The sequence below is a fragment of the Chitinophaga sp. sic0106 genome, assembly GCF_019219075.1.
GTDB lineage: Bacteria > Bacteroidota > Bacteroidia > Chitinophagales > Chitinophagaceae > Chitinophaga.
This window is the reverse complement of the sequence record NZ_JAHUWJ010000012.1, coordinates 115,344-173,014: the sequence shown is the minus strand read 5'-3', so window position 1 is coordinate 173,014 and position 57,671 is coordinate 115,344. Positions and strand designations below refer to the sequence as shown.

The window sequence follows — 57,671 nt, the reverse complement described above, 5'->3', positions numbered from 1 at the left end:
TTCTATGAAATCAGATTTGCCAGGTGCTACGGTAACAGTATTACCGATACCTCTCATAGCGCGGGCACTGTTATAATAATCCAGTGCACGCTTTGGATCTTTATCATAGCTGGCTTCAGCTGCGATGTAGGTCAGTTCCGTTAACCGGATAGCCGGGGCTACCAGGGAATGGATATTGGTGAGCGGAGCCGCGTTGCGGTAGTATTTCTGCAGTACTGCACGGTCAGGCCCTCCGGTGGTGGAGGCAGTGTTCAGGAACCATTGTTTCAAACGCCAGTCCTCAGCACCCACTGTACCAATTTCATAAATATCATTTACCTGCGACATAGTACCGCTGAACTGGGGATTCTGCTTGGTAAAGCGGTCCTGCAGCTGTTCAATGATGGATTTGTTTTCTGTATAAAAACAGCTGACCAGCTCCTTGTAAAAAATGCGGTCACGCTTCTGTATGTCCGTTTGGAAAAAATCTTCCTGTTTGGTAGCAGGGAATTTTTTGGACAGGATAACTACTTCTGCATTGCTCAGCGCATTTGCATAATCGTTTTTGTAGAGGTATACACGGGCAAGCTCTCCGCAAACGGCATAGTAGTTCATGCGATGTCTTCTGTTCTGCATAAACAGGTCCGCATCTTTCAGCTCTGTAGTAGCAGGGTCTGATGCATAACCTACGGTATAGGAGGAGAACAGGATAGGATCGTTTGCCAGCAGCTGTTTGGCGGCATTCAGGTCTTTGAGCACACTGTCCAGCGAAGCGGTAACCGTAGAGAAAGGAGTAGACGTAGTCCCTACTTTGGTGACATAAGGAATACCTTTCAGCGTAGGTCCGTTTACGTAAGACGGTGCAAAAAGACGAAGCATGTCAAAATGCAGGTAGGCACGTAATGCCAGGGCTTCTCCTTTGATCAACCGGTAATTACCATTTGTGAAGATGGTAGTGTCCTTGTCTATCGCCTGCAGCAGGTAGTTACAGTTGGCAATGGCGCCATAGGCGTTCCCCCATATCTCGTTGATGGCTCCTTTGATGGTGCCATTGTCATATTGAAAATTGGCGATTTGCTGGTTGTTGATATCGTTGAACTGGTAGTTCTGTGCCAGCACATCCAGGAGGTTGTAGGTCAGCTGACCTCCATACAGGGAAGAACCTGCACACTTGGTATAGATGCCGTTCAGCGCTTCCTTAAAGCCCTGCTCTGATTTGAAGAGCTCATCTCTGTCTACCTGCGTTTCAGGCTTGATATCCAGAAATTTTTTGCAGGATACCAGCGTTACGCCGAGGCTGAATATGAATAGTAATTTTTTCATGGTCGTTGCATTTTAGAAGGTAGCGAGGATAGAACAGGTCAGACTCCTTGCAAACGGATAATCGATTCCACGTTCCTGTTTGATGGTGGTGAGGCGGAGGATATCGTTCATGGTTACGGCACCGCGGAGCGACTGCAATCCGATGCTTCTGGCAATGGTTTGTGCCAGGTCGTACGACAGGTACAGGGATTGCAGCTCGAGCAGGTTTTCTTTCTGCACAAATCTGCTGGTAGCGTACGTGGTGCGCAGGTCGGTGATGTCTTTGTACTGTGCCTGGTCGCCAGGTTTCTGCCAGCGCATGGCCATCGCTCTGCTGTCAACATTAAAGCGTGGATCAGCGTTTTCGATACGGTCTACCAGGGTTTGGTTGTACGTTTCGCCACCAAATTTGTAATGGAAGCTAAAGCTCACCATCCATTGTTTCCAGCTCACGTTACTGCCGAAGAAGCCTTCAGCTTTTGGTGTGTAATCGCCGATAGGCTGGGTATATTGTACGTCATAATCATAGGTCAGCTTGCCATCCAGTGTTTCGTAGATTTCGCGGCCGTTTTGCGGATCGATGCCATGTGATTTAACGCCGTAGATGGTGTTGTACGACTGGCCTTCCTTGAAACGCAGCAGCGGTGTTCCTACGGCTTTATTATCAGGGTCCAGCTGGTATTTGTTTACGCTTTCGTTGTAAGCCTTCAGTGCATTGGAAATACGTACAATCGTATTGGTATTGTGAGCCAGGTTACCGGTGAGGTTCACGTTCAGGTTGCCTTTGCGCACAGCGTTCACGGTCACGTACAGCTCATACCCTTTGTTAGCCATATCGCCCAGGTTTTCCTTGTAGGTGGAAAAGCCGGTGCTGGGGGCGATATTGATATCTGTCAGCAGGCCTTTGGTGAGCTTGTAGTAATACACCGGAATCACTACGATCCTGTCTTTCAGCAGGCCAATTTCGGCGCGTGCTTCGTAGTTGGTGGTTTTCTGCCATTGGAGATTGTCGTTGCCATAGGCATTCACAACAGCACCAATACCAGTAGAGTACCAGTTGGAGGTTTGGTAAGCATAAGTTGTTCTGGCCAGGAAAGGAGGGAAGTCCACCGAACCTGTTACGCCGGAAGTTGCTGCCAGTTTGAGTCTGGATAATTGCGGGAAGGTGGATTTGAAGAAGTCTTCGTTATGAACATTCCAACCGATACCACCGGACCAGAAAGGAGCAAAGCGTTTGTTGGCGCCAAATGCAGAGGAACCATCCAGTCGTACAGCACCGTCAAACAGGTATTTGTTTTTATAGGAGTAGCTGCCGCTGAAGAAGGAACCGATGAGGCGTCTTTCTTCCACGCTGCCTTTAGGCGCTGCATTAGGTGTATAGGTACGGGCAAAGGCGATACTGGAGAATTTATCATTAGAGAATCCGCGTGCCTGAAATCCTTTAAAATCAGCAGTGGCCGAGGTTACGTTGGCACCCAGTACGGCGTTAATGGAATGGCTGCCGTTGATGAGTTTATTATATACTACACGTACGTTACCGTCCAGGTTGAGAGAGCGGGTAGCGGAATAGTCGTAACTACCTTTGTTCATGGCTTCTTCCGGAGGGTCCATGTAGAAAGCATTGCTGAAAGGCGAAACGAACTTATCGGCGGTGGTACGGGTACTGTTCATACTCATCAGACCGATGACACGCAAAGCAGGAGTGATGCGCCAGTCAGCAGAAAATGCATCAATCAGTTCGGTATAGCCGGTTTTATCGAAGTTGCCCAGGGAGGCTTCAAACAGCGGGTTTAATACCGGTACATTTTTGAATTGGTCATCATCTTCATTCTGGTGAGTATCTACTCGCCAGTTGGCGATTTCGCGTATGAGTTTCCCATCAGCTCCATAGATCGGATAATAAGGATTCATTTTTACATAATCCGTAAAGCTGCCGTAATTGGAGTTACGGGCGTTTACCTGTGTAACGGTCAGGTCGTTTTTAAGAACCAGCTTACGGTTAGGGTTATACGTAAAGCTCATGCCGCCGCTGTACCGGTCGCGTCCTGAATTTTTCATCACGCCGGGATCGGTCTGATAGCGGAGATCCACACCGTAGCGGAAGCTGGAGTCACCACCCTCAATATATACGGAATGCTTTTGTGAGTAAGCGTTGCGCAGCGGCTGTGCGAGCCAGTAGGTGTTAACGCCGCTTACTACATTTTTATATTTGGAATAGTATTGTGCGTCGAGTTCTTCCTGTGTATTAGCGGTATTGTTGACAGTGGTATAAAGTCCGGCGAGTTTTTCGTAGGCCAGTTTATCGGTTGCATTGAGTACACTGTAACCGCTGAGGTCTGGCGCCGTAGCTTTCATTTCCGCATTGTAGCTCAAACGCAGGCGCCCTGGCAACGGTGCTTTGGTAGTGATCACGATTACACCGTTAGCGGCCCTGGAACCGTAAACGGCAGTGGCGGCAGCATCTTTCAGAATAGTAACCGAAGCGATGCGGTTAATATCCAGATCCACTACTTTTTGCAGTGGCACTTCGAAACCATCCATGATGAATACCGGCAGGTTATAGGAGCTGGAGAGGTTATTTCTGTCCAGTATTTCCCCGTTAGGCATGGCGGTGGTACCGCGGATATTGATCTTAGGCATCGCGTTTGGATCGGAACCCAGGAGGTTATTATCCCCGATGCGGAAGGAGGGGTCAAAGGAGGCAAGGCCTTTGAGCATGTTCTGGGGGTTGAGCCTTTTCAGGTCTTCTCCCTTAACTACGATGGCGTTACCGGTGTAGTTATCTTTTTTGATCACCTGGTAACCGGTTACCACCACGTCGTTCAGCGCGCTGGACTTCGGTGATAACTGGATCGGGCGGTTACGGATGGCGCTTACGGGCACTTCCCTGGTGTTGTAACCAACGCTGGAAAGGACGAGGATGTCGCCGTTATTTGCCTTGATGGTAAACTGACCTTTGTCGTTACTGAGCGTTCTTTCCGTGGAGTTTTTAACATACACGGATACGGCGATCACCACGTCTTTTGTCAGACTGTCTACAATCCTGCCGACGATGGTGCTGTCGGCCGCCATGGCGGCGGCGATAGCTGGTTCTGACGAACCCGGATTACTGGCGGTAGTTACTACAATTGTTTTGTTGACAATTGTAAAATTGAGTTTAAATTTTTTCAGGCAGGATTGCAGCGCATCTTCCAGGGTAGCATTTTTGATGTCTACATCTGTTTTTAGTTCAGCGGGGTTTACGTTTCCCTTATAGAAGAAGGTGAAACCCGTTTGTTTTTTGATGTCTGCAAAAATGCTTTCCAGCGAGGCATTCTGCCGGCTGATGGTCACATGCTGGCCGGCTGCATATACCGGCACGTATAGCAGGATGATCAGCGGTAGCAGGAGCCATGCTTTCATAAGTAAGCACAAAGGTTTCCTGGCCTTCGTTGCGGGCAACGAAGGAGGACAATGAAATTTGAATTTCATGTTGGTCGGATTTAGTCGATAAAATGTGCGGATAATCTCCGGTTGGCAGGTCTTACTGCTGGTGGCATTCGGTCGTTATCGCATGCTTGGTTGATACTGATAGTTGGATGTTGATTTTTACAAAGTGATACACATAAGCTAAAAAAAATTTAAATCGGTTACTGTTAAGGATGTGCGGCAAACATTAATGCTTATAGCCAACGGTAATAACATCTTCTTTTATATCGAATGTAAGGCCATTGATTTCCAATATTTTTAAAACATCTTCCAGTTTACTGCTGCGGGATATTTCCCCGAAAAATCTTTCATCGGGCAGGTTGCCATTGTACCTGATGCTAACATTATACCATCGTGCGATGTCGCGCATCACAGCGGGCAGGTTATCATTTTTAAAAGAGAACAGGTTATTGATCCAGGCAGTTTCTTTTTCTGTATCGGCGTTTACTTTACGTATGGCAGTTTCATTACTGCAGATGGTTTGCTGGCCGGGTTGTATAATAATAGCGTTGTTGCCCTGGCTTACTTTTACGGCACCCTGCAGGAGGGTGGTTTTATGTTCCCCGTCTTCCGGGTAGGCGTTTACGTTAAAACGGGTACCCAGTACCTGTACGGATTGATTGCCTGCCTGTACGATAAATGGTTTGGCGGGATCGGCGGCAATATCAAAAAAGGCTTCCCCCTGGAGTTTTACCGTTCTGTTGCCGGCGGCAAAAACAGCCGGGTAGGTAAGACTGCTGGCTGCGTTGAGCCATACGGCGGACCCGTCCGGGAGCATGATTTTATATTTCATGCCGGCGGGGGTGGAGAGCGTGTTCTCCTGGTTTTGGTTATTACCTGCGCTGGCAGGGGCAGTTTTATATAATAGTGTTCCGTCTTCTTCCTTGGAAATGATTACACCGGCCTGACTGGCAATCTGACCATCGGCGGTGCTATCCAGTGCTATGGTGGTGCCATCTGCCAGCCTTAGTGTAGGCGCGCCCGTAGCATAAGCCATGGTAGCCGGTTTGGCAGGGTTGCTTTTTTGTTGGAGTAGGAAAAGGCCTCCGGTGCCTATCAGGGCAGCCACTGCTGCCGCTATCGCCCAGCGGCGTACCGGCATGCGCTTCACCGGTGTTGCAGGTACAGCAATCGCACTGTCTATTTTTTGTTTAAGCACTGCTTTCAATCCTTCATACTCCGTTTCGTTCTCCGCAGTGATCAGGTCATCTTCTGAGTCGAACAGGTCAAAATACGATTCAAGAAAGGCAATCTCCTCGCTGGTGGCGGTGCCTGTCCTAAAACGTTTTAGCATAATGTTTAAAAGTTCCCTTTGCTGATGGTCCATCTTCGACTATTTCTATATATATGAGCAGATAAAATCAAAAGCGCCCATAAAAAGTTTAAATATTTTTAAATTATATATGTTCCGGGTGCTTTTTATTTGTCAGGGAGACATTAGTGCCTCCAGCACCCACGTCTCCCGTTAATTAATCAGCCAAGGTGTAAGCATGCTTTCAGAAAGCACCGGGGGCCAGCACTACTTCATCGTCAGCATAATCGCTATCTGCAACACAATCAGCGACTCCCGCAGCGTAGACAACGCCCGTCCCATCTGGTTCCTGACCGTCTTTACAGAAATATCCAGCTGGGCAGCAATCTCCTGACTGCTGCGCCCCTCCTGGAAACGTAGATTGAAAATTTGCTTTTGCTGGGCAGGTAAAGTATTGGTAAGCGCCTCAAAGGCAGCATAGAACTCCTTGTATAATACATGGCCATCGGCAAGACCGTAACCACCCAGATCGTCACTGTCCTCCGGCAAATCACCGTAGCGACTCTCCTTCTCCATTTGTCTGAAAACGCCATTACGCGTGGCTATACGCAAATACGCAGGAAGATTCTCAATAGGGGTGTCCTTTTCCCGGCTCCATAGCTGCACAAATACATCCTGCGCTATGTCCTGGGCCATGTCCATATTATGTACCCGCTTGTAGGCAATATTAAAAACATCCTTCCAGTACCGGTTATATAAAACGTCAAAAGCAAGGCCGTTCCTTCTGCTGAGCTCCGCTAAAAGGTCCTGGTCATTTGCATTCAGTAGTTCATCCCTCCCCATAATTGGGCATAAAACTAAAAATACTTTCGGTTAAAAAAAGGATGTTTTGTTTAAGTAGTGGTGTGGGTTTGTTAACCTCCCGGCCAGACAAAGGTTATCTTGTGTAAAATTTTATTAATTGACTGCATCCCCTGTAGTAATTTAAGGCCATATAACAGGAACATGAAAAATTACTACGTACTCACGGTAGCACTGCTGTTACCTACAGTATCACTGGCCTCGGTGCCGCCGTCGGATACCACCCGCAACGATCCATCGCAACTGGAGATCCGCAAAGATCAACCACTGGGCAAACAGGATACGGCTTTGCGCAAAGCGGTGATCAGCTGGAGCCGCACCACACTCGAAAACACGGATTATAAAACCATCCAGGCACACCCTTCTTCCAGATACTTCCCCGGGGAAGTAAAACCAGGTACACCCACCATAAAAAAGGTGATTTCAATCCGACACCAGCGACCGGCCGACAGCACCTGGCGCATTTTGCGCCGTATGAACGGCTACCCCGATACCTATACCCAATATAGTACCGGCTTGTATGCCCCGGCAGGACAAGTTATCGAAATCCAACTGCCTCAACACCTCGCTGATATGGGGGAACTGTTCGTACAAATCGGTTGCCATACCGACAACCTCGGGCAGTGGAACGCCGGCCGCTCCAGCTGGGTACGCATGCCGGATATTGTAAAATACGCCCCACTGGATAAAGCCGTTGTACGGGTCAACAGCCCGTTTGGAGGCCTCATCTATATTAAGTGCCGCCCTACGGTAAAGGACTGGTCCGCCGATATTCGTATCAGCGGCGCCGTTAGTTCCCCGCTCTATATCCGCGGTGTTACCACCGATGAGCAGTGGCAGGCCCAACTCAAATCCAGCGGCGCTCCCTGGGGTGAAATCGCTACCGATCGCATCATCCTTTCTGTACCTGATTCCATATTGCAAAAACTCAGCAATCCTAAAAAAGTCATGGACCTCTGGGACGCAATCATCGGTGCAGAAATGGACCTGGGCCAATATCCGCAGCCGGTATACCGCCCCATGCGCCTGGCAGTAGATGTGCAGATCAGCGGTGGCTTTATGCATAACGGTTATCCCATTATGGCACATTGCGACGAAGGCACCCTGAATACCATCGCCAACCCCGACCGGCTCCTCCTGCCTTCCAGTGGTGGTTCAAACTGGGGCTATTTCCATGAAATAGGGCATAACCTCCAAAACCCCGACTGGATCATTGCCGGCACCGGTGAGGTCAGCTGCAACTTCTTCGCACTCTATTGCTTCGACCGACTCATCGGTGACCGCCACGGCGCCCACGGCGAGATGACCGCTGAAAAACGCAAGGCGCGCATACAACAATACTTTGCAGCCGGACCCGATTATGCAAAATGGAAGCAGGACCCTTTCCTGGCCCTTACAATGTTTTGGCAAATACAGGAAGCTTTTGGATGGGAAGCATTTAAAGCCTTTATCCGCCGCTACCAGGAAAACCTGGTCACTGACCCCAATGCCAGTTTCGCAAAAAATGAAGATTCAAAACGGGATCGGTTTGTGCAAACTTTCTCCGAAGTTACAGGACGTAACCTGGTGCCATTTTTCAAGGCATGGGGTTTTCCGCTGGGAACTAAGCTGGAAAAGGAAATGAGAGTATATCCGGAATGGATGCCGTATAATATGAAGTTCGACGTCGCACACTAATTTGCCATCAGCGTAGGCCTCGTGCCTGCGCTGATGTATGCGAATGCTAATCCATTGTTTTCTCCCGCCAGTTATACCTATCTTCCTTCATCTTCCAAATAAATCCATCCAGCACATAATGCGTTACCTGTGGCACCGCCAGCAACGGCACCAGCAACATCAGCACCACACTGCTTTCCACCTCCGGCAACTGCTGAAATAAAGAGAAAACCCGGGTATGCTCCCGCCATACAAAACCATCCCATAAGCCCTCTTCCACAAAGGCAAACAAGGCAATCAGCCCCAAAAAAAGCAGGATACCCCTGTTACTGAATACAGTTTGCAGAAATTTGTTGCCGCTGGCCCCCACATGGTATTGCTTCCGGCCATGAGCCCACACCAGGGCCATGTACGGTATGCCGTGACTGATCACATTCAGCAACGTGAACGTAAGGTCTCCCTTAAAAAAAATAATACCGAAATACCAGGATAGGAGGGTGCCCAACACCAGCAACTGCTTAGGTATATTAATCAGCTGGTATTTAATACTATGTCCGATTTCTTTTCCCAGGTAGATGGCCATGATCGCGAGGTAAGCACCCCAAAGTATATCAAGGATCTTACTGTTCCCGGCCACATAGAAAAAGTCATCCGGAATGAACCAGTTGAACGGCATCGGCCCTTTTAAATGCCAGTATATCAAAGGATACACGGTCGCAGCATAAATAGTAATGGTATCAATGCGCCTGGAAAGTCGGCTCCTGGCCTCTTTGCGACTATAAATACGCAGGAAACCATATTGCTGCCGCACAAAATGATATACCGCCATATAAGCCAGGATACGCCAGAACACCAGCGGTCCGGCTGCATAGGCCACCACACCAGCTATCCACGCCAGCACGGGCACCCACACGAATAAACGACTTTGCCTGCGAAAAGTGCCGCCATCAAAGTAGGTCCGGTAAATAGTGGAGTAAACATGCGACACATCAATAAACAGCACCAGCAATACCCACCAGGCCACACTCACACCCTGCTGCGGCCGGAAAGCCTCCGGAAACAGCCAGATAGCCAGCAGTGCGGCAAAAGGAGGGAGGAGGATGAAAAAGCCATCCAGATTGCGACTATAAATCCAGGGCTGCTTCCTGCTGTTAGCTGCAGTAAGCGGCAAGGGCATTGGCTGCTTTATTTCCATGGTAAAAAGCTTCTTCAAATATTGAAATGCCGCTTAAGTCGGAATGGGCATAAAAAACATTGGCAAAGGGAGATTTTTGCGCTGCGGCTCTCACTTCTCCCGTAATAAATCCTGCATGCGGGCGGATCATCCCATGCCCCCATATCGTAATATCAATATCCCCGATCAGCTCCGTAATGCCGGGATGCACCGTTTCCAGATCATCAGCAATGAGCTTTACCCAATGCCGGGGCGATAAACCAATGGCGTACTTCCTGGAAGCCACCGGGTCCAGGTGATCCAGCGGCAGGTAATATGTGATTACCTGTTTGGCAGGCATCTGCTGCGTTAGCCGCTGCTGCTGCGCGTTTACATAACCCAGGGACTTTCCCTGGTAAATCACATTATCCCAGCTCAGCTGGTAGCCGGACGATTCCGGAACACGCTCCAGCGTAATATTGGCCACTAACCAGGGCGAATACACGAAATCGTGGTGGTAACTGCCTCCCGGAATCAGGCGCTGTGTTACAAACTGCGGCGTAGCCATAATACAGGCTTTGGCCACCAATCGTTTTATCTGATGGGTATTAATATCGTAGTAATCAATCAGTACCTGTGTAGGTTCGGGTGTGATCTTGTACACCACACAGCCGGTCTGTGTTTTATCGCGGCTAAACTGTTGCAGGTGCTGTGCCAGCCTGCCGTTACCCTGCGGCCACGTGAGCAGCTGTGAACTGTCGGCATTGCCTGCCTTTCCTTTCCGCGAAGCGAAGTAGTGAATGGCAGCCCAGGCGCTGATGGTGCTGATGCCGGCGCCGTAGTCGTCGCGGCAGCAGTAATCCAAATACCAGCGAAGCTCTTCGGAATGATAGCCCTGCTGCTGCAGCCAGGCTTCCATAGTCAGCTGGTCCAGCTCCCGGTAACTGGCATCTGTGGAGCTATTATCCGCCGGTATGTCAAAGGCATAGCGGTTATCGCTGCCTTTGGCCCGGCGCAATGTTTCCATCAGCTCCAGGAATTTCTTTATCTCGTCCTGCGTTTGCTGGCTGATGCCAAGCTGCGGAATCAGTCCTTCCTGCCAACGGTTACGGATATACAGTCTTTCTTCCGGATCATAGCAAAGGTCTGTTTCGTTGTATACCGGAAGACCGTCAGCATTGTAATGCGTTAATATTCCGGCTTCTGCCAGGAGGTCGAGCAGGGGTTGATTTTCAATATTAGGGATGGGTAAATAGTGCGCCCCCAGCGGGTATGCGCTGTATTGGTTACTGCCGTAACTGGCATTGCCGCCGGTATGAGGTTCCAACTCCAGCAACCGGAAGTTGGTAAACCCGCTGTGGTGGAGACTCCTGGCGGCACTAAGCCCGGCTACACCGCCACCAACGATCACCGCATCAGCATACTCCGTGATGGCTGGTGTACCAAATTGCTGGTCCCGCATCATATGGCCTGCTTTTGCGGAAGCGCCGCTGATGCGACTATTAATATGCGCGTAGTTATCTTTCTTTTCCATACAGGCCACATATTGCGCCACGGTAACTGTGCCGCCGGCGATGATGGCCATGTATCGCAAAAACTCTTTTCTGCTGATGGTATTACTCCTGGTATTTTCCCCACTCATCTTCAAAATATTGTACCAGTATCTGGTTGTTTAAATGATTGGCCAGCACTTTTCGTTGCTGCATGTCGGCAGTGAAGTCACACATCTGGCTGAAAGTGCCGGCAGCAAAGTAACGCAGCCCGGCGGGCAAGCTGTCATGGTGTTTGGCCAATGGTCCGGGAGATGCCATCACGTAACCCCATTCACCGAATGAAGGCACATAGGTATGATAGGGGATGGTTTGATAATTACATTCCTGCAGCGTGGTATTTACACACCAGAATGCCTTTGGTGCTACATAAGGAGAGGTAGACTGAATCACCACCACGCTGCTGTCGGTAAGTGCATGGCGCAGCTTACGATAAAACGCGGTGGTATAGAGCTTTCCCACGGCATAATTGCCGGGGTCGGGGAAGTCAACGATCACCACATCATACTGCCGGTCATTTTCCTTGAGCCATTGAAAGGCATCGGCGTTAATCACGCGCACCCGTGGCGATAACAACGAGCTGTCATTTAACGAAGCGAGCATGCTGTTTTGCCGGAAAAGCCGGGTCATGGCCGGGTCGAGGTCTACCAGTGTAACCTGTTCCACCTCCGGGTATTTGAGCAGCTCCCGTGCAGCCATACCGTCCCCACCACCCAAAATCAGCACCTGACTATGTTTGGGGCTATACAGCATAGCCGGATGAATGAGCGCTTCGTGGTATCGATACTCATCCGCAGAGCTGAATTGCAGGTTACCATTGAGGTACAGCCGTAGATCCAGTCTGCTGTGCGTGAGCACAATCCGTTGATAAGCGGAGGAATGGGAATAGATCACGGGATCTCTGAAGGCCTGACTTTCTGCAAAGGTCATAATCTTATCTGCCCAGATGAAGAGACCCAGCAAAACGATGATACAGGCCACTGCTTTGGATTTCAGATAAGGAGCCCATTTTATCTCTCTCTTAAATTTAACTAAAACAACCATAGCCACGGCCACATTGAGTATCCCGAAAAAGCAGGAAGTGCGGATCAACCCCAGGTAAGGTACTAACAGTAACGGGAACACGATTGAAGCCGCCAGAGCGCCAATGTAGTCGAACGTGAACACTCTTGATACAAGGTCTTTGAACTCATACCGGTCCTTGAGGATGTTCATCAGCAACGGAAGTTCCAGCCCTACCAGCGTACCGGTGAGCCCTACCAGCAAATACAGCACCAGCCGGAAGGATGCCGCATGTTCAAACAGCAGGAAAAGCGCCGCCGAACTAATACCGCCAATCAGGCCCACGAGGATCTCCAGCTGGATAAACCAGCTGAGCAAATCCTTTTTGAAGAAACGGGAAAAATATGCGCCAATACCCATTGAAAACAGGTAGGCACCAATGATGGTCGAAAACTGTGTTACAGAATCTCCCAACAGGTAACTAGCCAGCGTACCTGCTACCAGCTCATATATGAGCCCACAGGTAGCAATTACAAACACCGATAATAATAACAGAATTTCCAACGTACAACGATTAACTATGAATGGCCGAACTGATGATCATGCCAATGGCGATTATAAAAGCACCTACCACAATGGCCAGTGCAATATTTTTGTTATGCACGAGCTCCTTCCAGGTATTTTCCGGAGTAAGGCGGTCCACCAGCCAGAAGGCAATAACGAGGATAACCACCCCCAGTAATGAATACACGGCAGAGGCGAGGATGTACTTGAATTGTAATGTTTCCATAGTGATTTATTTGTGATAGAAATAGTGAACGCCGCTGTGCGACCTGGCTGTACGATCCTTGCCAGGCTTCCAGGTATCTGTGCTGGTGCAGTTACACACCCGGTAACCGTAAGTATTGCTCACGAGCAGTATGAGCATTAGCCCGGCCAGTATGCAAATGGTGATTTTATCATCTCTCCAGGTAAAAGGCAACCTGGAAAAAAGAGACTTTATTTTCTCCATAGAATTATTTTTTATGAGTGATATCACTGTTTTCCCATCGTTCGGATTCCCTGATCTGTTGCCATTTCATGAATACCAACGCAGCTCCGCCAAAGAGCAGGCATAGCAGCACTTCATTCCACACCGTAGGCACATCCCAGAATACGGCAACGTCTGCACGAACCGTCGGACCAGCTTTTTCCGTAGCAGTAGTGGCCACAAAATGGTACTGGCCAGGTGTTACGCTACACACAAAAGCGGTTTGCTTAAAGTCGCCTTCTGACCAGCTTTCACCATCTTCTACCCCACGATAGTAGGCGGTTTCCAAAGGAATCGTCCGCTCTTCGCCGGTCACTTCGTTTACCAGCGTGAGGTCCAGGGCGCACCAGTTGTTGGTGAGGTCCGTCTGCACTTCCACTTCTATATTGGTGACTTTATCATCCAGCTTAAAAGTAGGGCTCAGCAAAGGTTTATTAACAGTGGAGTCGTTAATATAAAAGCTATCCCGCATGATCTCCTTGTTCTGCCTGTTGCTGTTATTATACAGGAAGCTGAACAAAGCAAAAAGACAAAAAATAAAGGCAGCGATCCCGAACTGGTTAGGCCGCAACCCGCGCAGAAACGGCTGTGCAGGCGCTATTCCTACTCGGCCTGGCGGAAAATGGCCATTCAGGAAAGCCCTTTTAATTTCTTTTGGGTAGATGTAAACGCCGCGGAAGGCATCGATGCGCGATTGCTGCATTTCAAAGGAAATCATTTCCGGCGGACGTATAAACTCCAGGCAACGGATGTTATGCTGGTAATCCAGCTCCCACGGGATTTCTCCGCGTATGCAGGTATAGCGGCCACTGAACCTGCTGAAGAGTTCAAAATTTTTCCCTTCATGCGTCAGGGAAATAGTTTTCTCATAGCTGGCAATGGTTACCTCCGGATATTGCGCCGGAATATTTTCTACCAGCAGCCAGTGCCCCTCTGAAAAGGAGAGGAAAAAAGGTTTGCGGTCGCTGCTACGCATCAGCACATACTCCGCCCAACTATAGCCGGAGCCCACTGCTGCCCGCTCCGTATAGGCGATCACGGTATACTCTTCGTTGCGTAATACACCGGTGGTGCCCAATGCGATCAGCTGCGCGATTTTGGATTGGTTAACCTTACCGGCTTTCTCGGGGAATCCTGATTGAAAAGTGGACAACGTTCCGCACTTAGGACAGCCATAGAGGCGGGTGTCCGGATGTTGCAGGTCGATGCCCGCCTTACAGGCAGGACAATTAAAGTGTGGCATTTTATCTTCTTATCTGTTGAGATTCATGTTTGGTGGTCTGGAAAAAATCATGAATAGCGCTCATGATGGCGGTAGTGATGGCATCATTGTTTTTCCGGAAGTTGGACAAAAACACATCACAGGTACACAGCCCATATTCCGGCCAGGTATGGATGGAAATATGTGATTCCGTCAGACAATGAACCGCAGTGAAGCCCCCGTTAGGGAAGTCATGTACGGCGTTACCTACCTCTGTAAGTTGATGGTATTGAATCTGGTGGGTGATAAAAGTTTTCCAGTTGTCACTTTGCTGCAGTAGTTCAATATTGTCGGTATACAGGGTGGTCAACAGGTGTAGCCCTGGTTGATATTTCATGGCAGAGATAATATGTGCATGTTGCAATGTAAAAATTCCTGACGAATTTTTCTTTTTGTTTCAGGAGATCACGGTATATGCGAATTGCATGCCAGAATCAGCAATGATAATTTCGTGTAGCCTTTTCCGTGGAAATTATTTTTCTTCCTGTTTGCGCTCATAGCGTTCCTTAGCCTGTTGGCGGCGTTCGGATTTATGTGCTTCGTAGCGGTCGAACTGATCGGCACTCAGTACTTTTTTAAGGGAGCTGTCGCGGGTTACACCCAGTTGCTTCAGCTGTTTTCCTTTTTCAGCGCGGGGCATCACGTTGTCTTTCCGCAGTGCGGCCATCTTTTCTGAAAAGGATTTATTGATATTGTAAACCTGGCCGTATTGTCCTTCATTGAGGGAAAGCCTGGCCTTCATGGAGTCGGTCAGAATCCGTATATAATCCCTTTTATCCTGGGAAAAAATGGTAGTGGTGGTAAGGGTGAAAAGGGTTATCAAAACTATCCGCGCAATCGCTATTCTTTTCATGTCCGGTTTTTAATATTCAACAATGCCGGTTGGGCATTTGTTCTGTCGTGCTAATTTAGGGAGATGCCAACGGCATCTCCCTAAATCAGGCCTTACCTATTGCAGGAGGTAAGGCCTGAAAAATTATTCCAGTACCAGGATACCGCTGGCGGTATATCTGTATTCTTTCTGAGGCGTAGTTATTGCATCAATTTCTGCCTGCGGTTTCTTCGCATCCTGTGCGTAGTGGCGCAGTTCGGAAACCGGGGTAATGCTCTGGTATGCCAGGCCATCCAGTACAATGGTTCTGCCTTTGATGTCCAGTGGTACAAAGAAAGCGTAGTCTTTCATTTTTACGAAAGCGGTGGTGCTGTCGTTTACCTGGAGTTTCATCCAGCAGCCCTTTTTAGGGCATACGTCCAGTACTTTTGCTTTGATTTTCAAGGCTACTTTTCCGGTATCATTTTTCAGTAAAGCAGGGATTTTGAAGGCATCCACTGCACCGGTAGCAGTAGTGCCGGCGCCATAGGTACTGTTAGGTTTGGCCGGACCTTTGGGAGGCTGCGCGTATACGCCGGTGGCAATGCACACGGTTACTAGCAGAAAGATCATCTTTTGCAGCATAGCGATAAAGAATTTGCGACTAAGATACAAAAGTTATCTGTTCGGTTGCTTATCGGTGGCGGATTTCCACAGATCCTCCAAAAGGCAGCACCGGCACCATGGCCGCCAGTTCCATGGCCTGCGCATCGTCTTCGGCGTTGATGTACATGAAGCTCACCACGCGCTGGCCATCTTCCTCAATGGCGCCGGCTGCAGACTGGTTAGCGGTCACTACAAAACCTGGTTTTACAATCGGAGTACCGGACTGGTAGTGATCTGCGGCTTTCCATTTTTCTACCAGCTCATCCCAGCCTTTACGTACGGTGGCAATGTCGTCCTGCGTGAGTGGGGCAGGGTTTACGCGGGTAATAAACACATATTCGTTCATAGTTCAATGATTTTGTGTTGTAAAATTACCCTCACTGGCCACTGCAAAATTGTAAAAAAGCATTTTTTACCATTCCTGCTTACGGGAAAAGAAATCGTGTGGAGTGGTGCCGGTAAACCGGCGGAAGTCTTTGATGAAGTGGGACTGATCAAAATATCCGGCCTCATAAGCCAGGCTGGTTAAGGATTTGGGGGCTTGCTGAATGATATGATTCAACTTCACAATGGTGGCATATTGTTTTGGGCTGGCTCCCACGATAGCGCGGAAGCGCTTTTCAAGCGGGTCCTTACTGGTATATAAGGAAGATGCCAGTTCCGCCATGCGGAGTTGGCCGCGGTGCTGCTGTATGGTTTCCAGGGCCGCCTGTACCAACGGATCTACGGTGGACGGTTGTAATCTGAGCAGCCACTGGTCGGTGAGAGCTACCATTGCCCTCATGTCAGGCGCTGCCTGTAGCTGGTCCGATAGGTCACGTAGCATCTCCTCCGGAAAAAAGTTATCCAGTGATACCACCTGGCTGTTTACTTCGTGCAAGGGGGATTTAATAAAGGCAGCGGCGCAGCCAGGCTTGAAGGTAATGAGGAACCAGGCTGTGTCCGGGTGATAGTTCATGTGCTGGGCTTCCTTGCGGATACCGGAGATACCATAATTGCCCAGCGTTTGTACCTGTTCCCGGTTCGTATGCTGGATATTACCGGTGATCCTGAAAGATATGGTAATCCCAGGCGCCGGTAATACCGTGTTGACCCTTCCCTCGCCACTTCTGATCAGCATATAGCCAGCCACATAGGGCTGCAACTGTGGACACGGATGGTAGCGAAGGAATTCCATTCCATAAAGATAATTATATCACACCATTTGTGAATGTCCCGGTACCCGGATAATTCCTTTTACCAATGCCTTCCATTGTGCTTTTGATAAGCCTGCCATAAGGCGCATTCGAGGTTTCGCATGGAAAAAGGGCTACCCCAGATGTGGAGGGTACCACTCATCCTGTAGCGCAACAACAACACTGAAAAGAGGGTTTGGCAACTACAGCCGTATGGCCTGAAAGCAGCTACAGCCGCCAGGTGCAGGTACTATGGCCTGCCTGCCGATATTACATTAATTTAACAATGTTTTGGGGCCGGCTGGGCAGGAATTTGCACTTTTATCCAATGAATAAATTAGATGACAAGGACTTTTAATCACTAAAAATTTTAGTGTCATGATGCATCGAGGTAACAATACCGGAAAACATCAGGATCAACATCGGGAAAGGTCATCCGGAAGGGAAACCAAAAGGATGGCAGGCAAAAATAATCCTGCAAAGGATATGCATGAAGAACGACCAGTTGACCAGATGAAACACGGTATAACAGAAAAAAGCCATAACCCTAAACGCAAGGGTGGGCATTAAACTGAAGCCCGCAGGCATGTTAAAGGTTTGGCATTCATCGCGCTGATAGCGTCATGGCAATAATGTAAAGCATTTGCCCATGACGCTATTAGTTTATAGCAACTCAAGACCAAAGAGCTAACCAGGGAATTTCCATCGACCGGAAATGGAGGAGGTTCCATTGCCATGCTTGCCGCAGTTGGATGATTCTACTTCTGAAGTGGAAGGCCGGTGGCATTCTCCCTGGTTTTATACTACTTCATCACTACGTCAGGCTTGTAAATGCTTAGGAACCATACAAATTGCGCCTATCTTTAGGACCTATGAAAAAATTGATTCTCGCAAGTTTGCTGCTGCTGGCAGCTGTTGTACAGGCGCAGCAACCCTTCCACGTCATCGCATTTTATACTGGTAAAAGTGACCAGGCACACATTAGTTTTGTGGCAGAAGCCAATAAATGGTTTGCCGGCCAGGCCGCAAAAAATAACTTCACATATCGCACTACCAATAACTGGGAACTGCTCAACACAGATACCCTTAAAAATTACCAGGTGATATTATTTCTGGATACACGTCCGGAAAAACCGGCACAGCGTGCCGCGTTCCAGCAGTATATGGAAAATGGAGGCGCCTGGATGGGCTTCCACTTCGCAGCATTTGCGCTTACGCCCTCCGCCATTCCGGCCAACTGGGACTGGTACCACAACACCTTCCTGGGATCAGGTCAGTTTGTAAGCAATACCTGGCGCCCTTCCATCGCCTACCTTCGGGCCGAACAGCCGCAGCATCCCGTTACCAATGGTCTGCCCACCGTATTTACATCTTCCCCTAATGAATGGTACCGCTGGTCCGGCGACCTGCGCAAAAATCCGGACATCACCGTGCTGCTGTCCATTGATACTGCCAGCTTCCCGCTTGGTACCGGCCCCAAACCCAGCGAAATATGGCATAGCGGGTATTACCCGGTGGTGTGGACCAATAAAAAATATAAAATGGTATACATGAACATGGGACACAATGATATCGATTACGAAAATCATAATAATAAAGAGCTGTCCTTCACCTTCGATAACCGCAATGAGTCGGATCTGATTTTGAAAAGCCTGTTGTGGCTGGGGAGCGGCGGTAAATAGGTAGCATTGAACAAAGCCTGGACTTTTTTACGGGCCCCACGGTGTTCCCTGCGTATAGGCATGCCCGGTGGGTCCGCCACGCACCAGATGTATCCCGCCGGGTATTTTATTGTGGGCCGCAGGCCCTTATTAGAACGCCCGGAAAATCTGATATCCTGCATATTTACAAAACTGCATCTGTTTTGCTGTTACATTTTGCTCCAACTTTGCAACAGTTAAACCATACCCGCTATGCAGTTCAGATATTTCCAGGCAGATGCTTTTACAGCCACTCCTTTCAAAGGCAACCCGGCAGGTGTATGCCTCCTGGATGAAATGCCATCCGATGATATCCTCTCCGGTATTGGCAAAGAGTTACAGTTACCTATGGCGGCCTTCCTCCTGAAGCAGGACCAGGATTACCAACTGCGCTGGTTTTCGCCGGCCGGTACGGAGTCGCAGCTCTGTGGCCATGCCACGCTGGCGAGCGCACATATCCTTTGGGAAACCGGTGCAGTGCCAACTACCACGCCTATACGATTTCACACCGTAGCAGGCGTACTCACTGCCACCCGAAGCGCTGATAGCTGGATTACACTCGACTTTCCGGCGTTTAATGCAATACCGGATACAGATACTACAGTGTTTACACGAATATTTCCTGAGCTCAAGGCGCTGTACCGTACTGATGGAGGTCGTTACCTGGTGGAGCTGCCGGATGAAGCAGCCGTAAAAAATTATCAGCCGGACTTTCACCTGATCGGCACCTATAAAATAATCATCACCGCCCTGGCAGATGCCGGCAAGCCATATGATTTTGTATCGAGGTTCTTCTCGCCCGTGAGCGGTGTTCCGGAAGATTCCGTCACTGGATCGGCACATAGTGCACTGGTACCTTTTTATGCTAAAAAGCTCGGTAAAACCAGTTTTAATGCATTACAGGTTTCGCCCCGTGGTGGTGAGCTGCGTGTGGCCCTGAAAGGGGATAGAGTGGAGATTGCAGGGCAGGCGGTAACGGTGGTGGAAGGGAAGTTGCAATGTTGACCTGCAGCTGTAGAGCCGTAATGCTTACGGCTCCCCGTTTGGATCTTCGCTAAAATCTACCAGACAATAACTTTTCGCTGAGCTTATGAACCGTAGAGCCGTAAGCATTACGGCTCTACGGAAGCAACGCAACAAGCGCTACTCCAAAAACAAATCCTTTCTCAATTTCCCGCCCGGCTTTACGGCATACTTATCAAAGTCCAGTACACCGGCGGATTGCAACACTTCTTCGTCGATCAGCGTAAACCCGGTATAGCTGGAGGAAGGCTGTGATAAAATATAATGCACCGCATCCGCTACAATGTCCGGTGTGCGGCTCATATTTACCAGCGCTTCCCCGCCGAGCAGGTTTTTTACTGCAGCCGTAGCGATAGTGGTAGCGGGCCATAGGGCGTTGGAGGCAATACGGTATTGCTCCAGCTCCGCGGCCCATCCTAATGCCAGCATACTCATATTGTATTTGCTGATGGTGTAGGCTACGTGTGGGCCCAGCCATTGCGGCGCCAGGTTAATAGGGGGGGAGAGCGTTAAGATATGCGGGTTGTTCCCTTTTTTGAGATGCGGTATGCAGTGTTGTGCCATCAGGAAAGTCCCACGCACATTGATATCATGCATGAGGTCAAACTTTTTGGCGTTGGTTTGTTCGGTGTTGGTGAGCTGGATGGCGGAGGCGTTGTTAATGAGTATGTCGATCCCGCCGAAATGTGCTACAGCCTGTGCAACGGCGGCGGCAATCTGGGCTTCATCACGTATGTCTACCTGTACGGCGAGTGCCTTACCTCCGGCGGCTTCTACTTCTGCTGCCGCGCTGTGTATGGTACCTCCTAATCTTGGATCTTCTTCCACGCTTTTAGCGGCTATCACAATATTGGCCCCATCAGCGGCCAGCTTCAGAGCAATGGCTTTACCAATGCCTCTGCTGGCGCCGGTAATAAAAACTGTTTTTTGCTGAAAACTCATAACCTGCGGCTTTTTGTTTATCACAGGAATTTAAGCATTCTTTTGCGGCCGGCAAAAACTAACTCAGGCCGGTTGTACGCCGCCATCCAGTTCCTGGGAATGCCTGCGCCGGTAGGATACGAATACGGCCACTGCTACAGCGCCGGCAATGCCTTGCAGCAGTACCGTGAACTTAGGGCCGGCTATATTGGCCAACGCTCCGGCCAGCAGACTGCCCACAGGTATCATACCCTGGTAGGCCATAATGTAGTAGCTGATGGCGCGGGCACGCATTTGCGGCCGGGCATGTGTTTGTATATAAGTATTGATGGCGGAGGTCTGTGCCATCATGCCAATCCCGGAGCAGGTCATAAACACCAGCGCCATGGGCAGCCAGCCGGCATAGGAGAGCAGCAGTAAGCTGAGGGAAAATATACAGCTGGAGGTAATCAGTATCTTAATCATGTCCTTGCCGGGTTTGAGTCGCGCCATATAAATGGCCGATAATATAGAACCCACCCCAGCGGCACTTTCAAACCAGCTGAAAGTTTTGGCGTCGCCATGGAAAATATCTTTGGCAAACATAGGCATCAGGGTATTAAATGGCATAACCAGCAGGCTGCTGGCCGTTAATAGGAGGAGTAGGCTGCTAAGGTCTTTATCATGGGAGATGTAATGGAAGCCGGCACGTAATTCCGTCCATATGCTTCCTTCCGACTTGCTCACCACCGGCACATCCAGTTTCATCATAAACAGCGAGATCATGATGGGTATGTAGCTGAAGAAGTTAAGGGCAAAGCACACATTCTCTCCCCAGTTGCTAAGGATGATCCCTGCCAGGGCGGGGCCGGCAATACGGGCGAAGTTCATCATGGTGGAGTTTAGCGCAATGGCGTTGGGGAGGTCTTCCCGCTGTATGACCATGTCTACCATCAGGCTTTGGCGACAGGTGACGTCAAAAGCATTGATGATACCCAGCAACAGTGTGAGCAAAATGATGCCGGTGATATTATAGTATTTAAAGTATACCAGTAAAGCCAGTGCCAGGGCCTGCAGCATGGAAATAACCTGCGTGCGCACCAAAACCTTGTAGCGGTCGTGGCGATCAATAAAACTTCCGGCATAGGGAGCTAAAATCAGCGAAGGTATCAGGCCTGCAAAACTTACCACACCCAGTAGCAGCGCGGAACCGGTGAGGCGGTATACCAGCCAGCAAACAGCCGTTTTCTGCATCCAGGTGCCTATCATAGATACCGATTGCCCGGAGAAGAACAACCGGAAGTTGCGGGATCTTAAAGAGCGAAATACATCCATATAAAGGTTTTTCCAGATGATCACTTAGCAGTAGTCGACTGCTGCCATTCATTTTCGTGCACAAAATTCCTATATTTACCTTAATAAGTTAAATAGATTGTTTCAATCATTTCTATTAGTAAAACCGATTGATCGATGGAGTTGCGTCAGTTAAAATACTTTGTGCATGCAGCGGAAAAGGGCAATTTTACTGCCGCTGCGGAGGAATTGTATATCACCCAGTCCACACTTTCCCAGCAGATCATGCAGCTGGAAGCAGAGCTCAACACCCACCTGTTCGACCGTATAGGCCGCCGGGTAAGGCTCACCGAAAGTGGTCAGGTAATGCTGGAGCATGCCCGTTTTGTCCTCGCAGAAGTAGATAAAACCAGGCAGGCTATCGAGGACCTGCAAGGGATGCTCACCGGGGAACTGCGCATCGGTGTTACCTATGCGTTTACAGCGCTGCTGCTGCCGCTGCTCACCAGCTTCCCTAAAAAATATCCGGGAATACGGCTCCGTATCGTATATGCGTCCCCGGATGAACTGATGCCAAAGCTGCTGGCGGCGGACCTCGACATCGTGCTCACCTTTCATACTTCCGGCCAGGATGATGCACTTAATATGGTGCCGCTCCTCAAATCCCGGATCGTAATGGCCGTTAGTAAAAACCACCGGCTGGCATCGGCCAAAAGCCTGCCCATCGAAGCCTTAAAAGGCGTAGATATGATCCTGGCCACTCGGGGCTACAGCTCCCGCGATTTTTTAGATGAAATTCTGTTCAAACATAATATAGGGCTGAGCGTAGGTATTGAAATGAACGACGTGCATTCTTTATTGTCGCTAGTAGAAAAAGGCCACTGGGCCACGCTGCTGAATGAACGCGCAGTGGCAGGCTGGAAAAACATTGTGGCTATACCGGTAAAAGGAAAAGAGTGGGAGAGAAGGTCCTATATCATCACACAAAAGAACACGCACCCAAAAAAGTCAGCGGTCCGCTTCATGGAAGAACTCCTGAAACAGACCGCCAACGAAAGGTAACGTGAATGATTAATTATGTTGAACGCGCACTTCCATGATCGTGCAGCGGAAATACCCCTTGAAATCCTTCTTAAACTCATCAAAGCTGTCGGCATTGGTACGTACAGTACCATCCGCACTGATCCTCGGCAGATAACCACTCAAGCTGGCAATAGTCTGCTCATCCTGGTTGGTGGTAGTAAGCTGAAGAAAAGCCCATTCCATTCGCTCCATTTTCACATAGTCCGGAATGGAGCAATGCATCACTGCCTGGAAATGATCATTGAGGTCCTGGAAGTTTTTATTAAAGCGCGTGGCCAAAAACCTTTCCATATCAAAAACGTACAAGTTTGTGTTAATGACCTCAGCTATTTCCTGTGCATAGTCTTTTTCCAGTTGAGAAATTTCCGCACCACTTCCTTCTACCAGTTCATTCATGAAATTACACAGGAAAGTGATGGCACAACGATGAATATATCTGGCACGGAACATCCGTAAATCCTGGCAGGCAAGCATACGCCGCTTGGCAGTTTCCCGGATATAATTCATCTGGATTTCCCGGGTATGTACCTTATGCGTTTTGGTAATATCCATCCAGCGCTTGAAGCGTTTCATCTCCGGGTATACCTTACAGAGGCGGTCAATGAATGTTGGGAAGATGGTAATGTAAAAAATTTCTGCAATGCCTTCCTCTACGATCGTGGTGTTCACCCCGCGGTCAATACTGTACAGCCCAAGTGAACTGGATTGGGAATCGCCCACATCTACCGAATGCCCATGGTGGGTTTCAACCAGGTAGTGGGGGGACTGATTTACAGCCAGTACCGGTAGCTTGCTTTCGATGTGCAGGATAGTGCCTGCGGGCAGGCAATGCATGTCTTTGTTGATGACCAGACCGAACAGGGCCAGCTTTTGTTCAAGTACCCAGCCATATTCATCTCGGTGCAGGTATACACTCGCTGCACGCCAGATATAGGGCTTTAAGTCGTCCTGAATAATAGTTTCCACAGGATATTCTTTGCCCTTTGAATGGAGCAAAAGTCGTCTTTCAAGTGTCATTAATTTCTAATTTACCGTTGTAATTCCTTGATTTTTTTGCTAACTGTTACATGTTAGTTGTATTAGCAACTACTTTTCACAGGTAATCAAACACGGTAACGGGCGGGATGGTACCAGAAATTTAAAAATCGTTAACAAAAAAGTTACACTTCGGTTGAAAGCCGGAGTAATTTGTTAACGGTAGCCCAATTTCGGGTGGTGGAGATGGTTTTTAGCTTTTTTTCAGCCAGCACATTGCTGAATAATGGTTTTGGGTGGTTTTTGTCTATGGAGATGTAAATTTCCCGGCCACTAATCGTATAATCCTCGCCGGGAGTTTGCAGGGAAAGAAATCCCGGATGCAGCGCAGCGTCGGAAAGGTCCTGTACAAAGGCCACATATAGCTTGCGTGGATCATCAGGAGTGATAGGTCCGTAAGGGTGCGACTCCACAATTGCCTGCAGCTCAGCTGGCGTGCGTAGCAGTATTGCTACCGGGTAGCCTAGCCGGGCTTCCAGCGTGCCTGTTATCTTTTTTAATAAAGTTTGTTCCCTGGTTTTTTTACTTAGGAAGATGACATTGCCACTCTGAATATAGGTTCGGACATTTTCAAATCCCATCGACTCAAAAATTGCGCGAAGCACTTCCATCTTAATGATCTTATGCCCGCTTACATTGATCCCCCTTAATAAGGCAATATAGGTTTCCATTTACAAGTACGTTTTACGTTCCTGTAAATATAAATTTTAGGCAATAAAGTTTAAAAAAATCGGGCCGCCCATGAACGCAACGACCCGATACACACGCCCTTCAGGCCTTATCTTTACTGTGCTTTGTCCTGCTTCTTCTTTTTCAGGGATAAATCCGTCACCTCTACAAAGCGTACCGCTGTATCCGACATAACCGTTACATTGGTAAAGGTCTTATTGAAAACTTTTGTTTTCTCACCATCTGTAAAACGGATGGCAATCGTACAATCCAGGTCCAGCTTGTTGCGGGTAGGTGGATTTACAAACACCCGGATAAACGTATCCTGGATGTCCTCCAGCTTATACTTTTCACCGCTCATTGTTAATGGGATCTTCTTCTCCCATACATTGGCCCATTTTTCTACATTGTCGTTAGAGGCCAGGATGTAGTCCTTGTCGTCATTATAGTTATGAAATCCTATCCTGACGCTCATCGTCCCATTGGGGTCCTTCTCACAGTTTAAAGTGTGGATCTTGAATTTTGCCTCCAGGATGTCCTGTTTGCTGTCCGGATGATTTGTTTGCGCCTGCGCTGCAAAACTTGCTGTGGTCAGTAGACCAATGGTCATTAAGCGAGTAAACATAGTCATGGATTCCATATAGTAAAAAATTAGCCAGATAGTAATATTTGGCCATACATCATTATTACTAACTCACCCACTAGCACTTTAGTACTATGAATTAATAAATCGTTAACAAAAAACCCTACCACGGATGGGTAGGGCTATTTGCGTCATTGTCCGACATCGTATGTTTAGCGCTTCCGCTTAGGCTTGGCGCCCCTTTTCTTAGGTTTGCCGTACTTCAGCATCATCTTGTCTTTATGGCTTACCTTTTTGTTCACCTTCTGATTCTTGGCCGATTTCTCATGAAATGCAGGCCCGAAATCTTCCAGCTTAGGCATTTTTATCAGCACATTGCGCATCTGTACCTTCGGCTTCTCATCCTCGGTCAACACATCAGAGATCTCCAGGTCCGCTGGCAGCGCCATTTCAGGAATCTGATAGTTCATCAGTCCTTCAATAGCTTCCAGTTGCTCCAGCTCCGAATCCTTCGTCAGTAATATGGCAATACCCTTTTTATCGGCACGGCCAGTACGGCCAATACGGTGAATATAATTTTCCGGTACTTCCGGCGTATCAAAGTTAATCACATGCGTTACCTCCGCAATGTCAAGCCCACGGGCAATAATATCCGTAGCAATCAGGAAACGGTAATTGCCGGCCTGAAACTGATTCACCGTATTAAAACGATGATTCTGTTCCTTATTACTGTGGATCACCCCGATCTTTTCCGGAAACTGCTCATTCAGGGAAACATACAGCTCGTCCGCCAGCGCTTTGGTGCCAGTGAAAATCAGCGTCTTGGTCATCGTTTCATCCTGGGAAATCAGGAGCTTCAACAGGTTGAGCTTTGTATTGAAGTTAGGGATACGATATACCCGCTGGTCAATATTCTCCAAAGGAGTGCCGGTAGGCGCTGCCTCAATACGGGCAGGATTATCAAAGTGCGTTTCGATCAGCTTCTCCACATCCTCTGTGATAGTAGCGGAGAACAGCAGGTTCTGACGTCTCTCCGGTAACAGACCCATAATATTCTGAATCTGCGTCCGGAATCCCAGGTTCAGCATCTCATCCATTTCATCAATCACCAACCGCTTAATACCTTTCATCTTCACGGCGCCACTCAGAATAACATCGTATAGGCGACCCGGTGTGGCCACAATAATATCTGTCTTTTCTTTCGCTGCCGCCATCTGCGGGTTCATGTTCACGCCGCCGTAGAGTCCCAGCACTTCCACGCTCATATACGTTGTCAGCTTTTTGATGGACTCCACCACCTGTACCACCAGCTCCCTGGTAGGCACCAGGATGAGCATCTGCGGATGTTTCTCCTTGGAAAATTTGAAAAGGCGCAGGGTAGGCAACAGGTAGGCAAAGGTTTTACCGGTACCTGTTTGCGCAATGCCGCACACATCCTGGCCGGACATGATCACGGAAAACGCGCGCTGCTGTATGGTGGTAGGTTGCTGAATCCCCAGGTCGTCCAGGGCATTTAACAAAGATGAATTCAGGTTTAAATCACGAAATGTCATTACGCTGCTATAAAAATGAACGACAAAGATAAATATTTTCAGGCTCTCCCGGGGCTGTCACCTGTGAGATCCTGCTTATTGGATGTAATTTCTTTCTAGCTTTACCAAATAATTTAATGGTCTATGGCCCTGCTTAAAAGAATCAATCCATTTTCTAAAACCAATGAGGATACCGGCCTGGGCGCCAATGCAGCCGGCTATGGTGGCCGTTTTATCAATCGGGACGGTAGCTTTAACCTCCGCCGCGAAGGCAACGATTTCCTGCACCGCTACAGCATTTATCATGCGTTGCTCAACGTTCCTGTATGGCACTTTGTTTCCTTCCTGCTACTTTTTTATTTTGGAGTAAACCTGTTTTACACCGGTCTTTACTGGCTGATAGGCCCTGAACAACTTCAGGGAGTTATCGGCACCACCACCTGGCAACGATTTAAAGAGCTCTACTTCTTCAGCACCGAAACCTTTACTACCGTTGGCTATGGCCGTGTAAACCCCATTGGGGACGGCGCCAATTTCGTCGCCTCCATCGAAGCTATGACGGGCTTCCTCTCTTTCGCCATTGTTACGGGCCTGCTCTATGGCCGCTTTTCCCGCCCAAGGGCACACCTGCTTTTCAGCGACACCGCGCTGATAGCCCCGTACAGAGGTAAAACCGGCCTCATGTTCCGGCTCGTATCACATAAAGATTATCATGTGCTCACCGATGTAGTGATACAGGTCAACCTGTCCATTCTGGTGGAAGAAAACGGAGAGCAGCTCTATAAATACTATGATTTGCCGCTGGAAAGAAAGCGGGTGGACAGCCTTTCCATGAACTGGACGGTGGTACATCCGATTGATGAGGCCAGTCCTTTACTGGGACTCAGCGCAGCAGATATGAAAAGTGCAGATGTGGAACTGTACGTGCTGGTGCGAGGTTTCAACGATGTATATTCCAACATGGTGCAGCAGCGTACCTCTTATACTTTTGAAGAAATTGAGTTCAACCGGAAATTTATACCCATGTACCGGATGAGTAAAAACGGAGATTATACCATCCTGGATCTCCACAAACTAAGTGCCACCGAGGCAGCGGATTCCCAGGCCTAAGCCTTGGAATCCGCTCTGCGGCTGATCAGCAGCAGACCAATATAAGTAAAGAAACCATTTATTACCAACAGCTCCAGGCCAATCTGGAACTTGCCAAACAGCAGTTCCTGGTTGTTGTCCACCACGAGGCATAACAGCGGTGCAATCACGCATATCACCGGCACCAGCTTGTCGTTTACAATCCGCTTGCTGAAAATACCAAAGGTAAACAGCCCCAGTAAAGGCCCGTAGGTATAAGCCGCTATTTTAAGGATCACCCCGATCATACTCTGGTTATCGATCCATTCAAACACCAGCACAAACAGCAAAAACACAAATGCCATCGTCAGATGCACCCGTTGCCTTACTTTTTTCTGTTTGGCCGCATCCCAGTCCGGGCGGCGTTGTATGCCAAGGATGTCGATGCAAAAGGAAGATGTCAGCGCCGTCATAGCACCATCTGCACTTGGAAACAGCGCAGATATCAATGCAATAATGAAGATCACCGAAATCACCGGTGGCATGTGATGCAGTGCCAGCTCAGGGAACAGCTTGTCGCCGGAAGCCGTAACGCCCACCTGCGCACCATATAGGTGCAGCAAGCCCCCCAGAAAGAGGAACAACCCAATTACCACCAGCATGATAAAGCCCAGCGATACCACGTTTTTCTGAGAATCCTTCATGGTAGTCACCGAAATGTTTTTTTGCATCATCTCCTGATCAAGACCGGTCATGGTAATCGTTATAAACGCACCGGCAACGATCTGCTTCACGAAAAATAGCTTGCTGTTCGGATCAGTTTCAAAGATCCTGGTGAGACCACGTTCACGCATGGCCGTTATACTCTCCCCAAAACTGAAATCCATGGTATGGAGAATATACCCCACGCAAATGATCAGTCCCGCCAGCATACACGTGGTTTGCAGGGTATCAGTATATACAATTGTTTTTACCCCTCCCTCGTACGTATACACGAGAATCATCACCAGGATGATGAGGGTGGTAACAATAAACGGTACCCCAAAATTCTGCAGGATCGTTTCCTGCAGAATGCGCACCACGAGGAACAGGCGGGCAGTAGCACCCAGGGTCCTGGATAAAATAAAGAAAGAAGCACCTGTTTTGTAGGAAGCTTTCCCAAATCGCGTATTCAGGTAATTATAAATAGAGGTGAGCTGCAACCGGTAAAACAGTGGTATCAGCACATAAGCGATCGTCAGGTAACCAATCAGGTATCCCAGCGTAATCTGGAAATAGGTAAAGGCATCGCGGCCCACGGCTCCCGGTACACTCACAAAGGTCACCCCGCTCAATGAGGTACCTATCATTCCAAATGCAACCAGCATCCAGTTGCTGTTGCGGTTCCCGATGAAAAATGACTCGTTGTTTGAATTCCGGCCGGTATACCAGGCTACAATCAGCAGTATGACGAAATAAGCAACAACAAACGAAAATAATAAGGCTGGCGACATGTATCCAATTTAGTTAGCATTCAAATATATGCAATCAGTGGTATTTTTCGTACTATTGATTATTGACATGGTCAAATAATAAATTTGCTGATGTCAAATTATATAGTGATTTTTATTGATAAACAACTCGCTATGCCTGATTTGAATAACATAGCCGATACCGTATCCGAATTCCACACATTCTATGAATCAGTTGCGGCTACGCTGAACGCACATCGCAGTACCCATTCACTTTCCGGTGCCGAAATCCGGATTCTGTCGGAAATATCCGTTAACCAGCACCCGAATGCAGGACAGCTGGCTACAGCCACCAATACAGACCCCGGTTATCTCACGCGTATTATAAGGTCGCTGGAGAAACAAGGCCTTGCCAGCCGCGCTCCGTCACGTACTGATGCCCGCAGCTTTGCTTTACATCCCACCGAACAAGGAAAACATATACTGGTAGACCTGCAAATGGCCTCCCGCGATAATGTCCTGCAACTCCTGCAGCCACTGAATGTGCGCCAGCAGGAGCAACTGGCCACGGCCATGACAGCCATCCGCCAGCTGCTGAAAGGGGATAGCGACGGTACGCCGGAAGTGAGCTTCCGCCACCAGCTGCTCCCCGGCGACATAGGCTACCTCATTCACCTCCACGGGGAACTCTATGCCCGCGAAGCAGGCTATAACCTGGAGTTTGAAGCACATGTATGTAAAACCTTCGCGGAATTCCTGAGCACTTACTCGCCGGCAAAAGACCGTATCATCCTGGCGGTGGCCAATGGGAAAATTATTGGCTCCATTGCCGTCGTAGGCGCAACCAGACAGCTGGCACAGCTGCGCTGGTTTGTGGTACACCCCGACTACCGGGGCCTCAGCATTGGGAAACGGCTGCTAGAGGAGGCCCTTGCCTTCTCCAAAGAAAAATATTACCAGACCGTATACCTGATGACTACCAGCATACAGGAACAGGCCGGCGCCCTCTTTAAACAAAGTGGTTTCAGAAAAACAGGAGAGAAGCTGATGCAAATGTGGGGACAGCAATTATATGAGCAGCGCTACGATAAGGATCTGGTCTGACTGCGGATAGCCCTGCCCGTTAGCTGTACTTATGCAATAATACAATTTGCCCCAGGTGATAGGCATCATGATCAATCAGGCCCTGCATGTAGTAGATGGCCTGGTTATCCGTGCCCGCGAGGGTATCAAATAATTCCGCATCCGGAAATTGCCGGATAGTGGCTGACATGGTACCAAAGGAATGCTCCAGTCGCCCCAGCGCCCCATGCCAGTTATCAGGACCATGGTTTTCCGGTAAATAAAAATCGGGGAGGTCACCATCCTGCTCCGGCGCTTCATGGTGCAGAAACCGGTCCACCCGCTGGTGCCACCAGATCAGGTGATTGACGATCTGCCAGATACAATTGGAATCGTGGATTCGTTTTACAGCCGTATCAGCATCTACGCGGATCAGATGCTCTTTAAAAGTGACCCCTATCCATGGTTCTCCGTTATACAGCCTTTCCAGGGAATCGGCAACATGTTTTGTAAATGACATACCCGAAAGATTAAGGAATTGATTCTTGTTATTCGTAATTTACAAAAAATACCATGGTTATGAATCAACAGGAACTGGAAAGCAACAAAAATGAAGATGCCATCCGACTGGCTGTCAGTACTATGAAGCAACGCCTGGGCGTCATCGAGCAGGGAGGCGGTAAAAAAAGCCTCGAAAAAGTACGTCAGCGTGGTAAACTCACCGCACGCGAACGTATCCAATACCTGATCGACGACAACAGCACCTTTACCGAAATCGGCTCCTTTGCTGCTTACGACATGTACCCGGAATATGGTGGCTGCCCCGCAGCCGGTACCGTAGGAGGCATCGGCTATGTCAGCGGCCGCCAGTGCATGATTGTAGCCAACGATATGACGGTAAAGGCCGGCGCATGGTTTCCGCTCACCGGCAAAAAAAATCTTCGCCTGCAGGAAATCGCCATGGAAAATCACCTTCCCGTGATCTACCTGGTAGATAGTGCAGGAGTATTTCTCCCCATGCAGGATGAAATCTTCCCGGACAAAGAACACTTTGGCCGCATTTTCCGTAATAATGCCCGCATGAGCGCCATGGGCATCACTCAGATTGCCGCAGTAATGGGCAGCTGCGTGGCTGGCGGCGCCTACCTGCCCATCATGAGCGATGAGGTGCTGATGGTGGAAGGCAACGGCTCCATCTTCCTCGCCGGTCCTTATCTCGTTAAAGCCGCCATCGGGGAAGACGTAGATGCGGAAACGTTAGGAGGTGCTGTTACACATACCGAAATATCCGGTATCGCCGACTACAAATTTAAAACCGATGAAGAATGCCTTGACCAGGTAAAACGCATCGTGAGTAAGCTGGGACATAACGCCGGCGCAGGATTCGATCGTATCACCCCGGTAGCACCGCAGGTGGCGGCAGATAAAATCTACAGCATCCTGCCCGCTGAAAGTACCAAGCCTTACGACATGCTGGAACTGATCAAATGCATAGTGGATGGTTCTGAATTTGATCAGTACAAAGAAGACTATGGCAAAAGCATCATCTGTGGCTATGCCCGCGTAGATGGCTGGGCCGTAGGCATCGTGGCCAACCAGCGGAAAATGGTAAAAAGCCGCAAAGGCGAAATGCAGATGGGAGGCGTGATCTATAACGACAGCGCCGATAAAGCTGCCCGCTTCATCATGAACTGCAACCAGAAAAAAATACCGCTCGTATTCCTGCAGGATGTCACCGGATTTATGGTAGGCAGCAGAAGCGAACATGCCGGTATTATTAAAGACGGTGCCAAACTGGTCAATGCCGTATCCAATTCCGTAGTGCCAAAAATTACCATCATCATCGGTAATTCCTATGGTGCCGGTAACTATGCCATGTGCGGAAAAGCTTATGATCCCCGCTTTATCTATGCCTGGCCCACCGCTAAAATTGCGGTAATGGGAGGGGAACAGGCCGCCAAAACATTATTACAGATCCAGGTAGCATCGCTGAAAGCCAAAGGAGAAGAAATCTCGCCGGAGGCTGAAAAAAAATTACTGGCAGATATTACTGAAAAGTATACTGCACAAACAACTCCTTACTACGCAGCCGCCAGGCTCTGGGTCGATGAAATCATCGACCCCGCGGAAACACGGTCACGCATATCCGAAGGTATTAGAGCCGCCGAAAACGCACCGGTTGAACAGCAGTTTAACGTAGGCGTATTCCAGGTTTAATGAAAACATTATCTTCGCCGCATGGCTGAACTCATTATTTATACAGATGGTGCATCACGCGGTAATCCCGGCCCCGGCGGTTACGGCGTGATCCTCATCTGGGGAAACATCAGAAAGGAAATGTCGCAGGGATACCGTAAAACCACCAATAACCGGATGGAGCTGCTGGCGGTAATCACCGGATTGGAAGCCCTTAAGCGGGACGGACTTGACGTCTCCATTTATACCGATAGTAAATATGTGGTAGACAGTATTGAAAAAGGCTGGATATGGAGTTGGGTAAAAACCGGCTTCAAAGACAAAAAAAATAAAGACCTCTGGACACGATTTATTCCCCTGTACAGAAAACATAAAGTGAAAATGAACTGGGTCAAAGGCCACGCCAGCAATCCGTTTAACAACCGTTGCGATGAATTGGCCACACAGGCCGCCGACAGCGGCAACTGGCTTATAGACGCCGGCTTCGAAAGCGGCAACGGTTAATCTCCTGCAAACAGAACCAATTTGATAGTTGAATTGTAGTTATTCCGACAATTCAACTATCTCATATGTTCGAATGGCTGATTTCCACCTTGCAGAAATACCCCGAAATAGCGGTCATGCTAACCCTCATGATTGGCTACGGCATCGGGAAGATTCACATCAAAGGCTTTACCCTCGGCACTGTTACGGGTGTGCTGCTCGCCGGCATCGCCATCGGTACTTATCATATTCCCATTCCTGATGGCGCTAAAGCCATCTTTTTTCTCTTCTTCCTTTTTTGCACCGGCTATGGTATTGGCCCGCAATTTTTTCAGGCGCTGAAAAAAGATGGAATGCCCATTGCCGCATTCTCGTTTATTGTTTGCGTATTCAGCCTGATGCTTTGCTGGGGCATTTCCTCGCTGCTGAAATTTGAAGTAGGTACCGCCGCTGGTTTTATGTCCGGCGCCAATACCTGCTCGGCTATTATCGGCGTGGCATCGAACAGTATTAAAGACTTAAATATCTCCCAGGTAGAGAAAGACCGTTTCCTGGATCAGATCCCCGTGGCTTATGCGGTGACGTATATTTTTGGTACGGCAGGTACCAGCTGGTTCCTGTCGGTAATAGGCCCCTGGTTTATGTCCGGCAGCCGCGCCAAACTGATAGAAGAAACTAAAAAGCTCGAGGCCGAACTCGCAGAAGGTAGTAGTGACGAGGAGGAGGGAGGCATCAACAATGCATTCGACCAGGTATCGTTCAGGGCGTACCTCCTGAGTAAAGACAGCGTAGGGGATGGCACTGCCGTTTCCGCACTGGAAGATGTGCTCAAAAGCAACAGCCGCATTCTATGGGTGCTGCGGGTACGCAGGGAGGGCAAATTAATAGCTATCAGTCCGGATTTTATTTTACGTCCGGGAGATATAGTGGCAGTAGGTGGGCAACGGGTTTCGGCCATCGGGGCAGATCCGCTGCTCGGTAAGGAAGTAGCGGATGTAGAACTGCTGACGTTTCCTGTGCAGGACGTGACGGTATATGTGCGTAATAAACATGTAATAGGGCATCATATCCGGCATCTTTCTGCCAACCCGGTATTCAGAGGCATCAGTATCCGTAAGCTCACCAGGGCTGGTATAGAAATCCCTTTATCGCCGCTTACGACTTTTGTAAAAGGTGATGTGCTGGAGCTGGTAGGTATCCAGGAAGATATTGACCGCGCCATTACTTTCCTGGGCTTCAAGGAAAAGACAGGCGTAGAAACGGATATCGTATACCTGGCAGGAGGTATTGTGGTGGGTACATTGGTGGGCGCGCTCACCTGGCATATTGGTAAGGTGCCGATAGAACTCAGTACCAGCGGCGGTTCCCTTATTGCCGGTTTGTTTTTTGGCTGGCTGCGCAGTGCAAGGCCAACCTTCGGTTTTATCCCGCCATCTTCCCAATGGGTGCTCACCAAACTGGGACTGCATGTTTTCATCGCCATCGTAGGGCTTACCTCAAGCGAAGGCTTTTTAACCGGCCTGCGGCAGGAAGGGATCACCCTCTTCCTGGCAGGTATAGTGCTGAGTCTTACCCCGATGGTGCTGGCGCTGTTTTTATCCAAATACGTTTTCAAGTTTCATCCGGCAATTGGCCTGGGTGCCTGCGCCGGTGCGCATGATGAGTCGGCCCCGCTGCTGGCAGTGCAGGACGCGCTCAATAGCAAAGTGCCCGCACTGGGGTATACCGTAGCATATGCAGTGGCTAATATCACACTCACAACTTCGGGAGTGATTATAGTGCTGCTGATGAGCCATGGCAGGTAGTTCCGGGTGCCGGTGAGGAACCATACATGGCAAAGGCTAGACGCAGTGGTGTGGTGCTGCTGATGAGCCATGGCAGGTAGTTCTGAAACTTTTTTAACATTTCTTTTGTTGTTATCAGATATTCCACTAGCTTTGCGTCCCATTAGTCTATAGGATTTATAGGATATTAAAAAGAAACGAATGAAACGGAAACAGAACAGCCTTTATCTTAGATTGAACCAACCTCACAGTTTTGTATGTGCGTCGTGTTGCTGCGCGCGAATGACCTGTTGATACTGAATAACCACACAAACAAATAACTGCGACCATAACGGGAACATGGCTTGTGCCGCTGTACGCTTGCGTGACAGCGAACAGACCGCTATTGCAAAAATTACTCAGCTAAACCTCCTTAATCATCATCTTATGCTACAACGCTTATTAGTCATTATGATCGTGTTGTTAGGTCCGCTAACCGGATTCGCACAAACACGCACCGTTACGGGTACGGTATACTCGGCCAGGGATAAAGAACCGCTTCCCGGCGCTACCATTGTAGTAAAAGGCACCTCCAACGGTACTGCTACCGGCCCGGATGGCTCCTTTAAACTGGAAGTAAAAGACGCGGCAGCCACCACCCTGGTGGTGAGTTATGTAGGGATGACCCCGCAGGAAATAGGCATAACTTCCACGCCTATACGTGTAGACCTCGCCTCTTCCAGTAAAGATATCGACGAAGTAGTAGTGATCGCCTACGGTACCGGCAAAAAGAACTCCCTGACGGGTTCTGTAGCTACCATCAAAGGTGATGCATTAGAAAACAGACAGATCTCCAGCGTATCCCGTGGCCTGCAGGGACAGGTAGCCGGCGTGCAAAGCACCGCCCAGAGCGGTCAGCCAGGGACAGATGCGACCATCCGCATCCGCGGGGTAGGTTCCATCAACGCCTCCTCTGATCCTTTATACGTAGTTGATGGCGCGCCTTACTCCGGTAGTATCAACGCTATCAACCCTACCGACATCGAGTCTATTTCTGTATTGAAGGATGCTGCCTCCAGCGCCCTCTACGGCTCCCGCGGAGCGAACGGTGTCATCATCATCACTACCAAAAAAGGAAAAGGACAAGGAACCACCATCGATGCACGCATCAGCCAGGGTTACTCCAAACGCGCAGTGGACAACTATAAAACAATGGGTACGGACGATTACTTCCGCAGCTACTGGGAAGCACTCCGCAATACGGGGCTTACCAATGGTCTCACTCCTGCACAAGCCGCCGCCAGCGCCAGCTCTAACGTAGTGGGCGACCTCGGCATCAACCCTTACGGTACCGCCTATCCGGAGCCGGTAGGTACAGACGGTAAATTGGTACAAGGTGCACATACCCTCTGGAGCGACGACTGGGACAACGCCATGCAACGCACCGGCCACCGCACCCAGGCCGATCTCAACATCAGCGGTACCAGCGAAAAATCACGCTACTACATCGCCGGCGGCTACCTCGATGATCAGGGTATCTACCTCGGCTCAGGTTTTAAACGCTATACCGTACGCTCCAACGTAGAACTGGATGCCAAAAAATGGCTTAAAGTAGGACTCAACCTCGCAGGAGCCCATTCTGATCAGCAGGCGCCGCCTTCCGAAGATAGTCGCTCTGATAACTATGTGAACTACGGCCGACTCATGCCATCCTTTTACCCGATTTATAAACGCGACGCCACCACCGGTGCCTACACACTGGACGCCGCCGGCAACAAGGTATTCGATTACGGTGCCTATCGCCCAAGCGCCAGCAATCCCAACACCAACCTGGTGCAAACCGCCGATATTGATAAACATAACGTTAAGCGTGATGATATCTCCGCCCGCGTATACGGCGAAGCAACCATCTGGGACCAGCTGAAATTTAAAACCACTTACAGTGCCGACTATACGCAGCGCATGACACACGACTACACCAACCCGACCCTGGGCTTCGATGCCTCCATTGGTGGTACCGTGGATCGTGGCAGCTACCGCACTTTCAGCTGGACATGGAACAACATTTTTACCTACGATAAAACCTTCCAGGAAAAACATCATATCAGTCTCCTCGCCGGTCAGGAAGCCTATAAATACCAGTTTACCTTCATTGATGGTAACCGTTCCGGTTTCTCCCTGCCGGGACTCGACGAGCCTGCTGATGCCTCTGTACTGCTGGGCTTCACCGGTTACTCCGATGCTACCAGCATTTCCAGTTACCTCTCCCGTGCGGAATATGATTATAAAGGAAAGTATTTCTTCTCGGGCTCATTGCGCCGCGACGGCTCCTCCCGTTTCTCTCCTGACCGCCGCTGGGGTACTTTCTGGTCGCTCGGTGGTTCCTGGAAAATGACGGAGGAGGCCTGGCTGAAAAACACCAAATGGCTCGACCTCCTGACACTCCGCGCCAGTTACGGTGCACAGGGAAATGATAACCTTGGATCTTTCTACGGTTATAAAGCCCTCTATGTTGTAAACAGCAACCTCGGTGAAGGTGGTACCTACCGCGATACCCTCGCCAACAGCAACCTGAAATGGGAAACGAACCTCAACTTCAACGTAGGGGTGGACTGGTCCATGTTCAACAACCGCTTTGGTGGTACCGTCGAGTTCTTTGAACGTAAATCCAAAGACCTCCTGTATCAGCAGCCACTGGCGCCTTCTACCGGTTACCCGTCCATCGCCAGAAACATTGGCGCATTGCGCAACAGGGGCGTTGATATCACCTTAAGAGGTGTACCAGTGAGTACGGCCGATTTCAACTGGACCGTGGAACTGAATATGACTCATTATAAGAACGTCGTTACATCTCTCCCGCAAAAAGAAATTATCAGCGGAACCAAAAAGCTGATGGAAGGCCAGTCTATTTATGAATTTTACCTGCGTCAATGGGCCGGTGTAGATGAAAAAACGGGTGCGCCATTGTGGTATGTAATCGATGCGAACGGTAATAAGTCCACTACCTCCAACTATGCTGCCGGCACCCTGGCTTACTCCGGTTCAGCCCTGCCTGATCTGTACGGTGGTATCAACAACTCTTTCAGCTATAAAGGACTGTCGTTCTCCTTTATGTGGGCATATAGCCTGGGCGGAAAAATCCTCGACAACGATTATCCGTTCCTGATGCACACCGGTAATAACTTTGGTCGCGCATGGTCCGCTGAAATGCTGAACCGCTGGACACCAGAGAACACCAAAACAGATGTGCCTGCACTCACTACCAACAATACCAACTGGACCAGTGCTTCCACCCGCTTCCTCTACGATGCATCCTACGCACGTCTGAAAACGGTGAACCTGAGCTATCAGCTGCCAAAAGCCCTGATGGACAAAGCACACCTGAACGGCATTACGGTATATGTGCAGGGGGAGAACCTCATCACTATCTACAATCACAAAGGAATGGACCCTGAGCAGGCTATTGGTGGTGTTACCTACTACCGTTATCCGGCTATCAAATCCGTATCTGCAGGTATTAACCTTAGCTTCTAAAAACTGAACCATGAAAAAGAACAGATATATTCTTACCGCCATATTAAGTACCGGCTTGCTGGCATCGTGCAGCAAGAGTTTCCTGGATCAGAATCCTACTAACCAGGTGCCTGAAGAACAGGTGTTCACCACCGCTGATAACGTAGAGACAGTGATTAATGGTACCTGGTCCTACGCCATGGAAACTTTCTTCACCTTTGCTGTGCCGGGTTATACCTCCATTCTCCGCGCCAGTGATGCTATGGGCAGCGATGTAGCCATCACTACCAAATATGGTTTACGTGACGCCTATACGTTTGTGGAAATGGTAGATAATACTAAGAACCGGGTGAGTGCCTACTGGACTATTCTATATAAAGTAATCGATAATGCGAACAGCGTCATCACCCGTGTTGACGGTGTTACCGGCGATGAAACCCAGAAAGCGCGGCTCAAAGGGCAAGCCTACGCCCTGCGTGGCATGTGCTACCTGACGCTGGCTTCTTACTACCAGTTTAATCCGATTGTAGATCCAAACGCGAAAGCTGTTCCAATTTATCTGACGCCTACAACGCCGGATACCAAAGGAAATCCCCGTTCTACCATCAAGCAGGTGTACGATCAGGCAATTGCCGACTTGCTCGCAGCAGAGCCATTGGTGCAAGGTTATAGTCGCGGTGATGCCAGTAAGAAATATAAAATCGATATCAATGTGGTAGAAGGACTGCTGGCACGTGCCTACCTGCAAACACAGCAGTGGACGCTGGCGCAGCAGAAAGCGGCTGCAGCACGTAACGGATATCCGCTGATGTCGGCAGACGATTATGGTAAAGGCTTTAACGATGTAAGCAATCCTGAATGGATCTGGGGACATCCGCAAACGCCCAACCAGAGCAATGCGAGCTATAATTTCCACTTCCTGGACGTGAGTTCACCAGGGTCTTACTACTTCAGCTTTATGGCTGATCCGTTTTTCAAAAATTTCTTTGATAACGGGGACGTACGTACGAAATTATTTGACTGGGATACGCTGCCATCTCAGGAAGGTTTCCTGAGATACAAGAAATTCCGTTTCCGTGATGAAACTGCGCTGATAGGAGATTTTGTGCTGATGCGCTCCGGCGAAATGGCGCTGATAGAAGCAGAAGCCTATGCCCGTGCAGGTAATACCGGCGCCGCGGCCACTAAGCTGAATGAGCTGCGTAGCGCCCGTACTGCCTACAACTATGTGGCAGGCACCGGCAACATCATTGACACCATCCTGGTAGAACGCCGTAAGGAGTTATGGGGTGAAGGATTTTCACTGTCTGATATCATCCGAACCAACGGAACTGTGGTGCGTAAGGCCTTTACGGCTTATGACGGTACTGACTCCGTGATAAATGTACCTAGAGGTAATGGTACTTTCAAGCAGGTAAAAGCAAAAGGACACAGAACGCTGCGCTTCCCTGATGGTACCGTGTTTGTGCCGCAAAGCAATTATTACCTGTTCTCTATTCCGATATCGGAAGTACAGAATAATCCGAATTTATAAATTTTCAGTATGATGAAAGGCACCGTCATGGTGCCTTTTATCATTTAATTAGTTTTTTTAGGGAGAGATTTAATACACAAAAGGCACCAGTCGTTTCGTCCTTTCCATATAATCGCTATACTCCTGTCCGAAATTTTCTAATAGTACTTTTTCCTCTACATTCATCCGGTAAATGAATGCTGCAAATACCGGAATCACCGTCACTGCCAGGCTGAACCAGTTGTTGAGGCTGATGCCATAGCCAATAAACGATAGCAGGGATGCGGCATAGGAGGGATGACGGACCAGTTTGTACATACCATCTGTTTTTACCTGGTGGCCTTCGCGGATTCTTACTGCTACAGTAAAATATTTTCCGAGAGACAGCACCGCTGCCAGGCGCAAGGCTACGCCCAATAATATAGTTACCAGGCCAGTGTACAACATCGTCGTATAGGATTGGCAGATAGGGGTGCGATTGAGAGCGGCAATATTGCCGGCAGCTACCAGGCTCACGATTATCACCACCCAGATGATGACCAGGCTGCCGCTGTCTTTCCGCTGTTTGTCGGAACTACTACCGCGCATTATGCGGTTTAAAATGATTTCAGATGCCAGCCATAACAGGTAAACAAAAGTTGCAGGAGTGAACATATTGATGTAGAATTTTGCGGTTAAGAAGATACTATAATTTCCCTAATCATTGGTATTTGTTTGTGTGGCAGACTTAAATTAAATTACATATTCCTCCCGATGCATTTTAAAATTCCTTTTTAACACCTCAAAATTATCTAACTATTTAAACCTCAAAAAATGGAACTTTTAGATCATGCCACCAAAGTATTTCTGAAAGAAATGGAACCTGTAATGGGGGGTGCTATCCCCGCAATTTTTCATTGCAGAATGAATGGCTGTCCGCCTTGTGATGAGCTGGAGGAAGTATTGAAAACCATTCACATGGAATTTGGGCAACAGATAATTATTAATTCAGTGGATGTCGACGAGCTGGTTGGAATGGCAATGAAATGGAAAATAACCGGTTTTCCAACCCTGATCGTTTATAAGGATGGGGTACTCGTCTGGCGACATAACGGTTTCATTAAAGCGAAAGAATTGAAGGAAGCAATGAATGGGGTTATCCTGATGAAGTAATAACAGATAGGCCCGGGTCGTCCTGGAACCTGGGCCTTATTTATAAAAGAGATATAAATTGCTACCTTGCAATAAAAACAGGAAGCCATGGAAAATCTGCAGACGTTAATCCAATCTTCTACGCCGCTCCTGATCGATTGCTTCGCGGAATGGTGTGGCCCTTGTAAAATGGTACCTCCGATTTTAAAGGAAGTGAAAGAGAAATTAGGTGATCGAATTCGTATTGTAAAAATTGATGTCGATAAAAATCCGCAGCTATCCGCGCAGTGGCAGATCAGCAGTATTCCTACCTTGTTACTTTTTAAAGAAGGGGAACTCCTCTGGCGCCAGAGTGGAGTAGTACCTGCCCATCAATTAGTACCTTTATTACAACAGCATGTTTAATACTTTTAGCTTTACACCTTCCGCTTGCCGCGGAAGGTGTAAAGCGCGCATAAAAAAAGGACCATTGGTCCTTTTTTTATGCGCGTTAAATATTGTTATAGAAAGTTCGCAATTCCCTTTCCAGGTCACTATAAATCGGTTTGGTAAATTCCAGGAACAGCTGATCCGGGGGGGGCGGCGCCATTTCGCGGCCTCCGATCTGTCGCAGTTCCTCGTCACTAAGCGCACGTTTATCTCCCTTAAAATACCCATATTCATTGAGCCAGGTAAAACTGCCCGGAATGCGGTTCTGACGGATCGTCTGGCTGTTGGCGGTCGCAATAATCCGGTAATCGAGCAGGCCTTTGGATACTACCGTTTGCTTGGTTAAAAAGAGTGTAGCCTTTACCGTTATAAATTTCTTGGTTTCTTTACCACTGGTATCTTTCACCACGCCATCCTGGATTTCCCTGCTCACATCACGTTGTACGCGGTCCACGTAGGTTTGTCCGACTATGAAATCAAAGAACCGTAATTCCAGGTACTCGTCTGCCGGTACTTTATTGGCGGCGGCAAAGCGGTCGTCATAAAACTGCACAAAGCGGTTAATGTTCTGGCGCTGCACGCTTTGTACCAGGTAATCGCGGAACTGGTCAGCGGAAAACTGGAAATACGGGGAGCGTACCTCCAGCTGGCTGATCACCACTCTTACCACGCCTATGTTGAATGCTTCTTCTTTGAGCGCTTTGGCATCACGGAAGTTGGGCACCAGCTTTTCGGCGGCGGTAAATTCGTCGTAGGCCTGGCGTGCGCTGGCTTTATCGCCATTGTCGAGCAGCTGGGTACCGCGGTTATATCGCACTTCCGCAGCGTTTTCCTGTGCCCCGGTGATGGCGGCGGAGTAATCCTTTGGCTGCACTACTTTGAGAGCTGCCGGGGAGGATTTAATGGCATTATAGAGCGATTGCATGCTTCTGTATTCAGCACGCACGCTTTCCCATTTTAATTCGTTGTTGGAGCGTAGCAGCTGGCTTACTTTTTCTTCGTGCTGTTGCAGGGAATGGTCGTAAGCGGCTGGCAGCAGTTGTAGTGCTTTTGTGTCGTTAGGGCGCTTTTGCAGCTTTTTGACGAAGGTGTGCACTGCTTCATCGTAACGACCTTTATTGTACAGCTTTTCACCGGATTTGCATGCACTCAGGCATAGCAAAGCCAGTCCGCAAACGATGGTTTGCAGTTGGCGGTAGGATGGGAGATGAACTTTCACTTGAAAAGGGTTTATGGGATAAATGATAGGTTCAGCTATTTGAATTGTCTCCTCAGCTCTCTGTCCGACTCACGTTGTTTAATGGACTCACGTTTATCGTGCATTTTCTTACCCTTACCCATACCAATTTCCATTTTTGCGAGGCTCTTATCATTGATGAAGATGCGCAGCGGGATAATGGTATAGCCTTTCTCCTTGATTTTGTTCTCCAGTTTACGGAGTTCTTTTTTGGTGAGGAGTAATTTCCTTTCGCGAAGGGGATCGTGGTTGGCAGCGGTGCCATGGGAGTATTCTGCGATGTGCAGACTCTTAACAAACAATTCTCCTTTATGGAAATAGCAGAAAGCGTCATTAAAGCTCACCCTGCCGAGACGGATAGATTTGATTTCCGTTCCGGTCAATACAATGCCGGCAATATACTTGTCTTCTATTGCGTACTCAAAATATGCCGATCTGTTTTTTAATTCTGCCATAGTGATTGCTTACAAAAATGCTTTATGGATTTGCAGTGTAGTCTCCAAATCCATAAAGCATGCAATGTAAAGGTTATTTTTTGAACAGGGAGAGTACTGTTGCCAGTTTGGTTTTCAGTTCTTTCCTGTCGATAATAAAATCGAGGAAGCCGTGTTCCAGCAGGAACTCTGCGCTTTGGAATCCTTCAGGTAAATCTTTTTTGATAGTTTCCTTGATGATCCTCGGACCGGCAAAGCCGATCAGGGCCCCCGGCTCGGCTACGTTGAGGTCGCCCAGCATCGCGTAAGATGCGGTAACGCCACCGGTAGTAGGGTCGGTCATCAGGGAAATATAAGGCAGCTGCGCCTCGGCCAGCTGAGTCAGTTTAGCGGATGTTTTAGCCATCTGCATCAGCGAAAATGCACTTTCCATCATACGGGCACCGCCGGATTTGGAAATGATCATCAACGGTTTCTTATTCGCGATGCAATAATCAATGGAACGGGCGATTTTCTCACCTACCACAGAACCCATGGAGCCACCAATAAAGTTGAAGTCCATACATGCTACCACCAGGTCGTTGCCCAGTACTTTACCAGTACCAACGGTCATGGCGTCTGTCAGGCCGGATTTCTTTTGGGCATCTTTCAGCCTGTCAGCATAAGGCTTTAAATCCTTAAAGCCGAGGAAATCGGTTGGGTAGATATTTGGAAACAGCTCTTCGAACTGATTTTCGTCAAAGATGATCTCAAAGTACTCTGCAGAGTTGATACGGTTGTGGTAGTTGCATTTATCACAAACGTAATAATGCTCGCTCAGGTCCTTAACAGTGGTGGTTTTCTTACAGTTAGGGCACTTGTGCCAAAGACCATCAGGAGCTTCTTTCTTCTCACTGGTGGTAGTGGAAATGCCTTGTTTAATTCGCTTAAACCAGCTTGACATATTCTTCTGTTAGATTAGAAAATAGTGGTGCAAGATACGAATTAATGAATTATTTAGATAAAAAATCAAATAATTATAATATAATACCTTATAGATCAGAGAAATTTAGCACCTGTTATTCATAAAAAACGCCCCTGCCGCAGGGCAGGAGCGTTTCCAATGTTATGACCAAACGAATTAAGCGTTTCTGTTGATACAGTTCAGATCCTGGAACGCTTCTTCCAGACGTTTTACGAAGGTTTCTTCACCTTTACGCAGCCAAACGCGTGGATCGTAGTATTTTTTATTTGGTTTATCCGCACCTTCAGGGTTGCCCAGCTGTGCCTGCAGATAATCTTTTTTTGCTTCGTAGAAATCGTGAATACCTTCCCAGAATGCCCACTGCATATCGGTATCGATGTTCATTTTGATTACACCATAACCCAGCGCTTCCGCAATCTGGTGTTTTGGAGAACCACTGCCACCATGGAATACATAGTATACTGGTTTCTCTTTGGTGCCAAATTTCTGCTGGATAAACTCCTGGCTGTTGTGCAGGATCACCGGACGCAGTTCTACGTTGCCCGGGCTGTAAACGCCATGTACGTTACCGAAAGCAGCAGCCACTGTAAAGCGGTTACCTACTTTTGACAGTACTTCGTATGCATGTGCTACATCTTCAGGCTGTGTATAGAGTTTGGAGTTTTCTACATCAGAGTTGTCAACACCGTCTTCTTCACCACCGGTAACACCCAGCTCGATTTCGATAGACATACCCAGTGGCGCCATTCTCTCATAGTATTTGTGAGAGATTTCGATGTTTTCTTCCAGTGGCTCTTCAGACAGATCCAGCATGTGAGAGCTGTACAGTGGCTGACCGGTTTGTTTGAAGAATTGTTCACCTGCATCCAGCAAACCATCGATCCATGGCAACCATTTTTTAGCAGCATGGTCAGTATGCAGTACTACAGGAACACCATAATATTTAGCTACCTCATGTACGTGTTTTGCGCCGGAAATACCACCTGCAATGTTAGCCTGCAGTTTGTCATTTGGCATTCCTTTACCGGCAAAGAATTGAGCCCCGCCATTGGAAAACTGTATAATTACCGGTGAATTCACCTTTGCAGCAGTTTCCAGTACTGCGTTTACGGAGTTAGTTCCTACTACGTTTACCGCAGGCATCGCCCATCCGTTGTCCTTTGCGTCATTATACAGCGCATCCAGCTCTTCGCCGAATAATACGCCAGCTCTGTATTTTCCCATACTCTAAAATGTATTTGATTTTTTAGGAAAGCAAATATAAGGAGTAAAAAAGCAAAATTATAATGGAAAAAGATTTTACCTCTGCCTTTCATATGTCAGCGGATAATTGTAATTTTTACACCGAATTATACTTCATGAAATATTTCAACATCCTTATATTCACTATCCTTGCGTCGTTCACCGGTTTTAACCGCGCCGCCGCACAGGCATCCCCGGAGCCCGTAACCTACTTTCAATCGTTCGACAGCACCCGCATTCACTATACGGTGGCCGGCAAAGGCGATCCCGTAATATTACTGCATGGTTTCATCTTAAATGGCGATTCCTGGCGCAAGGCGGCCCTGTATGACTCCCTGCTCAAAGCCGGCTATCAGGTGATTACCCTGGATATGCGGGGGAACGGCCTCTCCGATAAACCGCACGATTCCAGCGCCTACGCCAATGATGCGGAGGCTAAAGATGTAATGGCACTGGCCACCCATCTGAAACTGCTGAACTATAAAGTAGTGGGATATTCCCGCGGAGCCATCATCGTATCCCGCCTGCTCCTGCTCGATGAGCGTGTTAAATGCGCTGTCATGGGTGGTATGGGCACAGGATTCACCGATCCGGAATGGCCGCGCCGTAAAATGTTTTACCGCGCACTCGACGGTGACAATATCCCGGAACTGGTTACCATGGTAAAAAGCGTACAGGCAGCCGGGTTAGATCAGCAGGCGCTGGCACTTATGCAGAAAGAACAACCCGCTACTACCCCCGCAGAACTGGGGAAAATAACACAAGCTGTATTGGTGATCGGAGGAGATAAAGACCCGGACAATGATACCGGCGGTGCACTCGCCGCTATGATGCCCGTTGGTATGCATGCAACCGTAGAAGGCGACCACGGAAGCACCGTTCGTACAGCCCACTTTGCCAGCTGGGTGGTGGACTTTCTGAACAATCACTAAAATCAGCTCACCGTCAGCACATTACCACTGACAGTAACCTGGTAAGCCGTAAGGGGATTTGCTGCCGGCCCTGTGTTTACTGCTCCGCTGGTAGCATATCTGCTGCCATGGCCGCAAGGTGCATTACATTCAATTAATCCGGAAGTTTTGTTGTAGGCAGATACCGTGCAACCCTGATGGGTGCAGGTGCTGGATAATGCGGCGAAATCCGCTGCAGTATTGCCACTGCCGGTACGGATCAGGATCACTCCTCCTGAAATTTTTGCATCGCCCACCGCCATTAACTCATTGTTGAGATTCACGGATAACCGGGTACTACCACCACCGGCAGGAGGAGGTGGGGTGGAGTTGTCATATCCTCCGCCGCCACCGCAGGCCGCTAGTCCCGCCGTGCAGGCCAGTGCCAGCGTAATTCCAAGGTTTGCAACAAAGTCGCGTCTTTCCATAATAATAGATTTAGCAATGAAACAGTTTGTATATCTTCTGTTTACGTGGCTGCTAATTATTAGGTTGCCCGACTAAAATTATTTATTGGAAACCAGCTTCCCGCAAGGAGGCAATGAGGCCGGAAAAGTAAGCAGGGGCGCCCTTCAGGCGACTACCATACCAGGAAAAATATTCACCATCCACCAATTGTATGTTGGCTGCCGGCAGTACTTCCTGCAATTCAGCGATATGTTTTTCTTTAAAAGGATAGGGCTCAGAAGATAATAATATCAGCTCACATCCAGTGGTACTTAGTTGTTTTAGGGAGATGTCAGGGTACCGTGGCACGTGGCTGTAAGCATTAACAAACCCGCAACGCTCCAGCATCTGGTGTATAAAAGTATCGTTACCGGCTACCATCCAGGGTTCCCGCCATATGAAGTAGGCGGTGCGTACACCACCCAATGGTTGCAAGGCGGCAAAGTCGCCCTCTATTTCAGCAATCATGGCTACCGCCTTCGCCATGGTTTGTGTAAGTGCACCTATGCCGGCAATCATGCCCAGCGCATCTTCCAGACTATGAATATCACTAACCCACACCGGAAATTCTTCCATCAGCGCTTCAATGTCAGCCTGGGTATTTTCCTCTTTATTGGCAATAATTAAATCCGGTTGTAAGGCGCGTACCTGGTCCAGGTGCACATTTTTAGTGCCGCCTACGCGGGCCTTGCTGCGAAACCACTCCTGCGGATGGATACAAAATTTAGTAATACCCACCACACGCTCCCCCAGTCCCAGACTATGCAGCAGTTCTGTTTGAGAAGGCACCAGCGAAACAATGCGCGCCGGTGCCTGGTCTAATATAATTGTACGTTGTAATTGATCTGTAAATTCCATCTTTATCTTCCTAATGCCTGTATTATATCATACTTAGTGATGATGTGGTAATCACCGCTTTCGTCTTTGGTAAGCACCGCACCATTTTCCTTATTGATATACATGGACAGTTTTTCTATTGGTGTATTTTCGTTTACGATTGGAAAAGGCGCCTGCATCACTTGTTTCACGGTGGCGTCCTTCAGGTTGGCATCGTCAATGAGACGGTTAAAGAGGCCATTCTCAGAAACGGAACCTACCATCTCTGCACCCTGCATCACCGGCAGGTGCTCTATATCAAATTTGCGCATTTTAGCAATCACTTCACTCACTTTCTCTTCTGCTGTAATACTTACCAGCGGCTGGTTACGGCGGGAGCTTACTACATCTTTCACTGTTTTTACATCCAGGAAGCCGCGCTCCATCATCCACTGGTCGTTGTATACCTTACCTACGTAACGGCTGCCATGATCATGGAATATCACCACCACCACATCGGTTGGTTTCAGATGTTCCTTGAGTTGAATCAGTCCCGACATGGCAGATCCTGCGGAGTAACCCACAAAGATGCCTTCTTCTTTGGTGATACGGCGGGCCATCACCGCACCGTCCTTATCGGTTACTTTTACGAACCGGTCGATCACGTCCATATCGTAGTTCTGTGGCACAAAGTCTTCTCCGATACCCTCTGTGATGTAAGGGTACACTTCACTCATATCTATTTCCCCGGTTTCAAAATATTTTTTCAGCAGGGAGCCATAGCTATCTATTGCCCATACCTGGATATCCGGATTTTTCTCTTTCAGGAATTTGCCAGTGCCGGTGATGGTGCCGCCGGTGCCGGTGGCAACAATCAGGTGGGTGATCTTACCGTCTGTTTGTTCCCAGATTTCCGGGCCTGTTTGTTCATAATGGGCATCCCTGTTAGCCAGGTTGTCATATTGGTTTACGTAAAATGAATTCGGTATTTCCTGCGACAGGCGCCTGGATACAGAATAGTAGGAGCGGGGATCTTCCGGTTCTACGTTGGTTGGGCATACGATCACTTCGGCGCCAACGGCTTTAAGTATATCCACTTTTTCTTTGGACTGCTTATCAGTTGTGGTGAAAATACATTTGTAGCCTTTGATCACCGCAGCCAGGGCCAGGCCCATACCGGTATTACCACTGGTACCTTCAATAATGGTGCCTCCTGGCTTCAGCAGGCCTTTTTGCTCCGCTACCTCTACCATTTTTACGGCCATGCGATCTTTGATGGAGTTCCCTGGGTTAAAAAATTCTACTTTGGCAAAAACCGGGCATGGCAGCGTGGCAGACACGCGATGTAACTTTACTAGTGGAGTATGTCCAATCGTTTCGAGGATGTTTTCACAATATTTCATATTCTTGGAGGTTGTACTTTACTAAGATAGGTTTTTTTGCCTTTCTCCCCGCATGCCCGATAAACCCTATCTTTGCCCGGATGAACAAGCGAATTTTTATTACCGGTACCGGCACTGGAGTGGGAAAAACCGTAACCGCCGCCTGTGTAACGGAAGCGTTGCAGGCCGACTACTGGAAACCGGTGCAGACAGGACTTTCCGAAGGTACTGACACCAATACCATATTATCACTGATCAGCAATCATAAGACTATATGCCACCCGGAGGTTTACGCCCTGGAGGCGCCTGAATCTCCCCACCTGGCTGCCCGGATGCAGCAGCAAACGATCGATGCGGATCGTATCCTGGCCCGGCTCGACCAGTTCGATCCGGCACGCCCGCTGGTGATCGAAGGCGCCGGCGGCCTCATGGTACCCTTCAATGAGGAGTTGTTCACGCTGGATATGATCTCCAAAATGCAGGCACGTGTCATAATTGCCGCTCAAAACTACCTTGGCAGTATCAATCATGCCATGCTTACCGCCCGCCTGCTGCAACATACAGGCGTTCCCGTTATAGGCTGGATCTTCGGTGGGGACTGGCATTCCAACGAAGAGGATATTATCCGCTGGTCCGGCATCCCCCGTATTGGCCGGATTCCGCAGGCCGCAACTGTCGGAAAGGCATTTATACAGGAGCAGGCACAATTGTTGTCGCCCTCGTTACACCAACTGTTATAATGACAACGAAAAAGGATATACGAAAACATTTTCTGGAACAGCGGTTAAACCTGGACGAATCCACCGCTGCCCGGCTAAATGCGGCTTTGCTGGAACAGGTGCTGCGCATTGACTTTGCACCGTATAGGTATGCACATGTCTTTCTCCCCATACTGGAAAAGAAGGAAGCAGATACCTGGCCTGTAATTGAAGCCCTCAAAGTCCGGTATCCCCAGCTGAAATGGGTGTTGTCGCGTTCCGATATGCAGGCTGGCACCATGGAGCACCTGGTATGGACGCCCGCTACCACCCTTGCGCAGAACAAATTTGGTATTACGGAGCCACAAAACGGCGAGCCCGCTGATCTCTCCCTGATAGATGTTGTATTTGTACCGATGCTGGCCTTTGATACGCAGGGCCACCGGGTAGGATATGGTAAAGGGATGTATGATCGCTTTCTGAAACTATGCCGTCCGGATGTGCAAACCATTGGGCTGTCACTGTTTGAGCCGATTGCAGAAATACCGGGAACAGATCCCTGGGATGTGCCGCTGCGTATAGTGGTAACCCCGGAAAAAATCTATCATTTTAATAACGAAGCCTAAACATACTAACGTGCTGAAATATTTGTCTGTACTGCTTTACCCGTTTTCCCTGCTTTATGGCCTGGTGATGTGGGTGCGAAATAAACTCTACGACAGGGGAATGCTCACCGCGGTGGAGTTTGACATCCCAACCATTGCTGCCGGCAACCTGTCGGTAGGTGGTACCGGCAAAACACCGCATGTGGAATACCTCATCCGCCTGCTCAAACAGCAATTCCAGGTAGCCACCCTCAGCAGGGGCTATAACCGCCGTACCAGCGGCTATATATTGGCTGATACTACCACCACCGCATTAGAAATTGGTGATGAGCCGATGCAGTTTCATCAGAAATACCCCGATATTCGTGTAGCCGTAGGAGAGGAGCGGATGCTGGCCATCCCGCAGCTGCTGATGGATGAACCGGATACCCAGGTGGTGTTGCTGGATGATGCCTTCCAGCACCGCAGCATAAAACCTGGCATGAATATTCTTATTACAGAATACAACCGCAGGTTTACCCGCGATCATGTAGTGCCCTTTGGCAGACTAAGAGAGGGGAGAAACGGCTACCACCGCGCAAATTGTATTATCGTTTCCAAATGTCCGCCTGAATTATCACTGTCAGAAAAGGCGGCCATCGAAAAAGAAATTGCACCATTGCCGCATCAGCAGGTGTTTTTTACTACCTTGCAGTACGGAGCCATGTACGATCTTATTACGCAGGAACCGGTAAGCATCTCTCCTGATACCACCGTGCTGCTGGCATGTGGCATAGCACGGCCCGAACCACTCCTGGATAAACTCAGGTCTTCCTTTAGTCAGGTTTACCTGCTGGCATTCCCGGATCATTACTATTATTCCGAAAAAGATATCGCCAAAATCATCCGGGAACGGGATGGTTTACCAGGCAATAAAAAAATGGTAGTGACCACTGAAAAAGACGCAGTAAGGCTGCATCTGCTACAAAAAAACCTGACAGAACAAAACATGCAAATGGCTGTTATGCCAATTGAAATTGCATTCCTGTTCGATGGAGCAGAAAGATTTAATAATTTTATTTTTGATTATGTAGGAAGCTTTTATCCTACGGCCAATCAATGAAGAACTACCCTGAAACATGAGTAAAAAGAAAAAAAATAAGAAAGGCGGAAACCAACACCACGGCGGCGGAGGCCCCAAAAAGACCTTTAAAGGTATAGTGGAAGTAACCCGCTCAGGAATGGCATTTGTAATTGTACAAGGCCTGCCACGTGATATCCTCGTAAAACAGAAAAACCTGAATACTGCCCTCGATGGCGATGAAGTACTGGTAGACGTATTGAAACCCGGCAACCGCGATAGTCGCATGGAAGGGGTTATAACGGATATCCTTAAACGAAATAAGACTGAATTCACCGGCACCTTACAGGTAAGCAAGAATTTCGGCTTCCTGATACCTGAAAAAGGTATGTTCATGCCGGATATTTATATCCCGGCCAACTCCCTCGGAGAGGCCAAAACCGGTGATAAAGCCGTTGTAAAAATCGTAGCCTGGGGTGAGCAGTCCCGCAAACCGGTAGGCGAAATTATCGAAGTGTTGGATGCCAGCGATACCAATGACCTGGCCATGAAGGAAATTCTCATCGAAGCAGGCTTCCCGCTTAACTTCCCTAAAGAGGTGATGGATGAACTGGCACAAATCGATGAGACTATAACGGAAGAGGAAGTACGAAAACGTAAAGATGTTCGTGATATTCTCACGTTCACCATTGATCCGGTGGATGCCAAAGACTTTGATGATGCCATCTCCATCCGCCCGCTTAAAAACGGGTTGTATGAAGTGGGGGTGCATATTGCAGATGTGAGTCACTATGTGAAACCTGGTACCGAACTGGATAAGGAGGCAGACAAAAGAGCTACTTCCGTATACCTGCCGGACAGGGTGCTGCCAATGCTGCCGGAGAAAATTTCCAACGAACTGTGCTCGCTGCGTCCGCATGAAGATAAATTCACTTTCTCGGCCATCTTCCAGATGAATGAGCAGGGTGAGGTGAAGCAACATTGGATTGGCCGCACAGTCATCCACTCTGATCATCGCTTTACGTATGAGGATGTACAGGAAATTATCGAAAAGAAAGAAGGTAAATATCTCGACGAAATCCTGCTGCTGAACAAAATGGCTCAAACGCTGCGTGCTGCACGCTTTGCACATGGCGCCATCAATTTCAGCTCCCAGGAAGTACGCTTTAAACTGGACGAAACCGGTAAACCAATCGGCATCGTGATCAAGGAAAGCAAGGAGGCTCACCAGCTCATCGAAGAGCTGATGCTGCTGGCCAACCGTACGGTGGCTACCTACGTGTCCAAGATCAGGGTGAATAAACAACCGGTGCCTTTCCCGTACCGTGTGCATGATACCCCTGACCCCGACAAGCTGAAGGTATTCGCTTCCTTTGCCGGTAAATTCGGGTATAAGTTTGATCTGAATGCACCTGATGCCATTGCCCGTTCATTCAACGGGATGTTACAGCAGGTACAGGGCAAACCGGAACAGCATGTGCTGGAAACCCTGGGTATCCGTACCATGGCAAAAGCGGTGTATACCGTGGAAAACATCGGGCACTATGGCCTTGGTTTCGAGGACTACTGTCACTTTACCTCGCCTATCCGCCGTTATCCGGATGTGGTAGTTCACCGCGTGGTACAGGAATGCCTGTCCAACAATGTGCATCCTGACAAGCAAATGGAGAAGGTATGCAAGCACAGTTCTGAAATGGAAAGAAAAGCCATGGAGGCTGAGCGCGCAGGTAATAAATACAAGCAGGTAGAGTACATGCAGCAATACATCGGTGAAACCTTTAAGGGGGTGATCAGCGGTGTGGCGCATTTTGGTTTTTGGGTAGAAACTGTGGATACCAAGTGTGAAGGACTCGTGAGTGTACATAACCTCAATAAAAAAGAAGACTTTGTTTTTAATGACGCAGAATATGCGTTGGTAGGTTCGCTTACTGGTCGCCGGTTCCGTATCGGTCAGGAAGTAGAAATCCGGGTGATTGCTGCTAACCTGGCTAAGCGCCAGCTTGATTACGAACTGGAAGAAGAACTGCAACAAGGACAGCCTGCCGTTCGCGGTCAGCAGCCTAAGCAGCAGTTCCAGCAGCAGCGTCAGCAACAGCAACAGCAACGCCATCAGCACCCGCAGGGTCCTGGTAAAAAGAAAAAGAAAAAGGACAAACAACATTGGCCTCAGGGGCAGCAGGCACCAAAGCCGGCAGCTACCTGGGAAACGCCAACGAAATCAGATATGCCTCCGATCGATCTGCCTGCAATTTCTGCCAGTGTGGTGACACCTCCGGAAGTTCCTGCTATCTTGCAGCCTGATGTAACACCGGTAACGCAGGTGGCAGCAGCTACGCAGCCTGAGCCGCTCACCGGAGTAGTGAAAACAGCTGACGGAAAAGCAGCGTTACAGAAAGGCGGTAAACGCGGTCAGGCCAAAGATAAGCCTGCAGTGATAGCACCGGAAGTGGCACCTGAGATACCAGTGGTGGTAGCCCAGGCACCTGCGGAGCAGCCGGCACCGGCTAAGAAGGCAGCAGCAGAAAAGGCGGCGACAGCCACGTCTAAGAAAGCAACTTCTGAAAAGGTAGTGGCTGCCCAACCTGCAGTTCCTGCTAAGAAAGCAGCGGTTACAGCCTCTGGTAAACCAGCCGCTGAAAAGGTTGTAGCGACACCAGCTAAGAAAGCAGCAGTAGCGTCTCCTGGTAAAAAAGTTGCCGGAAAACCAGTAGCTAAAAAGGTTGCAGCGACACCTGCAAAGAAAGCAGCAGTAGCGTCTCCTGGTAAAAAAGTTGCCGGAAAACCAGTAGCTAAACAGGTTGCAGCAACACCTGCGAAGAAAGCAGCGGTAGTAGCGCCGGGTAAAAAAGTTGCCGGAAAACCAGCAGCTAAAAAGGCCGTGGCAGTAGCACCAGCCAAGAAAGTAGCAACTAAAGCCGTTGCTAAGAAAGCTGCGGTGAAGCCAGTGGCTAAAAAAGCCGCTGTTACCGCACCAGCCAAGAAAGCAGCAGCTAAAACCGTTGCCAAGAAAACTGCGGTGAAGCCAGTAGCAAAAAAGGCCGCGGTTACCGCACCAGCTAAGAAAGCAACAGTTAAAGCCGTTGCTAAGAAAGCTGGGGTGAAACCAGTAGCTAAAAAAGCAGTGCTTAAGCCAGCACCTAAAAAAGCTGCGGTAAAAGCGCCTGCTAAGAAAGCGTCGCCTAAAAAAGCCGTTGCAAAAGCACCTGCAAAAAAGCCGGTGACCAAAAAAGCCACTGCTCCGGTACAAAAGCCACTTGCTAAAAAAGCAAAAACATCTCCCGTAAAAACTGTTAAAGCACCAGCTAAAAAGGCCAATGCTAAGAACATAAAGAAGAAAAAATAATTCATTAACCGTTTCAGAGTAATGCAATCATTTAAAGAGTTAACAGCACAGTTCAGTCAACATTTCGAGCAACAACACTTTCCGGAGGAACCGGCAAAACTGTACAAAGCAGCCAGCCATATCCTGGAAATCGGCGGTAAACGAATCCGCCCTGTACTGTGCCTGATGGGAAATGAATTATTCGATGAGCTGCATCCAGACGCATTTCATGCTGCCAGCGCTATTGAACTGTTTCATAACTTCACCCTGATTCATGATGATATCATGGATAAGGCTCCGCTCAGAAGGGGTAAACCCACGGTGCATACCGTGTATGGCGATACTGCTGCCATTCTTTCCGGAGATGTGATGCTGATTACCGTATACGACCGCCTGAATAAAGTAAATGCGAAATATCAGAAGAAACTGATTTCCGTATTCAACAAGGCAGCTGTTGAAGTGTGTGAAGGGCAACAGCTGGATATGGATTTTGAAGACCTGCAGCCGGAAGAGGTGGACTACGATAAGTATGTAAACATGATAGGCCTCAAAACCTCCGTGCTGCTGGCAGCCAGCTTGCAGCTGGGCGCCATCATCGGCGGCGGCAGTGAAGGGAATCAGGAACATTTATATGCTTTCGGGAAAAATGTCGGTATCGCTTTCCAGATCCAGGACGATTATCTTGACGCCTTCGGTGACCCGGAAAAATTCGGTAAGCAACAGGGCGGTGATATCCTTGCTAATAAAAAGACTTTCCTGCTCCTGAAAGCATTTGAGTTATGTAACGACTCCCAGAAAGCAGAATTAAAGGCATTACTGGCCTCAAACCCTGCTGATAAGGTGGAAAGGGTACTCGGTATTTTCCGCGACTGTAAGGTGGATGAATGGGCCGAAAAGGAGAAGGAACGTTTTACGACGGAAGCTTTCTCTCACCTGGAGAAAATTGCTGTGCTCAGCAATCGCAAGGAGCCGCTGAAGAAACTGGCTGATTTTCTGTTGAATAGACAACAGTAATACAACTTTTACTTATTCGGGTATAGCGAATGGCCTGCGGCCTTTCGCTATACCCGAATTTCATTTGAGCCGAAGGCTCCAATGAAATTTGGGCTCCACCACGCACAGTAGGCGCAGCCACCACAGGATATATCATTTCCACCTTTTTAGGTATTGTAAAATATTTTTTATAACTTTTTCCCATATATTCGCGCCCAAAACTGTAATAATCCTCGCCAATGTCCAATTCGCTTTTTCGCAAAAAATCAATCGCAACAATATTGAGAGATGCCAACAGTGGGTTGGGAGACGGACATGAAAGCGGAATGCACAAAGTGCTGAAAGTGAAGGATCTTACAGCGATGGGTATCGCTGCCGTAATTGGTGCCGGTATCTTTTCTACCATTGGGGAAGCCTCTTTTCATGGTGGCCCCGGGGTATCAGTACTCTTTATCATTACTGCCATTACCTGCGGTTTCTCCGCACTCTGCTACGCCGAATTTGCCTCCAGGGTGCCTGTATCGGGTAGTGCCTATACGTATTCATATGTAACTTTTGGTGAAATCGCTGCCTGGATAATCGGGTGGTCGCTCATCCTGGAATATGCCATCGGGAATATAGCTGTGGCCATATCCTGGAGCGGATATTTCAATAACCTGCTGAACGGTATAGGACTCGGGTTTCCGGACTGGCTGACTAATAACTATGACAGTGCTACACCCGAACTCATGTCGGCTGCCCCGCATATCTTCGGTTTGCCTATTATTCTGAATCTTCCTGCCTTTATAGTGGTGATACTGGTAACTTACCTGGCCTTTGTAGGCATCCGGGAAAGTAAGCGCAGTGCCAATTTCATGGTGGGCCTCAAGATCCTGGTGATCCTGTTTGTGATTGTGGTAGGGTTCTTTTATGTAAACCCGGCCAACTGGACGCCATTTATGCCAAATGGTTTCTCGGGGGTACTGAAAGGTGTATCGGCCGTATTCTTTGCTTACATTGGTTTTGATGCAGTAAGTACCACTGCTGAGGAATGTGCCAATCCGCAGCGCGACCTGCCCAAGGGCATGATCTATTCCCTGATTATTTGTACCGTATTATATATCCTCATTTCTTTTGTACTCACCGGTATGGTGCCTTTCACGCAGCTGAAAGTGGCCGATCCGCTGGCTTTCGTATTTGACCAGGTAAACATGCCATGGATCAGCTACATCATTTCTGTGAGTGCGGTAATCGCCACCACCAGCGTGCTGTTGGTGTTTCAGATTGGCCAGCCACGTATCTGGATGAGTATGAGCCGCGACGGGCTGCTGCCAAAGAAATTCAGTAAAATCCATCCCCGGTTTAAAACGCCTTCTTTCTCTACCATCATCACTGGTATTATCGTAGGGGTGCCGGCGTTATTCCTGAACCTGACCATTGTAACAGACCTGACCAGTATAGGCACGCTCTTCGCGTTTATCCTGGTTTGTGGTGGTGTGTTAATGCTGCCTCCGCAGGAAAAAACCGCTGAAAAGCGCTTCCGCCTGCCGTATATCAACAGTCAGTACATTGTTCCAATGGTGCTAATTGGTACCGGCCTGGTATTCCATAAAGAAATACTGGAACGACTGTCCCTGGCCGATGGCTGGAACGTATGGAAGCACAATATCCCATTCTTCCTTTTTGTGGTGGTAGCACTGATTATGGTTGTGGCTTCCTATCTGCGCAAACTCTCTCTCATACCGGTTTTGGGTATGCTCAGCTGTTTTTATCTGATGACAGAAATTGAGCTCAAAAACTGGATCGTTTTCACCGTTTGGCTTATTGCTGGCCTTGCTATTTATTTCCTTTACAGTTATACCCACAGTAAGCTCAGGAAATCATAATTATTCGTAACTTCAGTGTAGCTCTTTGATCCATAAAATTCAATTTTATGAACACGCTACAAC

53 protein-coding genes (2 of these 53 cut by a window edge) are annotated in these 57,671 nt (G+C 48.7%); 21 read left to right on the top strand and 32 right to left on the bottom strand.

Features of this window, described 5'->3' with window-relative positions; all coding sequences use genetic code 11:
• The 4 genes from KW844_RS18440 to KW844_RS18425 form a co-directional block, all read right to left on the bottom strand.
• Positions 1-1,302 carry the 5' portion of a RagB/SusD family nutrient uptake outer membrane protein gene (locus KW844_RS18440; RefSeq protein WP_218378248.1) on the bottom strand. 171 nt of this gene lie to the left of the window's left edge, so only the first 1,302 of its 1,473 coding nucleotides appear in the window; the start codon lies at positions 1,300-1,302; its stop codon lies beyond the left edge, outside the window.
• Between the two features lie 12 nt (positions 1,303-1,314).
• Positions 1,315-4,683 (bottom strand): SusC/RagA family TonB-linked outer membrane protein, encoded by a 3,369-nt coding sequence (locus tag KW844_RS18435; RefSeq protein WP_218378247.1) that lies wholly within the window; start codon positions 4,681-4,683, stop codon positions 1,315-1,317.
• A gap of 253 nt (positions 4,684-4,936) precedes the next feature.
• A complete protein-coding gene (locus KW844_RS18430; RefSeq protein WP_218378246.1) occupies positions 4,937-6,043 on the bottom strand; it encodes a FecR family protein in 1,107 nt (368 codons plus the stop codon).
• Positions 6,044-6,268: 225 nt separating this feature from the next.
• The gene (locus tag KW844_RS18425; RefSeq protein WP_218378245.1) at positions 6,269-6,844 is read right to left on the bottom strand and encodes an RNA polymerase sigma factor; all 576 of its coding nucleotides are present in this window, start codon (positions 6,842-6,844) and stop codon (positions 6,269-6,271) included.
• Positions 6,845-7,006: 162 nt separating this feature from the next.
• On the opposite strand from KW844_RS18425, the gene KW844_RS18420 reads away from it, so the two are divergent.
• A complete protein-coding gene (locus tag KW844_RS18420; protein WP_218378244.1) occupies positions 7,007-8,539 on the top strand; it encodes a M60 family metallopeptidase in 1,533 nt (510 codons plus the stop codon).
• Positions 8,540-8,585: 46 nt separating this feature from the next.
• On the opposite strand, the gene KW844_RS18415 is transcribed toward KW844_RS18420, so the two are convergent.
• From KW844_RS18415 to KW844_RS18365, 11 genes are all read right to left on the bottom strand, one after another.
• Positions 8,586-9,713: a hypothetical protein gene (locus tag KW844_RS18415; protein ID WP_255578519.1), complete on the bottom strand. Its 1,128-nt coding sequence runs from the start codon at positions 9,711-9,713 to the stop codon at positions 8,586-8,588.
• On the bottom strand, positions 9,670-11,313 hold the full coding sequence (locus tag KW844_RS18410; RefSeq protein WP_218378243.1) for an NAD(P)/FAD-dependent oxidoreductase: 1,644 nt from the start codon (positions 11,311-11,313) through the stop codon (positions 9,670-9,672). The genes KW844_RS18415 and KW844_RS18410 overlap by 44 nt, the downstream gene beginning before the upstream one ends.
• A complete protein-coding gene (locus KW844_RS18405) occupies positions 11,288-12,787 on the bottom strand; it encodes a polyamine aminopropyltransferase (protein ID WP_255578518.1) in 1,500 nt (499 codons plus the stop codon). The genes KW844_RS18410 and KW844_RS18405 overlap by 26 nt, the downstream gene beginning before the upstream one ends.
• A 10-nt stretch (positions 12,788-12,797) precedes the next feature.
• Positions 12,798-13,013, bottom strand: coding sequence for a DUF350 domain-containing protein (locus tag KW844_RS18400; RefSeq protein WP_218378242.1), 216 nt, complete (start codon positions 13,011-13,013; stop codon positions 12,798-12,800).
• A gap of 6 nt (positions 13,014-13,019) precedes the next feature.
• Entirely contained in the window at positions 13,020-13,235 is a 216-nt protein-coding gene (locus KW844_RS18395; protein ID WP_218378241.1) for a hypothetical protein, read from the bottom strand.
• 4 nt (positions 13,236-13,239) lie between these two features.
• Positions 13,240-14,496, bottom strand: coding sequence for a DUF4178 domain-containing protein (locus KW844_RS18390; RefSeq protein WP_218378240.1), 1,257 nt, complete (start codon positions 14,494-14,496; stop codon positions 13,240-13,242).
• Between the two features lies 1 nt (position 14,497).
• Entirely contained in the window at positions 14,498-14,851 is a 354-nt protein-coding gene (locus tag KW844_RS18385; protein WP_218378239.1) for an S-adenosylmethionine decarboxylase family protein, read from the bottom strand.
• Between the two features lie 135 nt (positions 14,852-14,986).
• On the bottom strand, positions 14,987-15,367 hold the full coding sequence (locus KW844_RS18380; RefSeq protein WP_218378238.1) for a hypothetical protein: 381 nt from the start codon (positions 15,365-15,367) through the stop codon (positions 14,987-14,989).
• Positions 15,368-15,490: 123 nt separating this feature from the next.
• Positions 15,491-15,970: a DUF4920 domain-containing protein gene (locus tag KW844_RS18375; protein ID WP_255578517.1), complete on the bottom strand. Its 480-nt coding sequence runs from the start codon at positions 15,968-15,970 to the stop codon at positions 15,491-15,493.
• 49 nt (positions 15,971-16,019) lie between these two features.
• Positions 16,020-16,337, bottom strand: coding sequence for a hypothetical protein (locus KW844_RS18370; protein ID WP_218378237.1), 318 nt, complete (start codon positions 16,335-16,337; stop codon positions 16,020-16,022).
• Positions 16,338-16,403: 66 nt separating this feature from the next.
• Positions 16,404-17,168: a helix-turn-helix transcriptional regulator gene (locus tag KW844_RS18365; protein ID WP_218378236.1), complete on the bottom strand. Its 765-nt coding sequence runs from the start codon at positions 17,166-17,168 to the stop codon at positions 16,404-16,406.
• Between the two features lie 870 nt (positions 17,169-18,038).
• Here KW844_RS18365 and KW844_RS18360 point away from each other — a divergent pair.
• Positions 18,039-18,848, top strand: a complete 810-nt coding sequence (locus KW844_RS18360; protein WP_218378235.1) for a ThuA domain-containing protein — start codon at positions 18,039-18,041, stop codon at positions 18,846-18,848.
• A gap of 231 nt (positions 18,849-19,079) precedes the next feature.
• Entirely contained in the window at positions 19,080-19,871 is a 792-nt protein-coding gene (locus KW844_RS18355) for a PhzF family phenazine biosynthesis protein (protein ID WP_218378234.1), read from the top strand.
• A gap of 138 nt (positions 19,872-20,009) precedes the next feature.
• Here the strand turns inward: KW844_RS18355 and KW844_RS18350 are convergent, their stop codons facing one another.
• The gene (locus tag KW844_RS18350; RefSeq protein ID WP_218378233.1) at positions 20,010-20,831 is read right to left on the bottom strand and encodes an NAD(P)-dependent oxidoreductase; all 822 of its coding nucleotides are present in this window, start codon (positions 20,829-20,831) and stop codon (positions 20,010-20,012) included.
• A 63-nt stretch (positions 20,832-20,894) separates the two neighbouring features.
• Positions 20,895-22,124, bottom strand: coding sequence for an MFS transporter (locus tag KW844_RS18345; RefSeq protein WP_218378232.1), 1,230 nt, complete (start codon positions 22,122-22,124; stop codon positions 20,895-20,897).
• Between the two features lie 135 nt (positions 22,125-22,259).
• Here KW844_RS18345 and KW844_RS18340 point away from each other — a divergent pair, with 135 nt between their 5' ends.
• A complete protein-coding gene (locus KW844_RS18340) occupies positions 22,260-23,144 on the top strand; it encodes a LysR family transcriptional regulator (protein ID WP_218378231.1) in 885 nt (294 codons plus the stop codon).
• A 9-nt stretch (positions 23,145-23,153) separates the two neighbouring features.
• Here the strand turns inward: KW844_RS18340 and KW844_RS18335 are convergent, their stop codons facing one another.
• The 4 genes from KW844_RS18335 to KW844_RS18320 form a co-directional block, all read right to left on the bottom strand.
• Positions 23,154-24,182 carry a hypothetical protein gene (locus KW844_RS18335; RefSeq protein ID WP_218378230.1) on the bottom strand — a complete coding sequence of 343 codons (1,029 nt, stop codon included), beginning with the start codon at positions 24,180-24,182 and terminating at the stop codon, positions 23,154-23,156.
• 143 nt (positions 24,183-24,325) lie between these two features.
• The gene (locus KW844_RS18330; RefSeq protein ID WP_218378229.1) at positions 24,326-24,871 is read right to left on the bottom strand and encodes a DUF1697 domain-containing protein; all 546 of its coding nucleotides are present in this window, start codon (positions 24,869-24,871) and stop codon (positions 24,326-24,328) included.
• Between the two features lie 113 nt (positions 24,872-24,984).
• Positions 24,985-25,494 carry a hypothetical protein gene (locus KW844_RS18325; protein WP_218378228.1) on the bottom strand — a complete coding sequence of 170 codons (510 nt, stop codon included), beginning with the start codon at positions 25,492-25,494 and terminating at the stop codon, positions 24,985-24,987.
• Between the two features lie 170 nt (positions 25,495-25,664).
• The gene (locus tag KW844_RS18320) at positions 25,665-26,972 is read right to left on the bottom strand and encodes a DEAD/DEAH box helicase (RefSeq protein ID WP_255578516.1); all 1,308 of its coding nucleotides are present in this window, start codon (positions 26,970-26,972) and stop codon (positions 25,665-25,667) included.
• Positions 26,973-27,128: 156 nt separating this feature from the next.
• On the opposite strand from KW844_RS18320, the gene KW844_RS18315 reads away from it, so the two are divergent.
• Entirely contained in the window at positions 27,129-28,094 is a 966-nt protein-coding gene (locus KW844_RS18315; protein WP_218378226.1) for an ion channel, read from the top strand.
• Here the strand turns inward: KW844_RS18315 and KW844_RS18310 are convergent.
• Positions 28,091-29,545 (bottom strand): sodium:solute symporter, encoded by a 1,455-nt coding sequence (locus KW844_RS18310; protein WP_218378225.1) that lies wholly within the window; start codon positions 29,543-29,545, stop codon positions 28,091-28,093. The genes KW844_RS18315 and KW844_RS18310 overlap by 4 nt on opposite strands.
• 90 nt (positions 29,546-29,635) lie before the next feature.
• Between KW844_RS18310 and KW844_RS18305 the strand changes: the two genes are divergently transcribed.
• Entirely contained in the window at positions 29,636-30,607 is a 972-nt protein-coding gene (locus KW844_RS18305; protein ID WP_218378224.1) for a bifunctional helix-turn-helix transcriptional regulator/GNAT family N-acetyltransferase, read from the top strand.
• Between the two features lie 19 nt (positions 30,608-30,626).
• Here the strand turns inward: KW844_RS18305 and KW844_RS18300 are convergent, their stop codons facing one another.
• Positions 30,627-31,085 (bottom strand): DinB family protein, encoded by a 459-nt coding sequence (locus tag KW844_RS18300; protein ID WP_218378223.1) that lies wholly within the window; start codon positions 31,083-31,085, stop codon positions 30,627-30,629.
• Between the two features lie 59 nt (positions 31,086-31,144).
• Here KW844_RS18300 and KW844_RS18295 point away from each other — a divergent pair, with 59 nt between their 5' ends.
• From KW844_RS18295 to aspT, 3 genes are all read left to right on the top strand, one after another.
• Positions 31,145-32,782, top strand: a complete 1,638-nt coding sequence (locus tag KW844_RS18295; protein WP_218378222.1) for an acyl-CoA carboxylase subunit beta — start codon at positions 31,145-31,147, stop codon at positions 32,780-32,782.
• 21 nt (positions 32,783-32,803) lie between these two features.
• Positions 32,804-33,265, top strand: coding sequence for a ribonuclease HI (gene rnhA / locus KW844_RS18290; RefSeq protein ID WP_218378221.1), 462 nt, complete (start codon positions 32,804-32,806; stop codon positions 33,263-33,265).
• A 65-nt stretch (positions 33,266-33,330) separates the two neighbouring features.
• Positions 33,331-35,049 carry an aspartate-alanine antiporter gene (gene aspT, locus KW844_RS18285; RefSeq protein ID WP_218378220.1) on the top strand — a complete coding sequence of 573 codons (1,719 nt, stop codon included), beginning with the start codon at positions 33,331-33,333 and terminating at the stop codon, positions 35,047-35,049.
• Here the strand turns inward: aspT and KW844_RS29110 are convergent.
• Complete coding sequence (locus KW844_RS29110) at positions 35,018-35,149, bottom strand: hypothetical protein (RefSeq protein WP_255578515.1); 132 nt, start codon at positions 35,147-35,149, stop codon at positions 35,018-35,020. The two genes, aspT and KW844_RS29110, sit on opposite strands and share 32 nt — an antisense overlap.
• Before the next feature lie 305 nt (positions 35,150-35,454).
• Here KW844_RS29110 and KW844_RS18280 point away from each other — a divergent pair, with 305 nt between their 5' ends.
• Positions 35,455-38,541, top strand: coding sequence for a TonB-dependent receptor (locus tag KW844_RS18280; RefSeq protein ID WP_218378219.1), 3,087 nt, complete (start codon positions 35,455-35,457; stop codon positions 38,539-38,541).
• 10 nt (positions 38,542-38,551) lie between these two features.
• Complete coding sequence (locus KW844_RS18275) at positions 38,552-40,054, top strand: RagB/SusD family nutrient uptake outer membrane protein (protein ID WP_218378218.1); 1,503 nt, start codon at positions 38,552-38,554, stop codon at positions 40,052-40,054.
• A gap of 69 nt (positions 40,055-40,123) precedes the next feature.
• Here the strand turns inward: KW844_RS18275 and KW844_RS18270 are convergent, their stop codons facing one another.
• Positions 40,124-40,687, bottom strand: coding sequence for an isoprenylcysteine carboxylmethyltransferase family protein (locus KW844_RS18270; protein WP_218378217.1), 564 nt, complete (start codon positions 40,685-40,687; stop codon positions 40,124-40,126).
• A gap of 159 nt (positions 40,688-40,846) precedes the next feature.
• Here KW844_RS18270 and KW844_RS18265 point away from each other — a divergent pair, with 159 nt between their 5' ends.
• Both KW844_RS18265 and trxA read left to right on the top strand, forming a co-directional pair.
• Entirely contained in the window at positions 40,847-41,185 is a 339-nt protein-coding gene (locus KW844_RS18265) for a co-chaperone YbbN (protein ID WP_218378216.1), read from the top strand.
• Between the two features lie 87 nt (positions 41,186-41,272).
• A complete protein-coding gene (gene trxA, locus KW844_RS18260) occupies positions 41,273-41,569 on the top strand; it encodes a thioredoxin (RefSeq protein WP_218378215.1) in 297 nt (98 codons plus the stop codon).
• Between the two features lie 85 nt (positions 41,570-41,654).
• Here the strand turns inward: trxA and KW844_RS18255 are convergent, their stop codons facing one another.
• The 4 genes from KW844_RS18255 to fbaA form a co-directional block, all read right to left on the bottom strand.
• Positions 41,655-42,812: a hypothetical protein gene (locus KW844_RS18255; RefSeq protein WP_218378214.1), complete on the bottom strand. Its 1,158-nt coding sequence runs from the start codon at positions 42,810-42,812 to the stop codon at positions 41,655-41,657.
• Positions 42,813-42,847: 35 nt separating this feature from the next.
• Positions 42,848-43,285 (bottom strand): SsrA-binding protein, encoded by a 438-nt coding sequence (gene smpB / locus KW844_RS18250; RefSeq protein WP_218378213.1) that lies wholly within the window; start codon positions 43,283-43,285, stop codon positions 42,848-42,850.
• Positions 43,286-43,358: 73 nt separating this feature from the next.
• Complete coding sequence (accD, locus tag KW844_RS18245) at positions 43,359-44,207, bottom strand: acetyl-CoA carboxylase, carboxyltransferase subunit beta (protein ID WP_218378212.1); 849 nt, start codon at positions 44,205-44,207, stop codon at positions 43,359-43,361.
• Positions 44,208-44,384: 177 nt separating this feature from the next.
• On the bottom strand, positions 44,385-45,452 hold the full coding sequence (fbaA, locus tag KW844_RS18240; protein ID WP_218378211.1) for a class II fructose-bisphosphate aldolase: 1,068 nt from the start codon (positions 45,450-45,452) through the stop codon (positions 44,385-44,387).
• Between the two features lie 62 nt (positions 45,453-45,514).
• Between fbaA and KW844_RS18235 the strand changes: the two genes are divergently transcribed.
• Positions 45,515-46,402: an alpha/beta fold hydrolase gene (locus tag KW844_RS18235; RefSeq protein WP_218378210.1), complete on the top strand. Its 888-nt coding sequence runs from the start codon at positions 45,515-45,517 to the stop codon at positions 46,400-46,402.
• A 2-nt stretch (positions 46,403-46,404) separates the two neighbouring features.
• Here the strand turns inward: KW844_RS18235 and KW844_RS18230 are convergent, their stop codons facing one another.
• The 3 genes from KW844_RS18230 to KW844_RS18220 all read right to left on the bottom strand — a co-directional run bounded on the left by KW844_RS18230 (position 46,405) and on the right by KW844_RS18220 (position 49,086).
• Complete coding sequence (locus KW844_RS18230) at positions 46,405-46,848, bottom strand: ubiquinol-cytochrome c reductase iron-sulfur subunit (protein WP_218378209.1); 444 nt, start codon at positions 46,846-46,848, stop codon at positions 46,405-46,407.
• Between the two features lie 82 nt (positions 46,849-46,930).
• Entirely contained in the window at positions 46,931-47,725 is a 795-nt protein-coding gene (locus tag KW844_RS18225; RefSeq protein WP_218378208.1) for a helical backbone metal receptor, read from the bottom strand.
• Between the two features lie 2 nt (positions 47,726-47,727).
• The gene (locus tag KW844_RS18220) at positions 47,728-49,086 is read right to left on the bottom strand and encodes a pyridoxal-phosphate dependent enzyme (protein ID WP_218378207.1); all 1,359 of its coding nucleotides are present in this window, start codon (positions 49,084-49,086) and stop codon (positions 47,728-47,730) included.
• An 80-nt stretch (positions 49,087-49,166) separates the two neighbouring features.
• Here KW844_RS18220 and bioD point away from each other — a divergent pair, with 80 nt between their 5' ends.
• From bioD to KW844_RS18185, 7 genes are all read left to right on the top strand, one after another.
• Positions 49,167-49,805 (top strand): dethiobiotin synthase, encoded by a 639-nt coding sequence (gene bioD, locus KW844_RS18215; RefSeq protein ID WP_218378206.1) that lies wholly within the window; start codon positions 49,167-49,169, stop codon positions 49,803-49,805.
• A complete protein-coding gene (locus tag KW844_RS18210) occupies positions 49,805-50,389 on the top strand; it encodes a 5-formyltetrahydrofolate cyclo-ligase (protein ID WP_218378205.1) in 585 nt (194 codons plus the stop codon). Before bioD ends, KW844_RS18210 begins: the two co-directional genes overlap by 1 nt.
• A 10-nt stretch (positions 50,390-50,399) precedes the next feature.
• The gene (gene lpxK / locus KW844_RS18205) at positions 50,400-51,470 is read left to right on the top strand and encodes a tetraacyldisaccharide 4'-kinase (RefSeq protein ID WP_218378204.1); all 1,071 of its coding nucleotides are present in this window, start codon (positions 50,400-50,402) and stop codon (positions 51,468-51,470) included.
• 16 nt (positions 51,471-51,486) lie between these two features.
• Positions 51,487-54,771 (top strand): ribonuclease R, encoded by a 3,285-nt coding sequence (rnr, locus tag KW844_RS29105; protein WP_255578514.1) that lies wholly within the window; start codon positions 51,487-51,489, stop codon positions 54,769-54,771.
• Between the two features lie 21 nt (positions 54,772-54,792).
• Positions 54,793-55,764: a polyprenyl synthetase family protein gene (locus KW844_RS18195; RefSeq protein ID WP_218378203.1), complete on the top strand. Its 972-nt coding sequence runs from the start codon at positions 54,793-54,795 to the stop codon at positions 55,762-55,764.
• A 218-nt stretch (positions 55,765-55,982) separates the two neighbouring features.
• Positions 55,983-57,608, top strand: a complete 1,626-nt coding sequence (locus KW844_RS18190) for an amino acid permease (protein WP_218378202.1) — start codon at positions 55,983-55,985, stop codon at positions 57,606-57,608.
• A gap of 47 nt (positions 57,609-57,655) precedes the next feature.
• Positions 57,656-57,671: the start of a DoxX family protein gene (locus tag KW844_RS18185; RefSeq protein WP_218378201.1), read on the top strand. Its footprint extends 461 nt past the window's final position; the window shows 16 of its 477 coding nt (coding positions 1-16); the start codon lies at positions 57,656-57,658; the stop codon falls past the right edge of the window.

Excerpts from the sequence above, each read along its gene's own strand:
- KW844_RS18435 (WP_218378247.1), bottom strand. The coding sequence starts at position 4,683 with ATGAAAGCATGGCTCCTGCTACCGCTGATCATCCTGCTATACGTGCCG.
- KW844_RS18430 (WP_218378246.1), bottom strand. The coding sequence starts at position 6,043 with ATGCTAAAACGTTTTAGGACAGGCACCGCCACCAGCGAGGAGATTGCC.
- KW844_RS18425 (WP_218378245.1), bottom strand. The coding sequence starts at position 6,844 with ATGGGGAGGGATGAACTACTGAATGCAAATGACCAGGACCTTTTAGCG.
- KW844_RS18420 (WP_218378244.1), top strand. The coding sequence starts at position 7,007 with ATGAAAAATTACTACGTACTCACGGTAGCACTGCTGTTACCTACAGTA.
- KW844_RS18415 (WP_255578519.1), bottom strand. The coding sequence starts at position 9,713 with ATGGAAATAAAGCAGCCAATGCCCTTGCCGCTTACTGCAGCTAACAGC.
- KW844_RS18410 (WP_218378243.1), bottom strand. The coding sequence starts at position 11,313 with ATGAGTGGGGAAAATACCAGGAGTAATACCATCAGCAGAAAAGAGTTT.
- KW844_RS18400 (WP_218378242.1), bottom strand. The coding sequence starts at position 13,013 with ATGGAAACATTACAATTCAAGTACATCCTCGCCTCTGCCGTGTATTCA.
- KW844_RS18395 (WP_218378241.1), bottom strand. The coding sequence starts at position 13,235 with ATGGAGAAAATAAAGTCTCTTTTTTCCAGGTTGCCTTTTACCTGGAGA.
- KW844_RS18390 (WP_218378240.1), bottom strand. The coding sequence starts at position 14,496 with ATGCCACACTTTAATTGTCCTGCCTGTAAGGCGGGCATCGACCTGCAA.
- KW844_RS18385 (WP_218378239.1), bottom strand. The coding sequence starts at position 14,851 with ATGAAATATCAACCAGGGCTACACCTGTTGACCACCCTGTATACCGAC.
- KW844_RS18380 (WP_218378238.1), bottom strand. The coding sequence starts at position 15,367 with ATGAAAAGAATAGCGATTGCGCGGATAGTTTTGATAACCCTTTTCACC.
- KW844_RS18375 (WP_255578517.1), bottom strand. The coding sequence starts at position 15,970 with ATGCTGCAAAAGATGATCTTTCTGCTAGTAACCGTGTGCATTGCCACC.
- KW844_RS18370 (WP_218378237.1), bottom strand. The coding sequence starts at position 16,337 with ATGAACGAATATGTGTTTATTACCCGCGTAAACCCTGCCCCACTCACG.
- KW844_RS18365 (WP_218378236.1), bottom strand. The coding sequence starts at position 17,168 with ATGGAATTCCTTCGCTACCATCCGTGTCCACAGTTGCAGCCCTATGTG.
- KW844_RS18360 (WP_218378235.1), top strand. The coding sequence starts at position 18,039 with ATGAAAAAATTGATTCTCGCAAGTTTGCTGCTGCTGGCAGCTGTTGTA.
- KW844_RS18355 (WP_218378234.1), top strand. The coding sequence starts at position 19,080 with ATGCAGTTCAGATATTTCCAGGCAGATGCTTTTACAGCCACTCCTTTC.
- KW844_RS18350 (WP_218378233.1), bottom strand. The coding sequence starts at position 20,831 with ATGAGTTTTCAGCAAAAAACAGTTTTTATTACCGGCGCCAGCAGAGGC.
- KW844_RS18345 (WP_218378232.1), bottom strand. The coding sequence starts at position 22,124 with ATGGATGTATTTCGCTCTTTAAGATCCCGCAACTTCCGGTTGTTCTTC.
- KW844_RS18340 (WP_218378231.1), top strand. The coding sequence starts at position 22,260 with ATGGAGTTGCGTCAGTTAAAATACTTTGTGCATGCAGCGGAAAAGGGC.
- KW844_RS18335 (WP_218378230.1), bottom strand. The coding sequence starts at position 24,182 with ATGACACTTGAAAGACGACTTTTGCTCCATTCAAAGGGCAAAGAATAT.
- KW844_RS18330 (WP_218378229.1), bottom strand. The coding sequence starts at position 24,871 with ATGGAAACCTATATTGCCTTATTAAGGGGGATCAATGTAAGCGGGCAT.
- KW844_RS18325 (WP_218378228.1), bottom strand. The coding sequence starts at position 25,494 with ATGTTTACTCGCTTAATGACCATTGGTCTACTGACCACAGCAAGTTTT.
- KW844_RS18315 (WP_218378226.1), top strand. The coding sequence starts at position 27,129 with ATGGCCCTGCTTAAAAGAATCAATCCATTTTCTAAAACCAATGAGGAT.
- KW844_RS18310 (WP_218378225.1), bottom strand. The coding sequence starts at position 29,545 with ATGTCGCCAGCCTTATTATTTTCGTTTGTTGTTGCTTATTTCGTCATA.
- KW844_RS18305 (WP_218378224.1), top strand. The coding sequence starts at position 29,636 with ATGTCAAATTATATAGTGATTTTTATTGATAAACAACTCGCTATGCCT.
- KW844_RS18300 (WP_218378223.1), bottom strand. The coding sequence starts at position 31,085 with ATGTCATTTACAAAACATGTTGCCGATTCCCTGGAAAGGCTGTATAAC.
- KW844_RS18295 (WP_218378222.1), top strand. The coding sequence starts at position 31,145 with ATGAATCAACAGGAACTGGAAAGCAACAAAAATGAAGATGCCATCCGA.
- rnhA (WP_218378221.1), top strand. The coding sequence starts at position 32,804 with ATGGCTGAACTCATTATTTATACAGATGGTGCATCACGCGGTAATCCC.
- aspT (WP_218378220.1), top strand. The coding sequence starts at position 33,331 with ATGTTCGAATGGCTGATTTCCACCTTGCAGAAATACCCCGAAATAGCG.
- KW844_RS29110 (WP_255578515.1), bottom strand. The coding sequence starts at position 35,149 with ATGTTAAAAAAGTTTCAGAACTACCTGCCATGGCTCATCAGCAGCACC.
- KW844_RS18280 (WP_218378219.1), top strand. The coding sequence starts at position 35,455 with ATGCTACAACGCTTATTAGTCATTATGATCGTGTTGTTAGGTCCGCTA.
- KW844_RS18275 (WP_218378218.1), top strand. The coding sequence starts at position 38,552 with ATGAAAAAGAACAGATATATTCTTACCGCCATATTAAGTACCGGCTTG.
- KW844_RS18270 (WP_218378217.1), bottom strand. The coding sequence starts at position 40,687 with ATGTTCACTCCTGCAACTTTTGTTTACCTGTTATGGCTGGCATCTGAA.
- KW844_RS18265 (WP_218378216.1), top strand. The coding sequence starts at position 40,847 with ATGGAACTTTTAGATCATGCCACCAAAGTATTTCTGAAAGAAATGGAA.
- trxA (WP_218378215.1), top strand. The coding sequence starts at position 41,273 with ATGGAAAATCTGCAGACGTTAATCCAATCTTCTACGCCGCTCCTGATC.
- smpB (WP_218378213.1), bottom strand. The coding sequence starts at position 43,285 with ATGGCAGAATTAAAAAACAGATCGGCATATTTTGAGTACGCAATAGAA.
- accD (WP_218378212.1), bottom strand. The coding sequence starts at position 44,207 with ATGTCAAGCTGGTTTAAGCGAATTAAACAAGGCATTTCCACTACCACC.
- fbaA (WP_218378211.1), bottom strand. The coding sequence starts at position 45,452 with ATGGGAAAATACAGAGCTGGCGTATTATTCGGCGAAGAGCTGGATGCG.
- KW844_RS18235 (WP_218378210.1), top strand. The coding sequence starts at position 45,515 with ATGGAAAAAGATTTTACCTCTGCCTTTCATATGTCAGCGGATAATTGT.
- KW844_RS18230 (WP_218378209.1), bottom strand. The coding sequence starts at position 46,848 with ATGGAAAGACGCGACTTTGTTGCAAACCTTGGAATTACGCTGGCACTG.
- KW844_RS18225 (WP_218378208.1), bottom strand. The coding sequence starts at position 47,725 with ATGGAATTTACAGATCAATTACAACGTACAATTATATTAGACCAGGCA.
- KW844_RS18220 (WP_218378207.1), bottom strand. The coding sequence starts at position 49,086 with ATGAAATATTGTGAAAACATCCTCGAAACGATTGGACATACTCCACTA.
- bioD (WP_218378206.1), top strand. The coding sequence starts at position 49,167 with ATGAACAAGCGAATTTTTATTACCGGTACCGGCACTGGAGTGGGAAAA.
- KW844_RS18210 (WP_218378205.1), top strand. The coding sequence starts at position 49,805 with ATGACAACGAAAAAGGATATACGAAAACATTTTCTGGAACAGCGGTTA.
- rnr (WP_255578514.1), top strand. The coding sequence starts at position 51,487 with ATGAGTAAAAAGAAAAAAAATAAGAAAGGCGGAAACCAACACCACGGC.
- KW844_RS18195 (WP_218378203.1), top strand. The coding sequence starts at position 54,793 with ATGCAATCATTTAAAGAGTTAACAGCACAGTTCAGTCAACATTTCGAG.
- KW844_RS18190 (WP_218378202.1), top strand. The coding sequence starts at position 55,983 with ATGTCCAATTCGCTTTTTCGCAAAAAATCAATCGCAACAATATTGAGA.